This is a genomic window from Odoribacter sp. N54.MGS-14, assembly GCF_000980295.1.
Lineage (GTDB): Bacteria > Bacteroidota > Bacteroidia > Bacteroidales > Marinifilaceae > Odoribacter > Odoribacter splanchnicus.
In genome coordinates, this window is the sequence record NZ_LARL01000011.1 from 1 (window position 1) to 57,671 (window position 57,671).

At 43.9% G+C, this 57,671-nt stretch carries 41 protein-coding genes and 1 pseudogene; 21 read left to right on the plus strand and 21 right to left on the minus strand.

All coding sequences use genetic code 11. From position 1 onward, the window contains the following. Positions 1-1,262, plus strand: a 1,262-nt coding sequence (locus WS42_RS04010; protein ID WP_046450770.1) for a PKD-like family lipoprotein, incomplete at its 5' end; no start/stop codon positions are given. 39 nt (positions 1,263-1,301) lie between these two features. On the opposite strand, the gene WS42_RS04015 is transcribed toward WS42_RS04010, so the two are convergent. Beyond that, positions 1,302-2,570: a hemolysin family protein gene (locus tag WS42_RS04015; RefSeq protein ID WP_022160037.1), complete on the minus strand. Its 1,269-nt coding sequence runs from the start codon at positions 2,568-2,570 to the stop codon at positions 1,302-1,304. Between WS42_RS04015 and WS42_RS04020 the strand changes: the two genes are divergently transcribed. Beyond that, on the plus strand, positions 2,518-2,802 hold the full coding sequence (locus WS42_RS04020) for a hypothetical protein (RefSeq protein WP_162610006.1): 285 nt from the start codon (positions 2,518-2,520) through the stop codon (positions 2,800-2,802). The two genes, WS42_RS04015 and WS42_RS04020, sit on opposite strands and share 53 nt — an antisense overlap. A gap of 738 nt (positions 2,803-3,540) precedes the next feature. Here the strand turns inward: WS42_RS04020 and WS42_RS04025 are convergent. The 3 genes from WS42_RS04025 to WS42_RS04035 are packed head-to-tail and all read right to left on the minus strand — an operon-like array spanning position 3,541 to position 8,186. Then, complete coding sequence (locus WS42_RS04025) at positions 3,541-6,024, minus strand: endonuclease MutS2 (protein ID WP_013610606.1); 2,484 nt, start codon at positions 6,022-6,024, stop codon at positions 3,541-3,543. 17 nt (positions 6,025-6,041) lie between these two features. Continuing rightward, the gene (locus tag WS42_RS04030; RefSeq protein ID WP_022160676.1) at positions 6,042-7,109 is read right to left on the minus strand and encodes a DUF1573 domain-containing protein; all 1,068 of its coding nucleotides are present in this window, start codon (positions 7,107-7,109) and stop codon (positions 6,042-6,044) included. 21 nt (positions 7,110-7,130) lie between these two features. Further along, entirely contained in the window at positions 7,131-8,186 is a 1,056-nt protein-coding gene (locus WS42_RS04035) for a DUF1573 domain-containing protein (RefSeq protein WP_022160677.1), read from the minus strand. Between the two features lie 252 nt (positions 8,187-8,438). Between WS42_RS04035 and rpsO the strand changes: the two genes are divergently transcribed. Together rpsO and pnp are read left to right on the plus strand one after the other, a co-directional pair. Continuing rightward, complete coding sequence (gene rpsO, locus WS42_RS04040) at positions 8,439-8,708, plus strand: 30S ribosomal protein S15 (RefSeq protein ID WP_013610609.1); 270 nt, start codon at positions 8,439-8,441, stop codon at positions 8,706-8,708. 104 nt (positions 8,709-8,812) lie between these two features. Beyond that, positions 8,813-11,056, plus strand: a complete 2,244-nt coding sequence (gene pnp, locus WS42_RS04045; protein WP_046450771.1) for a polyribonucleotide nucleotidyltransferase — start codon at positions 8,813-8,815, stop codon at positions 11,054-11,056. A 50-nt stretch (positions 11,057-11,106) separates the two neighbouring features. Here pnp and WS42_RS04050 read toward each other — a convergent pair whose 3' ends face one another. Then, entirely contained in the window at positions 11,107-11,745 is a 639-nt protein-coding gene (locus WS42_RS04050; RefSeq protein WP_046450772.1) for a class II aldolase/adducin family protein, read from the minus strand. 189 nt (positions 11,746-11,934) lie between these two features. On the opposite strand from WS42_RS04050, the gene WS42_RS04055 reads away from it, so the two are divergent. Next, positions 11,935-13,029 (plus strand): PdxA family dehydrogenase, encoded by a 1,095-nt coding sequence (locus tag WS42_RS04055; protein WP_013610613.1) that lies wholly within the window; start codon positions 11,935-11,937, stop codon positions 13,027-13,029. Between the two features lie 362 nt (positions 13,030-13,391). Here the strand turns inward: WS42_RS04055 and WS42_RS04060 are convergent, their stop codons facing one another. The 4 genes from WS42_RS04060 to glsB all read right to left on the minus strand — a co-directional run bounded on the left by WS42_RS04060 (position 13,392) and on the right by glsB (position 16,955). Next, positions 13,392-13,940 (minus strand): hypothetical protein, encoded by a 549-nt coding sequence (locus WS42_RS04060; RefSeq protein WP_013610618.1) that lies wholly within the window; start codon positions 13,938-13,940, stop codon positions 13,392-13,394. 2 nt (positions 13,941-13,942) lie between these two features. Next, a complete protein-coding gene (locus WS42_RS04065) occupies positions 13,943-15,067 on the minus strand; it encodes a DUF4934 domain-containing protein (RefSeq protein WP_013610619.1) in 1,125 nt (374 codons plus the stop codon). 86 nt (positions 15,068-15,153) lie between these two features. After that, positions 15,154-15,429, minus strand: coding sequence for a hypothetical protein (locus tag WS42_RS04070; protein WP_022160680.1), 276 nt, complete (start codon positions 15,427-15,429; stop codon positions 15,154-15,156). Positions 15,430-15,995: 566 nt separating this feature from the next. Then, the gene (glsB, locus tag WS42_RS04075; protein ID WP_022160681.1) at positions 15,996-16,955 is read right to left on the minus strand and encodes a glycine N(alpha)-acyltransferase GlsB; all 960 of its coding nucleotides are present in this window, start codon (positions 16,953-16,955) and stop codon (positions 15,996-15,998) included. Positions 16,956-17,165: 210 nt separating this feature from the next. Here glsB and WS42_RS04080 point away from each other — a divergent pair, with 210 nt between their 5' ends. The 3 genes from WS42_RS04080 to WS42_RS04090 are packed head-to-tail and all read left to right on the plus strand — an operon-like array spanning position 17,166 to position 20,173. Next, complete coding sequence (locus tag WS42_RS04080; RefSeq protein WP_162610007.1) at positions 17,166-18,287, plus strand: clostripain-related cysteine peptidase; 1,122 nt, start codon at positions 17,166-17,168, stop codon at positions 18,285-18,287. A 4-nt stretch (positions 18,288-18,291) separates the two neighbouring features. Next, on the plus strand, positions 18,292-19,599 hold the full coding sequence (locus WS42_RS04085) for an MATE family efflux transporter (protein WP_022160683.1): 1,308 nt from the start codon (positions 18,292-18,294) through the stop codon (positions 19,597-19,599). A gap of 55 nt (positions 19,600-19,654) precedes the next feature. Then, positions 19,655-20,173, plus strand: a complete 519-nt coding sequence (locus tag WS42_RS04090) for an O-acetyl-ADP-ribose deacetylase (protein WP_046402902.1) — start codon at positions 19,655-19,657, stop codon at positions 20,171-20,173. Here WS42_RS04090 and WS42_RS04095 read toward each other — a convergent pair. Together WS42_RS04095 and WS42_RS04100 are read right to left on the minus strand one after the other, a co-directional pair. Then, positions 20,170-21,378: an MFS transporter gene (locus tag WS42_RS04095; RefSeq protein ID WP_022160685.1), complete on the minus strand. Its 1,209-nt coding sequence runs from the start codon at positions 21,376-21,378 to the stop codon at positions 20,170-20,172. The genes WS42_RS04090 and WS42_RS04095 overlap by 4 nt on opposite strands. 256 nt (positions 21,379-21,634) lie before the next feature. Continuing rightward, complete coding sequence (locus tag WS42_RS04100; protein ID WP_046402900.1) at positions 21,635-23,080, minus strand: alpha-amylase; 1,446 nt, start codon at positions 23,078-23,080, stop codon at positions 21,635-21,637. 234 nt (positions 23,081-23,314) lie between these two features. On the opposite strand from WS42_RS04100, the gene WS42_RS04105 reads away from it, so the two are divergent. Beyond that, positions 23,315-25,000: a glycoside hydrolase family 13 protein gene (locus tag WS42_RS04105; RefSeq protein WP_022160092.1), complete on the plus strand. Its 1,686-nt coding sequence runs from the start codon at positions 23,315-23,317 to the stop codon at positions 24,998-25,000. 54 nt (positions 25,001-25,054) lie between these two features. After that, positions 25,055-28,039, plus strand: a complete 2,985-nt coding sequence (locus WS42_RS15295; RefSeq protein ID WP_022160093.1) for a DEAD/DEAH box helicase — start codon at positions 25,055-25,057, stop codon at positions 28,037-28,039. Positions 28,040-28,287: 248 nt separating this feature from the next. On the opposite strand, the gene WS42_RS04115 is transcribed toward WS42_RS15295, so the two are convergent. The 5 genes from WS42_RS04115 to WS42_RS04135 all read right to left on the minus strand — a co-directional run bounded on the left by WS42_RS04115 (position 28,288) and on the right by WS42_RS04135 (position 32,823). Then, positions 28,288-29,052: a TIGR02757 family protein gene (locus WS42_RS04115; RefSeq protein WP_022160094.1), complete on the minus strand. Its 765-nt coding sequence runs from the start codon at positions 29,050-29,052 to the stop codon at positions 28,288-28,290. Next, complete coding sequence (mnmC2, locus tag WS42_RS04120) at positions 29,049-29,744, minus strand: tRNA (5-methylaminomethyl-2-thiouridine)(34)-methyltransferase MnmC2 (protein WP_022160095.1); 696 nt, start codon at positions 29,742-29,744, stop codon at positions 29,049-29,051. The genes WS42_RS04115 and mnmC2 overlap by 4 nt, the downstream gene beginning before the upstream one ends. Before the next feature lie 4 nt (positions 29,745-29,748). After that, the gene (locus WS42_RS04125; RefSeq protein WP_022160096.1) at positions 29,749-30,774 is read right to left on the minus strand and encodes a threonine aldolase family protein; all 1,026 of its coding nucleotides are present in this window, start codon (positions 30,772-30,774) and stop codon (positions 29,749-29,751) included. Between the two features lie 73 nt (positions 30,775-30,847). Then, positions 30,848-32,500: an ABC1 kinase family protein gene (locus WS42_RS04130; RefSeq protein WP_022160097.1), complete on the minus strand. Its 1,653-nt coding sequence runs from the start codon at positions 32,498-32,500 to the stop codon at positions 30,848-30,850. After that, positions 32,497-32,823 carry a hypothetical protein gene (locus WS42_RS04135; protein ID WP_022160098.1) on the minus strand — a complete coding sequence of 109 codons (327 nt, stop codon included), beginning with the start codon at positions 32,821-32,823 and terminating at the stop codon, positions 32,497-32,499. The genes WS42_RS04130 and WS42_RS04135 overlap by 4 nt, the downstream gene beginning before the upstream one ends. Positions 32,824-32,951: 128 nt before the next feature. Here WS42_RS04135 and WS42_RS04140 point away from each other — a divergent pair, with 128 nt between their 5' ends. Together WS42_RS04140 and WS42_RS04145 are read left to right on the plus strand one after the other, a co-directional pair. After that, entirely contained in the window at positions 32,952-34,619 is a 1,668-nt protein-coding gene (locus tag WS42_RS04140) for a putative transporter (protein ID WP_022160099.1), read from the plus strand. A 33-nt stretch (positions 34,620-34,652) separates the two neighbouring features. Continuing rightward, positions 34,653-35,444: a C40 family peptidase gene (locus tag WS42_RS04145; protein WP_022160100.1), complete on the plus strand. Its 792-nt coding sequence runs from the start codon at positions 34,653-34,655 to the stop codon at positions 35,442-35,444. Between the two features lie 96 nt (positions 35,445-35,540). Here WS42_RS04145 and WS42_RS04150 read toward each other — a convergent pair whose 3' ends face one another. Next, entirely contained in the window at positions 35,541-36,158 is a 618-nt protein-coding gene (locus WS42_RS04150) for a WbqC family protein (RefSeq protein ID WP_022160101.1), read from the minus strand. Positions 36,159-36,665: 507 nt separating this feature from the next. Here WS42_RS04150 and WS42_RS04160 point away from each other — a divergent pair. The 7 genes from WS42_RS04160 to WS42_RS04190 all read left to right on the plus strand — a co-directional run bounded on the left by WS42_RS04160 (position 36,666) and on the right by WS42_RS04190 (position 49,407). Next, complete coding sequence (locus WS42_RS04160) at positions 36,666-38,672, plus strand: alpha-amylase family glycosyl hydrolase (protein WP_022160102.1); 2,007 nt, start codon at positions 36,666-36,668, stop codon at positions 38,670-38,672. Between the two features lie 21 nt (positions 38,673-38,693). Continuing rightward, positions 38,694-40,649: an amylo-alpha-1,6-glucosidase gene (locus WS42_RS04165; RefSeq protein WP_022160103.1), complete on the plus strand. Its 1,956-nt coding sequence runs from the start codon at positions 38,694-38,696 to the stop codon at positions 40,647-40,649. 118 nt (positions 40,650-40,767) lie between these two features. Beyond that, positions 40,768-42,054, plus strand: a complete 1,287-nt coding sequence (locus WS42_RS04170; RefSeq protein ID WP_046402894.1) for a glycosyltransferase family 4 protein — start codon at positions 40,768-40,770, stop codon at positions 42,052-42,054. 27 nt (positions 42,055-42,081) lie between these two features. Next, on the plus strand, positions 42,082-43,413 hold the full coding sequence (locus WS42_RS04175) for a glycoside hydrolase family 57 protein (RefSeq protein WP_022160106.1): 1,332 nt from the start codon (positions 42,082-42,084) through the stop codon (positions 43,411-43,413). A gap of 324 nt (positions 43,414-43,737) precedes the next feature. Then, complete coding sequence (gene glgP / locus WS42_RS04180; protein WP_046450773.1) at positions 43,738-47,982, plus strand: alpha-glucan family phosphorylase; 4,245 nt, start codon at positions 43,738-43,740, stop codon at positions 47,980-47,982. A gap of 173 nt (positions 47,983-48,155) precedes the next feature. Next, complete coding sequence (locus WS42_RS04185; RefSeq protein WP_013610642.1) at positions 48,156-48,731, plus strand: thymidine kinase; 576 nt, start codon at positions 48,156-48,158, stop codon at positions 48,729-48,731. A gap of 121 nt (positions 48,732-48,852) precedes the next feature. After that, a complete protein-coding gene (locus tag WS42_RS04190; protein WP_046450774.1) occupies positions 48,853-49,407 on the plus strand; it encodes an RNA polymerase sigma-70 factor in 555 nt (184 codons plus the stop codon). A 263-nt stretch (positions 49,408-49,670) separates the two neighbouring features. Here WS42_RS04190 and WS42_RS04195 read toward each other — a convergent pair whose 3' ends face one another. Further along, positions 49,671-49,979, minus strand: a complete 309-nt coding sequence (locus tag WS42_RS04195) for a DUF7402 domain-containing protein (RefSeq protein WP_140398573.1) — start codon at positions 49,977-49,979, stop codon at positions 49,671-49,673. 278 nt (positions 49,980-50,257) lie between these two features. Between WS42_RS04195 and WS42_RS04200 the strand changes: the two genes are divergently transcribed. Together WS42_RS04200 and WS42_RS04205 are read left to right on the plus strand one after the other, a co-directional pair. Beyond that, the gene (locus WS42_RS04200) at positions 50,258-51,448 is read left to right on the plus strand and encodes an acyloxyacyl hydrolase (protein ID WP_229053094.1); all 1,191 of its coding nucleotides are present in this window, start codon (positions 50,258-50,260) and stop codon (positions 51,446-51,448) included. A 247-nt stretch (positions 51,449-51,695) separates the two neighbouring features. Then, positions 51,696-56,570, plus strand: a complete 4,875-nt coding sequence (locus WS42_RS04205; protein WP_046450776.1) for a RecQ family ATP-dependent DNA helicase — start codon at positions 51,696-51,698, stop codon at positions 56,568-56,570. Between the two features lie 3 nt (positions 56,571-56,573). Here WS42_RS04205 and WS42_RS15300 read toward each other — a convergent pair. The 3 genes and pseudogenes from WS42_RS15300 to WS42_RS15310 all read right to left on the minus strand — a co-directional run. Continuing rightward, a pseudogene (locus WS42_RS15300) lies at positions 56,574-56,727 on the minus strand (helix-turn-helix domain-containing protein); the annotation flags it as partial. Next, positions 56,700-57,038, minus strand: a complete 339-nt coding sequence (locus tag WS42_RS15305; protein ID WP_233434044.1) for a PDDEXK nuclease domain-containing protein — start codon at positions 57,036-57,038, stop codon at positions 56,700-56,702. The gene WS42_RS15305 and the pseudogene WS42_RS15300, both read right to left, overlap by 28 nt. Before the next feature lie 247 nt (positions 57,039-57,285). Beyond that, positions 57,286-57,378, minus strand: coding sequence for a hypothetical protein (locus tag WS42_RS15310; protein WP_229032401.1), 93 nt, complete (start codon positions 57,376-57,378; stop codon positions 57,286-57,288). Positions 57,379-57,671 lie beyond the last annotated feature (293 nt).

Sequence of the window (57,671 nt, forward strand, 5' to 3'; positions counted from 1 at the left end):
ATGTCGACCGGGGAAATGGAAAAATAGATACCCTGTCTCAAGAATTGAATATACAGACACCCGTAAATCTGTATCCCGATACATATGAAGCTTATTTTGTAGTGATTCAGAAATCGACAGGTATATTTACCAAAGTTCCTTTTAAATTGGTGGTAGAAAGTCAACTGGGACAGGGATTACTGGTTTTAAGTGATTTGAACGGATATGCGAATCTGGCTTATTGGGAACGATCGGGAGAAGTGGTACAGGATGTATACGAGAAAGTGAACCCGGGTTTACATCTGGGGAGGAACCCTTATCGGGTATGTTATATGTTTAAAGGATATTCGATTCCGGCTTTTGTGACGGTAATGTGTCATGACGAACAAGGCGGATGCGCTTTGAATCCGGTAGATTTTACGAAATTCAAGGATTATGCGGAACTGTTTTATCAGACTCCCGACCCATTACACCCCGACGGATACGGATATTCCAATTATTTTAATTATGACGAGACAGCTTTTGGAGACTTATACAATGATTTTATCATTAACAACGGACAGCTTCATGAGCGGTCGACTTATGTCGGTTGGTATCAGCCTGCCTATGCGGTAGATCAGGACTATCGGTTGAGCGAGTATACTTTTATGGGGATGATGCAGTATATCTTCTATGATAACGAGCATAGTCAGTTTTTGCAGAAAACAAGTTGGCCGCCCAATTCGTTCAGCGTAGTGGAAGTGCCGGAAGGGTATTTCCGCGATCTGTATCTGGTATATGCCGACCGTGGATTTGCCGGAACGGATTATCCACACTATTATTGTGTTTTTAAGGAAAAGACTACTTCTGACCATTACTTTGTCGAAGTGTTGATGTCCCCGTCCGGATTTAAACCCTTGAAGAAAGAGAAAATCGGTTTTGCGGTACAGGAAGATATGCCTTTTGCCGTTTCTTTTACCACTTCAGCGATATTTTATGGTGTGGGCAACGAGCTGTATTGTTATGATACCGGTAATGGAAGGTCTGTATCTTGTTATAATGAGTTTGGAAGTGGAGCTGAAATTACGGCCCTGTATTTGGTCCCTCAATATGGAGAAAGTTCCCAATATCCGGGAGAGACCGTATTATCGGCGGTAAAACTGTTTGTCGGAGTCAGTTTGCCTGGGCAGGAGCGTGAAGGAAGCGTCTTCGAATTTGAGGTAAATCTGGACAATACCCTGACTTTTATCCGGAAAAAAGAGCACATAGCGGGAAAAATCGTGTCTATGACCTGGAAGTATTAGGTCGGTAAGAGGTTGTCCCGAAGTTGCTTCGGGACAACCTTATTGCTTGCTGTATACTAATATTTTATCGATACGGGCACCGTCCATATCGACAATCTCGAATTCCAGTTCGTGCCAGGAAATTTTCTCGCCGGTATGGGGAATGTGTTCCAATAGATGCAGGATCAGGCCGCTGATGGTGTTATAATCGTATTCGGGATACAGGCATTCCATATCGATGTATTCCAAAAATTCGTAAAACGAGCATTGGCCGTCGACCAATAGCGAACCGTCGTCGCGGCGGATGATTTCGGGTTCGTCGTGGCTTTCGGTGATTTCTCCCAGCAATACGTCTACGATATCTTTTAGGGTGACGATACCCTGAATGCTACCGAATTCGTCGGTCACCAATCCGTATTTGATGTGATCGGATTTCAGGTGTTCCAGTGTATTGTACACGCTTTGATTCTCCGGGAAAAACTGAGCCGGGCGTAAAATATCGGCCAATTTGAAATCCGGTTCATCCAAATGGCTGAAAAGGTCTTTCAGGTACACCACTCCTTCGATATGGTCCAGTTCATCGTGGGCTACCGGGTACACGGTATACACGTTCTCCTTCACTTTATTCCGGATCGATTCGGCGGATTCGCCGATTTCCAGCCAAATGAGGTCACTGCGGTGGGTCATGATAGAACCGATTTTACGGTCGCCCAGGTTGAAAACTTTTTCTACAATGTCTTGTTCTACTTCCTGGATTTCACCGTCTTCAGTACCTTCCTGAATGATTGCTTTAATTTCTTCTTCGGTCACTTTATTTTCGGTAGAAGCATGAAGTCCGGTGAGCCGGATAACTGCTTGGGTACTGGCTGAAAGCAACCAGACGAAAGGAGAGGCGATTTTGGACAGTACTTCCATGGGCCGGGCGATCAACCGGGCGATTTTTTCCGGTGCATTCATACCCAGGTGTTTCGGTACCAGTTCTCCCAATATTAAGGTCAGATAGGTGACTAATATAACGATGATTCCTTTCGCTAAAGTGAGGCTATGGGCCTGGGGGATACCGATCGTTTCCAGCCAACGGGCCAGATCCCCGGCTAAAGCTTCTCCCGAATATAAACCGGTCAGAATACCGATCAGGGTGATCCCGATTTGTATCGTGGATAAAAAACGATCCGGCTCATTGGCCAGACGCAGGGCGGTTTTTGCAGTTTTACTTCCTTTTTTAGCTGCTGTCTCTAAACGACTTTTACGGGCAGATACCATGGCAATTTCCGACATGGATAAAATGCCGTTTAAAAAAATTAATCCTAAAATAATAACGATTTCCATAAATAATGTCTTATTCTGTTTCAAATATAACGGTATTTCATCAACTATCTGTTTTATTGACTTATTTTTAGATTTTTTTGAAGGTTATTATGAAGTTTTTTCCAAAGGAAAAAGATGGGATGAAACGGAAAAACTGAAACAGTATACCGGTATTGATTTGTCTGTAAAGAAAGATTGGATCGACAGAGTGAAAGAACAGATACTGCAAGCTTTGAGAGAGTGTGGGGCCTAAAAGTGGATTTGAAAGCGACAGAATAGAAACCGATGACAATTTAAAAATATTATGCCAGTGATATACATATTTACATTTATAAACGTAGAATTATTTTTTCTTTCTATTCCGATTCCGGATTTTATGTCCTCAGACCGGTTCGCCTGGACCGGTCCGCTAAGGCTTTCCTTCACTGACCGGCGGAACTCCTCACTTCGTTCGTCAAACACCACCGGTCGGGCGTTTGGAAAACCTAACCGGACCCTCGTTCACTGCTCCAATGGTCTTCAGACATAAAACCCTGCATCTATCGTTAGCACTACCGGGCAAAGAAAATATAAGGAAGTTTTTACAATTAAATTCCGGGGCAGCCTATCGGAGTGGGAATATCGGACTCCTTATATAGGAATAAACTTTTACAAAATATTGATTTATAGATAGTATTCTGGTTTAAGGTTTGAAAAGCTCTGTTATTTGAACTTTATGGTTTTCAGGTCCTGATTAGTTTACCATGAAGTGATAACGTCAGTCGAAGGTGTTCGTGTTCGGGGACCATTGGAGCTCTGGCGAGTGTCGTCTTGCTTTTTCTGAACGCCCGACCGGTGGTGTCTGACGAACGGAGTGAGGAGTTCCGCCGGTCAGTGAAAGAAAGGGCTAGACGACCGACAGAAGCGACCGGGTTCCCAAACACGAACACCGCAGACGAATAGGTAACAGAATAATCCTACATTTAGAGTAAACATGTATTAAATGCCAATATTATATATCTAATTTTACGACTGTAATTCCGGCGCCTCCCAGTTGTATTTGTTCATCTCCGAAGGAAGCGACGAGCGGGTTGGTGCTGAGATATTGACGGATCAGTTGCCGCAAAGCTCCTGTCCCGGTGCCGTGTAGTAGCCTTACTTCTTTGTAATTGAGCATAACGGCTTCGTCGAGGAAGGTGATCACTTTTTGCAAGGCTTCTTCTCCGCGCATTCCCCGGAGATCGATATCGGGTTTGAAATCGAAACGTTTTTGGCTGATATTTTCCCGGATATTGGCATACGAGGCTTGGGGCTGGGTACGGGCCACTTTCTTGGCCTGACTGGCCGATGCTCTTTTCAGTTGGGAAAGTTTAGCCGTCGTTCTCAGATTCCCTAAAGCGATAACCGCAGTTTTGTCGTTGATTTCAAGAATTTCTCCGATGGCTTTGTTGGGCAGACTGACAAAATCCCCTTTCTGTAAAGGGAGTTCGGTTGTGGTGCCCTCGGAAGCCGGAGTTGAAGCGGAGGCTTTATTTTTGGTCTTTTTATTTTTTTCCCGGTTTTGCAGTTTTTCCATTTTTTTCCGAATCCGTTCTTCTTCAGCGCTGGCTTGTTCGGAGAGTAAACGTTCTTTTTCGGCCTCCATTTTTTGCCGGATTTCTTTGGTCTTTTCTTTTTCTGCTTGATTTTCGCGGATATCCCGGATGGTCTGTTCGATGGTTTTATTGGCCGAATGGATGATTTCCTGAGCTTTTTGTTGGGCTTCTTTGATGATTTCTTTGCGTAAACGGGAAGCTTCGGTCAATTCCTGACGATATTTTTCGACTACTTCATCGAGTCGTTTCTCATTTTCGTGAATGCGTCTGCGTTTCTCCTCCCAATAGCGTTTGTCCCGGGCGATGTCTTTCAGATGTTTGTCATAATTGATATGATCTTCACCGATTTTCGAGGCGGCATCTTCCAGTATTTCTTTAGGAAGGCCAATCTTTTTGGCAATTTCGAAGGCAAAAGAAGAACCCGGTTTTCCGATGCATAATTCGAATAAAGGCAACATCCGGTGACTGTCGTAAAGCATGGCTCCATTTTCAATACCGGTAGTTTCCGCTGCAAAATGTTTCAGGTTGGTGTAGTGGGTCGTGATTACCCCTTTCACCTGTTTTTGATTGAGGGTTTTCAGGATTGCTTCGGCTATAGCCCCTCCCAGCATGGGTTCTGTACCGGTGCCGAATTCATCGATCAGGATCAGGGTATTTTCATCTCCGTAGCGGAGAAAGTTTTTCATGTTGATGAGGTGTGAGCTATAGGTACTCAGATCGTTTTCAATGGATTGCTCGTCACCCATGTCGATGAGTATTTTTTTGAAAATACCGAACCGGCTTGCTTCACTGACCGGTACCGGCAGGCCACATTGAAACATATATTGCAATAAACCGGCGGTTTGCAGGCATACGGATTTTCCACCTGCATTGGGACCCGATATCAGGATAATCCGTTGGGTTTCATCAATCTCTATTTTTAGCGGGACGATATTTTTATCGCTATTTTTCAGGCTGAGCCATAAAAGAGGATGCCGGGCGCTGTACCAGAACATTTCCGGACGTTCGCTGAAAGCCGGTACGGTTGCTTCGATATAGAGTGAAAAAGCTGCTTTAGCCCGGACAAAATCGATGTAAGCCAGAAAATCGTAGGCCGGAATCAAATCATCGACGTAGGGACGCAGGTCTTCGGCAAACCGACGGAGGATCCGGGTGATCTCCCGTTTCTCTTCCAATTCCAGTTCCCGGATTTCATTGTTGGTTTCGACGATCTCGGCCGGTTCGATATAAGAGGTTTTACCCGTAGCCGATTCGTCGTGGACGATACCGTTTATTTTTCGTTTATAGGCAGAAGGCACGGGGATGACCATACGACCGTCCCGGATAGCGATGGAAGTGTCTTTTTCTGCCCACCCTTCTGTCTGAGCCTGTTGTAATAAAGCCTGCATACGCCGGGAGATACCGTTTTGTTTTCGTTGAAGACGATGGCGGATATCTCCCAATTCAGGGGAAGCCGTGTCTTTTATGCTCCCATGGCGGGATACGATGGAATCGAGGCGTTGCAGAATATAAGGAAATAATTGGATATCTCCGGCCTGGGCCGTTAAACGCGGATACCGTTCGTCTTTGCCGTGGAAAAAACGGACTATAGCCGTCAGGGATTCCAGCGATTGCTTGAGAGCGACCATTTCAGCCACTTCCAGAAATAAGCCTTCCACCCGTACTTTGTTCAAAAAGGGACGGGCGTCGCTGAAATGATCACCGGGAAATTGGTCTTCTTCTTCCAGAATAGACATAAATTCCTGCGTCTCTTCCAGGCGTTCCCGGATTTCTGTCGGTTCAGTAGAAAATTTCATCGCTTCTACCAAATCTCTGCCCATATCGCTCAGACAGTTTTTTTGAACGAATTGCCTGATCTTATCAAACTTAATCTTGCTTTCGAAATTTTCCGGATAAACCATTTTGTGCATTTTATTCTTTATTTAACGTTTCCGCTTATTGTCAAGGTGTTTTCCGGTTGAGAGGGATCGTTGGTGATGACTGTGATCGATTTATACTGACGTCCGGATTTGCCGGTAGAGTCGAAAGTGGCCCGGATGGTTGTCGATTGGCCGGGCTGAATTTCTTTTTGTCCCAGGGTAACGGCAGTACACCCACAGCTGGCTTTCGTTTTCCGGATGAACAGGATACTTTTCCCTGCATTCGTTAAAGTAAAATCACAACTGGTTTTTTCTCCCTGTTTGATTTCTCCGAAATTACATTCTTTTTTATCGAATTGTGCTATCGGCGCATTGGCTTTGTCTTTTGGGCTCAGTTTACTGAAATCTTCACTAAGTTCCGCGGTAACGGATAAACGGTTGCTATATTCTTTAGAACCGTTGACGGACAAGATGAGGCTTTCGTAAACATAACCGTAGTCATTGGCTTTGGGAGCATCGAAAGTGACGATAATCTTTCCTTTTTTGCCCGGAGCTACTTGTGCGGGTTCGAAAGTGGCCTGCAAATGGTTGGATTTATAAATGACTCCTAAGCTGACAGCGTCTTTGAGGGTATTGTAATATTCCAGCGTATCTGTAGCGACTTGCCAGGTATATACTTTCTTGAAGTTGATATTGTTGTTTTTGAATTTCAAACCATTCATATTATATTTATACAATAATTCCGGTTTGGAAGGATTATCGACCAGATTTCCTGTCAGAATCAATTCTTTACGTGCTGGATTTGCATTGGAATAAACCAGAATCCGCATGTTGAAATTTTCCAGTAATTGCATCGGAATAAACGTGATTTTTATATCACAACTTTTACCGGGGAGAAGCGGACTTTTGGGCCAATCGGCTTTCAGTAAACTGGTCATGGGAGTGACGCGGGTAATGATGACCGGTTGAGTACCTGTGTTTTGAGCCGTATAAACCACTGTCATCGGCTGATCGTCTGCCAGAAGGTTTTTTAAAGTTTGCCGGGATTGCTTTATTTCAAGAACTCCCTGGGCAAATACGGTAAACGTGAATAATAAAGCGGATATAAGTGAAATAAAATATTTCATGACTTCGGATTTTTAGTATTCTTATTTCAGATTACCGATCAATTTATAAGTCATAATCGGATTGTGAGGATCGTTGGTCGTGAACTGGATGATTTTAATTAATTTTTGGGCATTTCCGGTTTTTACACTCAGATTAACTTTGATTTTTTTTCCTGGTTTGACCGTATCTCTGGAAGCTGTGACCGAAAGATTGGAATCTGAAGTTTTTATTTTACGAATGACCAGTTCCGATTTTCCGATGTTTTGAATGGTGAATTCATGGGTGTAGGTACTGTTTTTATCCAGATCGTTCAGGGTGTATTCCGTTTCCGATAAAGAAATTGCAGGAGCCTTTTCAAAATTACCGTTATAGTGGGAGAAATCTTCGCTGATCGTTGCTGCAACGGTAATGTCTCCGGTTGTTTTATCGTTTACCTGCAGCTGAATTTTATCGGTAACAAATCCCCAGTCGTTCTTCTTGGTGGCATCGTATTTGATCGAAATCGTGGCTTTTTGATCTTTAGTCAGGGTCGTAGGACTGACACTTACTGTCAGATGGGGATGTTCACTGATTACCTGAAGTCGGGCGGGTTTATTTTCACTATTGATCACCTCTATCTTCCGTTCCAGTACCTGGTTGTTATTGATCGCCCCCAGATTGATCGTGTTGCTCGTTAATTTTAATGCCCCTATATTGAATTTATACTGATCGTACGGGCCTAACGGTTTCCGGGTGACATTACCCCGTATCGTTAACGATACGACCGAATTGGAAGCATTGGAATTGACTGTAATGCTTTTAACGAAAGCACCCGGACGGTTGCGTGGATCGAAAGCCACTTTGATGCTGCCTGTTTGACCGGGAGCTACCGGTTCTCTGCTCCATACCGGTGTTGTACAACCACATCCGGCCCGTACGTTGGTCAGGATCAAAGGAACATTTCCTGTGTTTTTAAATGAAAAATCAAAAGTCGCTTTACCGGCATTTTCATTGATCGTACCGAAATTGTGAGAGGTTGTTGTAAAATCGATTTTAGCTTTCTGAGCAAAAACCAAAACAGGCATTAGGGCCACCAACAAAAAAATAAATCTTTTCATCCGTCGTAATTTTATATCATCTTCTAAATTTCATACACAATAAATAGGGAAGATTTTCCCTATAGGCTATAAAAACCTACAAATGTAAAAATAATTTTCAAGTTGTACCAACCCCGTTTTGAGAATTCCTTTCTATGATCTAAATACCTATATTTTTATTACGAATTACTGTCGCATTTCTTTGTAATTCCGGGAATAAAGCCTATCTTTGCGGCGTTTTAACGATATTAATCATTTAAAGAATTAAAAACCATGTATTTATCAGCAGAAAAAAAAGAAGAACTTTTTTCTCAATACGGGAAGTCTAATAAAGATACGGGTTCTGCGGAATCTCAGATAGCTTTATTTTCCTACCGTATCAATCATTTGACCGAGCATCTGAAAGCCAATCACAAAGATTTCGGTACTCAGAAAGCATTGATCAAATTAGTTGGAAAACGCCGGGCATTGCTTGACTATTTGAAAGACCGCGACATTGAAAGATATCGTGCTATCATTAAAGCTTTGAATATACGTAAATAAAAATACGTTTTCCCAAGCCCGGCGACAACCGGGCTTGTTTCTATCCTCCCTCCTCCCTCCGAAAAAGAATTCCGTTAAAACATTTTATTTTTAACCGTTAAGTTATTATGAACGTTATTGAAAAGAACATTACTCTGGCTGACGGAAGAGTAATTACGCTGGAAACCGGCAAATTGGCAAAACAGGCAGATGGTGCTGTGATGCTGAAAATGGGCAATACGATGTTGCTCGCGACTGTGGTTTCTGCTCAGGATGCAGGTCCTGATGTAGATTTTATGCCCTTGTCTGTAGATTATAAAGAAAAATTCGCCTCTGTCGGACGTTTCCCGGGAGGTTTTACACGGAGAGAAGGAAAATCTTCGGATTACGAAATATTGGTATCCCGTTTAGTCGACCGGGCATTGCGTCCTCTGTTCCCGGACGATTATCATGCAGAGACTTTTGTACAGGTGACCCTGTATTCGGCCGATGAAGAATCGATGCCGGATGCATTGGCCGGACTCGCTGCATCGGCAGCTTTGGCTGTCAGCGATATCCCTTTCCATGGTCCGATCTCCGAGGTACGGGTTGCCCGTATCCAGGGAGAATTTGTGATCAATCCGACGGCTTCCGCTCTGAAAGAGGCCGATCTGGATATCATGGTCGGAGCTACCTATGAAAATATTATGATGGTAGAGGGCGAGATGAACGAAGTTTCTGAAAAAGAAATGCTGGACGCCATCAAGTTTGCACATGCAGCTATTAAAGAACAGTGTGTAGCTCAGCAAGAACTGGCTGCTGCTGTCGGAAAAGAAAAACGGACGTATTGTCACGAAGTGAACGATGAGGAACTGCGTAAGGATATTTGGGACAAGTGTTACCAAAAAGCCTATGATGTGGCACGGCAGTGTAATGCAAACAAACACCTGCGTGGCGAATTGTTAGACAATGTACGGGCCGAATACCTGGCTTCTCTGCCTGAAGAAGAGCAGATCGAAAAAGCCATGTTGGTGGGACGTTATTACCACGATGTGGAAAAAGAAGCGATGCGCCGGATGATTTTGGACGAAGGGGTACGTCTGGATGGACGTACTACCGAACAGATCCGGCCGATCTGGTGTGAAGTAGGTTATCTGCCCGGACCTCACGGATCTTCGATCTTTACCCGCGGTGAGACACAGTCTTTGTCGTCTGTTACCCTGGGAACGAAACTGGATGAGAAAATTATCGATGAGGCTACTATTCAGGGAAAAGAAAGATTTTTATTGCACTATAATTTCCCGCCGTTCTCAACCGGAGAGGCTAAAGCTTCACGGGGAGTAGGACGTCGTGAGATCGGTCACGGAAACCTGGCTTTACGGGCATTGAAACGGATGATTCCGGAAGATTTCCCTTATACGGTCCGCGTGGTATCCGATATTCTGGAATCCAACGGTTCGTCTTCTATGGCTACCGTATGTGCCGGAACGCTGGCTTTGATGGATGCCGGTGTACCGATGAAAAAACCGGTGACAGGTATCGCTATGGGATTGATTACCGATAAAGGGTGTGCTAAATATGCTGTATTGTCCGATATCCTGGGCGACGAGGATCACCTGGGCGATATGGACTTCAAAGTAACAGGAACCCGTGACGGTATTACCGCTACCCAGATGGATATCAAGGTAGACGGACTTTCTTATGAAATTATGGAACAGGCTTTGGAACAAGCGAAACGAGGACGGATGCATATCATGGATATCATCACCGAAACCATGCCGGCTCCGCGTGAAGACCTGAAACCGCACGCTCCCCGTATTGTTACCGTTACTATCGACAAAGATCAGATCGGTGCGCTGATTGGTCCCGGAGGAAAGATTATCCAGGATATTCAGGAAAAATCAGGTGCTACCATCAATATTGAAGAAGTTGGTAATAAAGGTATTGTCGACGTTTCGGCTACCAATAAGGAATCGATCGATAAGGCGCTGGCACGGATTCGGGCTATCGTCGCTAAACCGGAAGTTGGTGAGGTGTACGACGGTATTGTAAAATCGATTATGCCTTTCGGTGCTTTTATTGAAATCCTGCCGGGAAAAGACGGTTTGTTGCATGTCTCTGAAATTGATTACAAACGGATCGAGAAAGTAGAGGATGTATTGAAAGAAGGCGATCATATTCAGGTGAAATTACTGGAAGTGGATCCTAAAACCGGAAAATTACGTTTGTCACACAAGGCATTGCTGCCGAAACCGGAAGGTTATCAGGAAAGATCAGAGCGTCCGCGTGGTGATAGAAATGACCGGGGTGAAAGACGTGAACGTCCCGAACGTCGTGAATCACGGCCTGAAAGAACAGAAGACAATCAGGAAACCGGTAGTGAGGAATAATGGATACGAAGTGATTTATCGCCCGGAACCAGTCTCGGTTCCGGGTTTTTTTATCGGTGTTTGCCGCGGAGGTATTGCTCCAGTTCTTCGATTTCCGGCAAAGTGAGCGGGTTGTAATTCATGCCGCTATGGATCATGATTTCACAGGCCATTTCCAGAAATTCAGCTTTTTCAATCGTACTTTTCAAATCTTTTCCGGCGTATACTTGTCCGTGTTTTTCCAGAAGTGCAGCATCGTGATTGAGCAGGGCTTCGCTGACAGCCTTCGCTAATTCGGCCGAACCGGGACGATAGTAGGGGACGATGGCTATTTCTCTCCCGCAATAACAGGGGATTTCTATACTGACATTGAAATTATCGGGTTTCTTTTTCATGCAGGCAATCGTCGTGGCATAAATACTTTGGCAATGCAATACGACATTTACATCAGGGCGGTTTTGCAGGATTTGTAAATGAAAGCCGCTTTCCATAGAAGGGCGGATACCGTTTGTGATTTCACCGGTCGCGACCCGGCAAATGGAGATTTGGCCGGCTTGCAGTTCGGGAAGCCAGGAGCCTGTTGCCGAGATCAGGGCGAATTCGCCGATACGCCAGGATAGATTACCACTGCTGCAACGGGTCAACCGCCGTTCGCCGGTTTGATGTGCAGCTGCCAGGAATTGTTCAATGTGTTTATCTGTAATTTCCATAAATCCGGTTACTGAAAAGGTTTATTTATCGATGGGCTAAGTTAAGCAATATGTCTGAATTCGGTGGTTGTTTTTCAGAGAATAACTCATTCCTGAATGAACGCTGTAACAAAACAAAAATAAATGGAATTACTACGATCGGGTTTGCCCAGTTATTATTATATTTGTAAGCTACAAACAGAGTATGATATGGAGAATAGACTTACAGTGGGATTTACTCATGGAGATGTCAATGGTATTGGCTATGAGTTGATCATTAAAATGATGGCAGAAAACCGGATCTGCGAAGTATGTACCCCGGTATTGTTCGGATCCTCGAAGGTGGCTGCTTATCATCGGAAAGCTTTAAATATAGAAAATTTCAGTTTGAATAGTATTCAGAATGCCCGTGATGCGAATCCGAAAAGGTGTAATATCGTCAATTGTGTCGACGATGCGATCAAAGTGGATTTGGGCCAGGAGACGCCGGAATCGGACGATGCGGCGGTGCTGGCATTGAAGGCTGCTCTGACTGCTTTGGACCGGAATGAGATCGATGTCCTGGTAGGAGCTCCTCAAGGGTGCAATTCCTTTAAGCCCGCAGCGAGTTGTCCGGTATTTTTTAGCGAAAGATATGAAACCCGTAATGTCATGCCGCTGTTGGTGGGTGAAAAGATGAAGATGGGATTCGTTACCAATCATCTGCCGTTCCGGGATATTGCCGGAAATATTACGGTCAACAATATTTACTATAAACTGAAGTTGCTGGATGCTTGTCTGAAGAAAGATTTTACCATCCGGAAGCCCCGGATTGCCGTGTTGGGACTCAATCCCCATTCCGGCGAGAACTGTATGTATGGGGAAGAAGAGAAGAATGTGATTATTCCGGCGATCGAACGAGCCCGGGATAATGGGATCATGGCTTTGGGACCTTATGCGCCGGACGGATTGTTCAGTGGTGTAGAATTTGAAAAATTCGATGTTATTCTGGCCATGTATCACGACCAGGGGATGATTCCTTTCAAAACGATAGAGGGTAATGAAGGAGCGGTGTTATTGGCAGGATTACCTATTGTATATACCTCTACGGTGCATGGTATGGCGTATGATATTACCGGACAGGGTATAGCGGATGAATCGGGTATGCGCAATGCGCTTTATCTGGCTATCGATGTGTATAATAACCGGCAGATGAATGCCGAGTTAGCCCAGAATCCCCTGAGACATTACGACATCGCTTCCAATAGTAACGAAAGCGATTTGAATGTCGAGCAGATTGCCGGAATTGAAAAAGAGATGGAATAATACACTCCCAAGTTTTGACGCTGATTAGCCAACTAATTCACAAAGAATTGAACATGAATTGGTTGGCTGATTTTGTGTTATTTCCCGAATGTCCCTATTTTGTAAAAAGTTTTCAATATTCTATGATATACCCGAAGAGTATTTTTGCAGCATGCTGTTGTATCGAGAGCGATATAGTTTCCTTGTCGGGGTATGTAGCAGTCCCATTTTCCGAATATTCCAATTCAGGCGGAAATCGAATAGAAATCCACAACAAACAGCTTTAGGATAATGTGATTGTCAGTGAGAGGACGATTACCATCAGGTATTGGAAAAGGGTTTTGAGGAGTTTCTTCATGGAAATTTGAATTTAATTTGAGTATTTACATTTTACTGAAATAATTGTTCTTTATTTTTTTTAAATAATTTCTCAATGACTCTGTGTCGTCTTTGTCTGGAATGAAAATATTTTGCACAGTATTGTTTGAATCTATTGTAAACAATAATGGAGTAGTATATTTGCTTAGTGGAATTTTTTCTTTTTTTAATGAAGTAGTTATTTGTTTCCCTAAAAAGTTTTTTCTTAATCTGTTTTCAATATCATTTGAAAAAAATATAATATATTTATTTTTTGTATAGTTGGGAAACTCTGATTTGATGGTTTCACTTATTTCCTCGAGACACGGTTGACAAGCTTCCATTGAGAAATGGAAAACTAAGATATTTTTTGCAGATATATTTATCTCTGGATCTGTACTAGTATAGAAGGGGGTATTTTCTATTTCTTTGATTATTTTTGCTTTGATTGTTTCAATATAGTGTATATAATTGGATTTCCGAGTATGATATTTCTTATATTGTCGAGATATAAATATGGATAAACATACTAAGTTGAAAACGATTGTGGGAATAATAATATATTTCATTTTCATAACTATTCCTTTTTTAAAATATATTCGATTAGAATAGGATTACTATCTTCTGTCAGCTGATTTAATATTTGATTGTTTTCGTCGTCGAGTACTTGTTCATTCAGATATTCTTCTTTTTTTCTCCAGGGTTCGATGGGACCGAGAGCAATGGAATCGTTTAGAACATAGGGAGTGAAGATGACTCCTTCTTTGGTTTTGTGAAATACAATATTCCGCTGTGTCTTTTTATTGTGTAGAACATTTACATATTTTTTGCCGGATCGGATAGAGAGACAAGTATAACGGTATAAATCGGTTTCCAGGTTATTGACATGCGTATAGGGGAGTAATTCCTGTATGGCAAAATAATCTTTTCTATTATTTCGGTCGTATTCGGGAATCACTTCGTTCGGGTCGTATTTGTGTCCCGGGAAAAACCATCGATAGGCAGGAGCTATGTTTGTCGGGGTAATGGCGAATACATCATCGTATAAATAACGGGAAAAATATACGGTGTCTCGGAAACGGTAAAAACTGCTCAAGGGCGAGTTTATGGATAATTTTTTTGAACTTTTAAAACCACTGTAAACGATTTTTGAAGTAGTCCGGGAATAAATATTTAATGTAGAAGGTTCTGATAGACTATAAAAGGCAATACTGTCTCGGCTCAAAGGAATGAATTCATCGTATGCATGCAGGTCTTTGGGTAACCTGAAAGAATGGAGATATTTACCGTTTAAATCAAAAGCAAGCAGTTTTCCCCAGGGATCGAGTATCTCCAGGCATCCGTTGAAAGGATTTATGGCTAAATCTGAAATAGACATATATTCTTCGGGGCCTCTCCCTTTTCGGTTTATTTTAGAAATAAACTGTCCTTCTCGGTTGAAAATGAAAATTTGATTCTGGATACGATCGTAAATAAAAATCTTGTCTTTAGAGGTAATAATTTTAGTAATATGGGCGACTAATGAAGAATCTGTCGTTTCCAAAGGAATCAGACGGACCTGGGAAACGAAATCGAACAGGGATATCTCGTCTTCCTGTTCGATAGAAGCGGTGATAGTATCTACTTCTTCGTTAACGGTGAGTGAGTCTTTACAGCTGCCGATAAATAGGCAGAGAACTAATATAAGAATGGTATTTTTCATTTCAATGGTAGTTATTAAATAAATAATTTGAGGAATTTGTTTTCAAATTTTGTTGAAACATGATGAAAACAAATTCCTTTTTCATTTTACATATAATCGAAAGGTTTATCGCAATAATTACTTAGAAAACCTGTCTCTTTACACCACCAATAGTGGGCAGAACCTATTGGTTCATAACAACGTCCCCATCCTTTGCCGCTACAATTAACGTCAACAGGAGGTAAAGTCTCTCCTGCTGCAAATGCTTCTACTTTATCGAAGAGAAGTTCTAATTTTGAGTTATCTACATTTAACATGTTTATGAAATTGAAAATTGTTAACATAATACATATGCAACTTCCAAAAATTAATTTTCTTTTCATATTCTTTTAAATATTAAATTTTAAGTAATTAGATTAATTTGATTTTTAATTCTTCCCTGCCTTGCAGCGAAATTATACGAAAAAAGTTAGTACATTGCAGCCTCTCTTTCTTTTTTAGGGGAGTGATGGGACGACGACAGATTGTCTTTGTCAAAAGTTGGTCTGTCGATCATCCTATTTTCTCTAGGTTAAACATTTATTAACAGAATAAAGTAAAATAAATTATTTTGAGGAAAAAATTTCTAATATTCTATAATATACCCGAAGAGTATTTTTTAGGTAACAGGCTCTCCATTTTTCGTATGTTCCGGTTCTTGAATTGCTCGGTATCGTAAATTTAGTTTTGTAGTAAGAGAGAAACTAGAACGGGATATTATTTCATACGCCATTTATTGTAGTATTCCGTATCTTAGCCATATCCTAGTCCGGATATTTCTTCCGTTTGGGCTACCGAATCTTATTTTTGGGGGAATATCTAAAGATACAAAAAAGTCAACTGATCCACAATGTTTTAAATATGAATCAGTTGGTTAGCTTTATGTTATTATTGAATGTCCCGCTTTCGGTCATTTTTTCCCTTTCAGTCTTCCGAGAATACGGGGGATGTAAGTAGAAATGTGCCGTTTCTTTTTGGCTTCGTATACATCTGCAATTTTTATCAATATCGCAGATTCCTCCACTCCGCCGAAACCGGGGTTGATGGCCGTTCCGAACATCTTCATCGAAGGGGACAGACTCATATAAGCATTTACCAGGGGAGGAATGTTTTCTCCCAATTCCCGGACATAATGGGACAATATCTTGTAATCTTCATTATAATTATTACCGATAAAGATTTTTTTCATCTGTTCCTCGTCGATTTGAATATTCAGTGGATGGATAGGAACCACTAAACCTGCTGTATCCTTGAAATATTTATCTATAAAATAGAGGATCATATTCCGGGCCTGAATATTAAAACTGGTATACATCGTCACTTTCCCGAAAAAATATTCTATCTGGGGATGTTCTACCGTGAGGGCTCCCAAGCCGTCCCAGAGATTATCCAGAGCGAAAACAGATTTCCGTCCCATGCGGGTCGACTGGTAGATCGGGTGTACGAAAGAACGTCCGAGTTCGATCATTTTCGGCAGGTAATCGGATTTGAATTGATCTGAAAAACGGAAAAGTTCGGTTGTCGCCAGGTTCGGTTCTCCTTCGGCATTGAGCGATAGATGGTCACAAAGAATATAACGGTAGCCTCCGATAATTTCCTGTTCCTGGGGATCCCAGACGATCAGTTGCTGATAAGGAGTTTGTGGATCGACATCGAATTCGTCGATGTCGGTTTCTTTCCCGGTACCACCTCCGGCACTACGGAACGTAAGCTCGCGGATACGCCCGACTTCCTGCATCAGGTTTGGAGCAGAATGAGCATCGAAGGTATATATTTCATTACCGCCTTTATTCGTCTTCCGCATAAAATGTTCTTCAGTCAGCTCGGCGATAAGCTTCTTTTTCTCGATAGGGTAAATGACAGGTTGCATTTTTTTACAATTTGAAAATATAGGGTTTTATCGATGGGAAGCAAGGAGCCGGTGACTTCTGTGCCGATCGATTCCACGGAACAAATATAATGCTTTATCGGTTTTTTTTGTATCTTCACACGCAAAATAATGATATCGATTAAAGCATAAAGCCCGATGAAGTTCAAGGTATTTAGTAAAATTCGTTTTTTCTTTCTGATATATAGCGTTATGATCTTTAGCGCTTGCCATGATTCCGATAAAATCGAGCCGGAATACGGTGAACGTACCGTATTGATTTATATGGCAGCCGATAATAATCTGAATAAAGACGGTGAAACCAATATAAAGTCTATCCTGAAAGGGATGGAACAAACGGCAGGACGGCTGGTGATTTATATCGATCCCCGGTATGATGTGCCTCGTCTGCTGACCGTTAAAGGGGGGAAAGGGTGCCGTCTGGATACCTTGGAGACTTATACCGAAGAAAATTCGGCTTCCCCCGAAGTGTTGGCAAGGGTGGTACAGGAGGTGCAAAAAAGATATCCGGCCTCTTCCTATGGGTTGGTGTTGTGGTCGCATGGTCTGGGGTGGGTACCGCCGGAATATTCCTTCCCGGGGGGATATGCGATGCGGTTGCCTGATCCGGATATGCCGAGGACGAAATATTATGCCGAGGACGAACATCCCGGAACAACGGGGAAGGCTTATATGGATATCCGGGAGATGGCTGCCCGCTTGCCCGGACATTTCAACTTTATCCTTTGGGATGTATGTTTTATGGGAGGTATCGAGGTGGCTTACGAATTGAGAAATAAAACCGATTATCTCATCGCCTCTCCGGCAGAGGTGATTTCCGACGGGTTTCCCTATGAAAAAATAGTACCTTTGCTTTGGGGAGGGGAAGAGGCTATGAAACAGATTTGCCGGGAATATTATAACCATTACAATAAATATCCGGTTAATTCCCTGTGGCGTTCGGCGGTGGTCGGGCTGGTAAAGACCGGAGAATTAGAACCTTTGGCAGCGAAGGTACGCACTCTTTTAGCCGGGAAGACCGACTATGCGAGAGCCTGGCATTATCCGCTGAATCAGGGGGGATTGCCTATGGTATTTTTCGATTTCGGCGACTATATCCGGAAGATGACTACCGAAGAGGAATATAATTCGTTTAAAAAACTATTGGACCGGGTTGTGATCTACAAGGCAGCTACCGAAAAGTTGTTCGGTGATGAGGTGCCTGCCGATAAGTTTAGCGGCCTGACTTCATATATTCCTTTTTCGGAATGGTCTGATATGAATACCTATTATTATACTTTGGATTGGGGAGCTACGGTATACGAAAATAATTGATGGGATGAACCGACGGATTTTACAACTGGCGATACCTTCTATTGTATCTAATATCACAGTCCCTTTACTCGGTTTGGTGGATGTCACGATTGTCGGGCATCTCGGATCGGCGGCCTATATCGGTGCAATTGCGGTGGGAGGATTGTTGTTCAACATCCTCTACTGGAATTTCGGTTTCCTGCGTATGGGTACCAGTGGGTTGACTTCTCAGGCCTATGGACGTAAGGATGCCGATGCAGAGGTAAAAGTATTGGTACAAGCGGTCAGTGTCGGTTTGATTTCTGCTGCCGCTATTCTGATCCTGCAATATCCTGTCGAACGGCTGGCCTTTTATTTATTGGATACCAGCCCGGAGGTAGAACAATATGCCGTCACCTATTTCCGGGTGTGTATTTGGGGGGCTCCGGCTGTATTGGCGATGTATGGTTTCAAGGGATGGTTTATCGGAATGCAGAATTCCCGTTTTCCCATGTATATCGCTATCGCGGTCAATATCATCAATATTGTCTGTAGCCTCTGTTTTGTGTTCGTCCTGGGCATGAAGGTGGAAGGGGTGGCTTTGGGAACCGTAGTGGCCGAATGGTCGGGATTGGCTATGGCTTTGTTATTGTGGAGAAAGCGTTACGGGTGGTTGCGTTCCCGGATCGTTTTGCGCAATAGTTTACAATCGGTGGCTATGCGCCGTTTTTTTGCCGTTAACCGGGATATTTTTTTAAGGACTGTTTGCTTAATCGCCGTCACTACTTTTTTCACTTCTACCGGTGCACGTCAGGGCGATACTATTCTCGCAGTGAATACTTTGCTGATGCAGCTTTTTACCCTTTTTTCCTATATTATGGATGGTTTTGCCTATGCTGCCGAAGCGCTGGCCGGGCGGTATATCGGGGCTTGTGATCTGAAACAGCTCCGGCATGCGGTGCGCAATTTATTCGGTTGGGGAGTCGGGATGTCACTTTTATTTACCTTGTTGTATGGCGTAGGAGGGAAAAATTTTTTAAGTTTATTGACCAATGATCAACAGGTGATCCGGGTGGCAGGAGATTATTATTATTGGGTATTGGCCATTCCTTTAGCAGGTTTCAGTGCTTTTTTATGGGACGGTATCCTGATCGGAGCTACGGCTACCCGCCAGATGCTGTGGGCTATGGCAGTCGCAGCAGGGGCTTTTTTCCTGATTTATTACTGTTTTTCGGGAGGAACCGATAATCATATCCTGTGGTTGGCATTTCTGGTATATCTTTCATTGCGTGGTATCCTGCAAACACTTTGGGGACAGCGGATATTTTCACCACGATACCTGAAACAGGGCTGAAAATTTATCGTACCGATAAATTTTAGTTTGTGAAGTTTATAAACTAAATCAGATTATGAAACGTTTGGAAATTCTTTTGGATGACATTACACATTTAAAGGTAGATGCGATTGTGAATGCTGCGAATTCTTCATTGTTGGGCGGAGGAGGTGTCGATGGGGCTATTCATCGGGCGGCCGGACCTGAATTGCTGGAGGAATGCCGGAAATTGAACGGTTGCCCGACAGGAGAAGCGAAGATTACGAAAGGGTATCGTTTGCCGGCGGCTCATGTGATACATACGGTAGGACCGGTTTACCGGGACGGCGGGCATCATGAACCGGAATTGTTAGCCTCCTGTTATCGTAACAGTTTGCGGCTGGCAGTAGAGAACGGGTTGAAAACCATCGCTTTCCCCTGTATCAGTACCGGAGTATATCGTTATCCCAAACTTGAGGCTGCCCGGATCGCGTTCCGGGAGATCACTCGTTTTTTGGCTGTTTATCCCGGTTTTGAACAGGTGATTATCGTCTGTTTCGGGCCGGAGGACTTCAATATATATAACCGGCTTTTGGCAGAAGGGCCGGAAGCCTAAGAAAGATCGGCTCGCATGCGCTTTATGCCTCCGGTAACAATACCGTAATTTATCAGGAGGATCAGGATCAGACTCCCCAGGAAATATTGCCATCCCCAGGTGTCCAGGATCACACCCGTACCCCAACCCAGCAAACTGGATCCCAGGTAGTAGGTGAGCAGATAAATAGAGATAGTGACCGAACGCTTGGAGAGATTGTAATCGCTGACAATACGGTTGCATAAAACATGTACGACGAAAAAATTGAAAGTAAATACAGCCAGTCCTAAAGTCACGACCCGGAAGTCGGTGATGTATAATAGTAAAATGCCGGCAGCTGAAACTAAAAACATGGCTTTTAATACCTTAAAATGAGTGAAGTACCGGGTGAGTCCGGCTGTCGCAATCGACCCGAAAATACCGAATATATACATTAAATAAATATAGTGGATATAATGTTCCGGGAAATTGAAAGGTGCTTTGGTCAGATAGAATCCCAGGTAATTGTATAAACTGACGAAAACCCCCAGGATCAATCCTCCGGTCAGGTAGAAAGGGATCAATGCTTTTGAGGTGATCAGTTGGAGATTTGCTATGATGAGGGTATGGAAGCTTTCCTTGCGGGGCATAAAGTTGGTGGAGCGGGGGCTGAACAGTAAGAACAGTATGGCGAATAAGGCGCAGATCAAACCGATGCTGACCGATGCGATCCGCCAGGTGTAAAGGGCTCCGATCCAGGATGAAATGACTCGTCCGGCCATACCTCCCAATGCGTTTCCGGCGATATACAGACCCATGATTTTCCCTTTGTTGCGGGACGATACCTCTTCCGCAATGTAAGCCATGGATACGGATGTGGCTCCGGATAATAGAAAACCTTTGGCAGCACTGAGCAAAATCAGCGGAAGAAAGGTCGGGGAGAAAGAAGCCGCAACGGAAAAGATCGACGAACTGAGTAAACCGGTACCGATCATTTTTTTCCGGGGAATGCGGTCGGCCACGAACATGGTGGTAAAAAGACCGAAGACCATTCCCAAAGTCGAAAAAGAAATAGCGAAACTGCTTTCGCTGGCCGAGAGAATAAAATCTTTGGCTAAATCCGGTAACAAAGGCTGGAAATAGTAGAGCTGGGCAAAACAGGAGAACCCCGATAAGAATACACATATTGAAATAATCAGGTCCTTCCGGTTCTCCTTTTTTTCTATGTCTGCAAAAGAAGTATTCATTGAAAACCGTGGAATGATATCTACCTTTAAAATCCGGTAAAATTACCATTGCAAAAATAGGAAAAATTATTAAAATTTTTCCCTGTATATCCGGGGATATCGGATGAAAAAATCGGTGGGATAGCAATACCGGGGGAGGCGGGGGTGGGCGGAAGGGGGATGATTAGAGAAAAGAGTACAAGGCATGCTATCGTTTACAGACAGTTTGTCTTGTACTCATACCGGAGGAAAGAGATTGCCGGCCTATCCTGTCGGATCAGATCTTTACGACCCAAACAGCCAGTTTACTACCGGATACTGTAAACTTACCGTTTCCCTCTTCATCTATGGTTACTTCTTCCTGGCGGTTACCGGTAATTTCGTGCCATATTTCTCCTTGGTGTTCTGTGCCTACCTGCATAATTTTATCTCCGTCTTCACCGTTCGAGATCAGAAGGGCCAGGCCGGAATGCGGATGGGCTTCATCCCCTTTACGGGTGAAGCCGATTGTATTGGGGTGATCGAAATAGTCTAGCTGTTCGCCGTGGGCATATTTTTTACGGGCGTCCAATAAAATATCCAGGATCGGACGGTGAGGAGATTGCTTTCTTTTAATGCTATAATAATCGCCGTAGAAAATACAGGGATACCCGTCTTTTCTCAATAAGATCAAGCCATAGGCCAGAGGTTTGAACCAGTCTTTGACTTGAGATTCCAGGGAACTGTTTTTCTGGGAATCGTGATTGTCTACAAAAGTGACCGCTAAGTCGGGATGGGCGTTGACCAGGGTGTCGTTGAAAAGTTCTTGTAAATCGTAGTCCCTGCCTTTTTGTGAAGCCTGGAAAAAATGATAATGTAAAGGGACATCGAATAGGTCTATCTTATATTTAACCTCGGAAAGGTATTTGTCCAACGAGTCTTTATCGTTTTTCCAATATTCCCCTACGGCATAAAATTGTTGTCCTTGTTTAGCTCTGACGGCTTCGAGGAAATGTGCGATAAATTGATCGTTGATGTGTTTGATGGCATCGAGACGCATCCCGTCGAGGTGTAATTCCTGGCTGACCCAGATTCCCCATTTCTTCATTTCTTCCACTACTTCCGGGTGATCGAAGTCGATATCGGCAAACATCAGGAAATCGTAGTTGCCGTTTTCGTCGTCTACCCCCTCACTCCAGGTTTTTCCTTCACCGACAATCTGAAAAATTCCTTTTTTACCGGTAACTACGTCGCAGTCGATGCCTGAAAAATGATACCAGTGCCATTTGAAATCCGAGTATTTATTTCCCCGGCCCGGAAAATTGAAACCGGTCCATCCTTCGATTTCATAGGGCTCACCGAGTTGTTCTGTTCTTTGGTCGGGGTTTACTTCCCGGGCCATGAATTTTTCGGTATAGTCCGCTCCGGCTTTGTGGTTCATCACGGCATCCAGATAGACACCGACCTGATTTTTGTGCAGCTCGTCGATCATTTCCTGTAGTTGCTGTTTGGTACCGTATTTTGTCCGGATGGTTTCTTTTTGATCGAATTCTCCCAGATCATAAAGATCATAAGTACCATATCCTTCATCGTCTTGTTTCAGGGCTTTGTAGGCTGGGGGAATCCAGACAGCCGTAATTCCGATCGCATGTAAATGAGAGGCATCCCGTTTCAACTGATTCCACAAATCCCCATCGTTGGGCATATTCCACTCGAAATATTGCATCATGACTCCGTTTTCCATATTTTTTTGTATTGGTTTCCTGTTTAAAACGAAATTTTACGCCATAAAGTTCTTATGATAAGATTATTTAGAAACTTCTGATCTTTTCTGACGTTAAAAGAGTATCGAACGGCGTGTCATTCGACAGTTTCATACCGGACTCCATGATCGGCCATTTTGTGGCCGTAAAAAAGTGTTCGTAGGGTATATAACTTTATAAATTAATTTAACCCGTTCGTTTTAACCGAAACAGATATGGAACAGAATAACAGAATTTGGTGGAAAGAAGCGGTGGTTTATCAGATATATCCCCGTAGTTTTAAAGACAGTAATGGTGATGGAATCGGAGATTTATGCGGAATCATTTCCTGTTTGGATTACATCAAAAGCCTGGGAGTCGATGTGATTTGGCTGAATCCGATTTATGCTTCGCCTAATGATGATAATGGATACGATATCAGTGATTACCGGGCTATTATGAAAGAGTTCGGAACGATGGAAGATTTCGATTTGTTACTTCGGGAAGTGCATGCCCGGAATTTAAAACTGATACTGGATTTGGTCGTAAATCATACCAGTGACGAGCATCCCTGGTTTCAGGAAGCCCGCAAGTCGCGGAAGAATCCGTATTATACCTATTATCACTGGTGGCCGGTGGAACAGGAAACTCCTCCCTTGCGTCCGAGTTATTTCGAGGAGTCGGCCTGGACTTACGACCCTCATACCCGGGCCTGGTATTTACACTATTTTTCGCGGAAACAGCCCGATCTCAATTGGGAAAACCGGGAGGTGAGAGAAGCGGTGTATGATATGATGCGTTTTTGGTTCGATAAAGGAATCGATGGTTTTCGGATGGATTCTATTCCTTTGATCGCTAAAGATCCGGCTTTCCCGCCTATCGACCGGAAGAAGTATCCGGATTTGTTTTCTTCTTATGCACATGGACCTCATTTGCACGAATATTTGCACGAAATGAACCGCGAAGTATTGAGTAAATACGATATAATGACCGTTGGAGAAGGTTCGGCCGTTACTTATAAAGAAGTGGAAAAATTTGTCGGGCCCGAGCGGCAGGAATTGGATATGTTATATGGATTCGGCCCTTCGGAAGTCCGGAATTATACAACGGCCGATTGTCCCGATTCAGGTATCGGCTATAGCCTGATCGCTTTGAAAAAAATGTTCTCCGGTTGGGATAAAGCGGTCGGGAAGGGATGGCCTGCCATTTATCTGGGAAATCACGATCAGCCCCGGATGTTGAGTCGTTTTGGAGATGACCGCCCGCAATTCAGAGTATATGCCGCTAAGATGCTGGCGACTTTTTTACTGACGATGCGGGGCACTCCTTATTGGTTGGCAGGTGATGAAATCGGGATGTGTAATCCGAAGTTCGACCGGATCGGGGATTATCGGGATATTGCGACTTTGAACCAATATAAACAGATAGAAAAACGCAAAGGAGATACGCAATGGTTTCTTCAGATGCAGCAACAGACTTCCCGGGATAATGCGCGGACACCCTTTCAATGGGATAACTCGGGACAAGCCGGGTTTACAACCGGAATGCCCTGGATCGGAGTGAACCCCGACTATCGGAAAATCAATGTAGCGGCCCAGGAAAAAGATCCCTGGTCGGTATTGAACTATTTCCGGCAATTGATCGCTTTACGGAAAAGTTCTCCGGATCTTGTTTATGCCGGCTATACCTTGTTGGATGCAAAAAATCCCCGGACCTATACTTATCTCCGTAAAGGAGAAAAATATCACTATCTTGTTGTACTGAATTTCTCTTCCAAACAGGCTGAGGCTTATCCGGGAATCGATATGCAGGGAGCGGAAATTTTGATGTGCAACTATGGCGATCTGCCTCAGTTAGATAAGGTATTGTCTTTACGGCCATACGAAGCGGTGGTGATGCGGTCGGAAGAATTCGGCGGTTGACGGGAGTATGGTTTGGCACATAATTTTGTATCTTTGCGCTCTCTTTTTTAAGCGATGGAGCGGATTATTTTTATCTTATCATATGAGAAGCGTTGGGATTGCTGGATGGTGTATGCCAACCGGGCAATAGATGCCGGTGATTTTTTTCAAAGTATAGGTCGGTATATCGGGGATGAAGACCTGGAAGTATGGCCTGTAGTCAGAAAGATTACGGAAACGATCCGTAAGTACGATACCCCTATGCTTTTCAAACAGTTTGGCCGGAAAAAATTTAAGGATGAACGTATGTTTCTGCAAAAAGTGGAGGAAGCGTATATCCGTGAAGATATCCGGCCTTATATCGATAAGTATGTCGCACAGGTACTGGATGAACTGACCGAAGCGGGTTGTCCTTTGTTTTTGAAAACCAGTCGTTTAGATAATTTTTATAAGAATCAGCGCCTGATGCTTAAATCCGTTCCTTTGCGGGCATTGTTGAAATTCGAAAGGACAGGGGAGTTTACCCGTTATATTTTGCGTTTGACAGATGGAGAAAAGACCTTTTATCCCAGTGATTACGCGTTGAAGGTGCTGACCCGGCGGCCTTGCCGGGTGGTTTCAGGCAGGCAGCTATTCCGTTTCCCGGAAGATTTCGACGGGCAGCGTTTGCAACCTTTTTTGCAGAAAAGGGAGATTATGATCCCCAAGGCAAACGAAGGCATCTATTTCCGGCGTTTTATACTGAAAAATGTACGGCATGAAGAGATCGAGGTACAAGGTTTCGACGTGATCGTCCGGGAAGTGGAAAAACAGGCCTTCCTGTCACTTGAACGCGATATACTCGGCATGCCGGTCCTGGTGATGGAATATAAATACGGTAATCAATATATTCCCGGCTGGTCGTCCCGGAAAGCTTTGGTGGAATTATATACGGAAGGGGACCGCTATGCTTTCTATAAGGTCAGCCGGGATCCGGAATGGGAACAGCTGCAAGCCCGGCAATTGGTTGCTTTGGGGATCAGGAACGATACGGAAGGGTATTTCCATTTGCCGGAAGTTACTGTGATGACCTGGAAGACTGAAAAAGAAACCGAAGATCGGGACAAAGTGAGCGGGGAGGTTATTGCCGATGCCTGGCAGAAGACCGTGACCTGGGTACAGACACATGGGGATGAGTTGAAAGCGATGGGGATCGGCTTCACTCAGAAAACATTGCGCCGGGCCTATTATATCGGAGCCTGGCAGATCGATAGTTCGGTATCGGAAACGATGGATTGGTTCGAATTGAAAGCAGAAGTTATTCTGGCTGATGGGCGCCGGATTCCTTTGCTTCGTTTCCGGGACCATATTCTGACGGGTAAACGTGAGTTTTTACTCGATGACGGCACCTTATTCCTGATTCCTGAAGAATGGTTCGCTACCTATACCGAGTTGCTTTTATTTGCCCAAGGAAAGGGGACTTCCTTATTTTTTCACCGCAGCCAGTATGTTTTATTAAAAAACTGGGCGGAGACGACCTGTCATTTTTCATTGCCGGAGAATTTGCAGGAAGAGGTGACTCTGCCCTTTGATTTTCAGGTGACTTTACGTCCGTACCAGCGTTTCGGTTATGAATGGATGTACCGTTTGTACCGATGTGGCTTGGGAGGTTGTCTGGCCGACGATATGGGATTGGGAAAAACACTTCAGGCCATTGCCCTGATCTTGAAATACAGGCAGGAAGGAGTAAAAAAGCCTGTTGTAAACCGATGGCCTGACAGCGGAAAACAACTGAGTTTGTTCGATGCCCCGGAAGAGGTAAGCAGGCCGGATGAGGGAGATCGTTCATTGGTATACCATACCTGTCTGGTGGTTGTACCGGCTTCTTTGATCCATAATTGGCGGAATGAACTTCGGAAATTCGCTCCTCAGCTGACTGTGACTATCTATGCCGGAACTAACCGTATCGATTTGCGTTCATACCTGCAACGTTCGGATGTCGTATTGATCACTTATCATACTTTGCGGAACGATATCGATATTTTGTCCCGCCTGACTTTCGGTATCGTCGTTGCCGACGAAGCACAAATGTTAAAGAATCCGGGGTCTCAGCTCCATCAGGCTATGATGCGTATTCAGGGAAGGTGTTTTTGGGCTTTGTCGGGTACACCGATAGAAAATTCACTGACCGATTTGTGGGCTGTGATGAATTGGGTGAACCGGGGATTACTCGGATCACAGCGTTTTTTCCGCGATCATTTTATCCGTCCTATATTGGCCGATGTAGAAGGGCGGATGAGCGAAGCTTTGCGTAAACTGATCGCTCCGTATATTTTACGCCGTACCAAAGAAGAAGTGTTGGCCGATTTGCCGGATCTCACAGCCGAGTTGGTCGTTTGTGAACCCGAAGAGGAACAGCGGAAGGTATATGAAGAGGAACAGTCCCGGGTGAGAAATTATATCTTGAGTGAGAGAGAGAATCAAGGGGAATTACGAAGTGATTTTATGGTTTTAAAAGCTCTGATCCGATTACGTCAGATCGCCAATCACCCCCGTTTGGTCGAAACTGGGTATGAAGGAAATTCCGGAAAGTTTAGTGAGGTATTCCGTATGTTGGGAGAAGTGATTGCTTCCGGACACAAGGTGTTGGTTTTTTCTTCTTTTGTAAAATATCTTAAAATGGTAGCTGAAGAAACAATGGTCCGGGGATGGAAATATGCGATGCTGACAGGCTTGACTGCCGACCGGGAACAGACTATCCGGCATTTTCAGGCCGACCCGGAATGCCGGATCTTCCTGATTTCTTTGAAAGCCGGTGGAGTAGGCTTGAATCTCACCGAGGCCGATTATGTATTTATTCTCGATCCTTGGTGGAATGTCGCTGCTGAAAATCAAGCCGTTAGCCGGGCTCACCGGATCGGGCAAAAACGGGCGGTATTCGTCTATCGTTTTATTACTGCCGGAACACTCGAGGAAAAAATTCTGGCTATCCAGGAACGTAAACAACGCCTTGCCGATTCTGTCATAACAGCAGCTACTTCCATCCCTTTGACAGATGAAGAATTATTGGAAGTGCTCTGAAGGGAACCTTGAATTTGGAGAAAAGAGTACGGGAGAATCAAAGTTGACTCTTCATTTCTATATTGTTTCTTCAAAAAAAGTTGAATTATAGGAGTTTATAAAGTTCATGAGGTTCATAAAGTCGATGGATCTCCTGCGAGCGCATTTTTGTACGGCACTGGGGCGGCCGGCCGGCACCGGAAGTTACGTTAATGAAAGTGCCCGCAGGGTTCAGGACTTTACGAACTTTAACGATTAATTATTCCTGCTTATTTGAAAGCCCCCAAGCCGAAAAGAGCGAAATCATACCGGATCGGATCGACCGGATCGAATTCACGAAGACGCCGGGTAAGCTCTTCGACAGCTTTGGCATCGTTTTGTTTACGGGTAAGCAGACCGAGTTCGCGGCTTACATGGCCCGTATGCAGATCTAAAGGGATCAATAGGGCGGAGGCCGGGATACCTTTCCATAGTCCGAAATCGATACCGCTGTGGTCGTGTCTCACCATCCAGCGAATAAACATATTCACTCTTTTGGCGGCTGAGCCTTTGTCTACACACGCGATGTGGCGGAGTACCCGGGGCTCGGCCGGAAGGGTAGTGAAAATCCGATACCAATGGCGTAATACCTCGAACATATCCCCGTGTATTTGCCAGGCGGTGGTGAAGACATTTTCCAACCCTCCTTCATGGCGGTAGATATGGGCTAAGGAACGTAAAAAATAACTACAGTCATAACCGTTGAAAGTGCGGTGTTTGAAATGTTCGAAACGGGCGAAATCGCTTTCCCGGGCATGCAGGACGAAGTCATAAGGAGCATAATCCAGGAGCTGCATGAGTTCCTTACACTTTTTTATGATGGTCGGACGTTGCCCCCAAGCCAGGGAGGCTGCCAGAAAACCGGCTATTTCGATGTCTTCTTTCTCTTCGAATAATTTAGGAATTTGAATGGGATCGGTATGGATAAAAAAATCGGAATGGCAATATTCCTGATATTTTTCATCGAGTAGTTGTTTTATTTCTAGTGATGTCATATTCGGTCGGGTTTGGTGGCTCTGAGCATTTCTCTTTTTCCGGGAGGTCCGGGCAGGCGTTTTAAGGTGAAACCGACTTCGCGTAAGGCTTGCTTGACTATCCCCTTGACACAATAAGTCACCAGGATTCCTCCCGGTTTCAATGCTTGGGCGAACCGGCTGAATACTTCCGGAGTCCAGAGATGGGGTTGCACTTCCGGGTTGAAGGCATCGAAATAGACGATATCGAATCGGGCCTGAAATTGTATAGACCGGAAATCTGCCCGGTATTTGTGTAAATGAAATAAAGGGGTAATCTGCTCTCCGCAATCCCAGGGGGCGTCGTGCAACATGGCGAATGATCCGGGATCGGCAGCGGGAAGTTGATCCGGATAATGAAGACGATTTATTTCTTCGGGCGGTAACGGATATTTTTCCACACTGTGATAATCGAGCGGGAGCTGGAGTTCTTCGCTCCGCAATAAGCTTAAATAAGCATTCAGCCCGGTTCCGAAACCGGCTTCCAGAATAGACAACGGGACTTCGGTGGGCGGCCGATGTTCCGGGGAGGTCAGATAAAAATCCAGTCCGGCCCGGATAAAAATATGAATAGATTCCTGAATCGCTCCGTGTACCGAATGATAATGTTCATTCAGTTCAGGAACATATAAGGTTATACTACCGTCTTCTGTTTGAATCAATTGATGTGGCATCCTTTCAACAGATTTCTGCTCTGAGTAAATTGACGAATTCGATAATATCACTTTCTGTCGTGTCGAAGGAGCAGACCCAACGTACTTCCGAGGCATTTTCATCCCAAATGTAAAAGAAGCATTCCGACTGTAATTTGGTTATTTTATCGCGGGGGATGATAGCGAATACTTCATTGCCTTGCACCTCTTGAGTGATGCGGATTCCCGGGATTTTAGCCGCTTCGTTGGCTAACATCCGGGCCATCCGGTTGGCATGTCCGGCGGTCTTTAGCCAAAGGTTGTGTTTCAGGACTGCCGAAAATTGGGCGGCGATGAAACGGGTCTTCGAGTGAAGTTGCATCAGTTGCTTACGGATATATTGTACCTCTTTGGCGACTTCCGGGTTGAAAAAGACGACAGCTTCTCCAAACATCATCCCGTTTTTAGTACCTCCGAAACTCAATACATCGATACCGACCCGGGAGGTGATGTCGCGGGGATCACATCCCAGATAGGCGACGGCATTCGAAAGACGTGCTCCGTCCATGTGTACATACATCCGATGGGCATGGGCATAATCGCAAATTTCTTTTAATTCGGCAGGAGTATAAACCGTCCCTAATTCGGTACATTGAGTCAGGGAAATCATTTTAGGTTGTGAGTGATGTTGTTCTCCGAAACCGTGCATGTGGTTTTGGATAAGACCGGTTGTCAGTTTCCCGTCGAAAGTTGGGACGGTCAGTAGTTTACAGCCCGATTGTTTCTCGATCGCTCCGCATTCGTCCACATTGATATGGGCGGTTTCGGCACATATAACGGCGTTATAGGAATGGGTGAAGGCAGATAGGCTGAGTATGTTTGCCCCTGTACCGTTATAGACGAAAAATACACGGATATTTTCTCCAAAAACATTTTTGAAATCCTGTATGGCTTTTTCAGAATAAACATCTTCTCCATAAGAATGCTGATGCCCATAGGCTGCCTCTTCCAGTGCTTTGAATACTTCCGGTAATACGCCTGAAAAATTATCGCTTCCAAAACCTCGAATCATGATAAAAATTAGAATTAAAGATAAAACGATTCAAAGATAATGAAATTAATCCCTAATCTCCAATCTTTCCCTTCTAATCCCTTTTTTTCCGGAGTATCCATTTTAGCATAACGATGAAAATTAAAAAAGAGGATACAAAGAGTAGAAAATGGCCGTATTTCAGGTCGGGGCGTTTATCGAGTATTCCGATCGCTCCGATAAACAGGCCGACCAGAAGTATCGCATAAGCGAGCCGTGAGGCTCCGTTCCGGAGCATTTTCCGGAATTCAGGAACATCCGTGATTTGTAACTCGTGTTTGATTTCGCCTTGTTTGAGTTTGTATAATATCTCGCTGATATCTCCCGGAGCGGTTTGCAGGAGGGTGGCATATCCTTTTAAGGTTTGGAAAAGCGAGGCGGCCATCTTTCGCGGAGAAAATTGAGTCATGACAACCTCTTTGGCGTAAGGGATGATGAGCTTGGCAAAGGGGATGTCCGGGTCCAGACGTTCGGCCACTTTCTGGATTGTGGCCAACGCTTTGGCCAGCATAAAAATACCGGTAGGCAGACAAAGTCCGTATTTGGTGATCAGGTCGATACAATCCTGGATCATCTTGGCGTAATTGAATTTCTCGATCGGGAGTTGGGAGAAGCGTTTAATCATTTGTTGCAGGCTGAAAATCAAATCGTCCCGTTGGTCGAAAAAACGTTGATCACAAAGCCGGATCATGGAGTCGGCCAGGCCGATAGGATCCCGGCGGGCGAAACCGATGGAAAGGTTGGCCAGAAAATCCATTTCCCGGGGACGGAGAGCTCCGACCATCCCGAAGTCGATAAAGGCAACCCGATTGCCCGGCAGGATGAATAAATTACCCGCATGAGGGTCGGCATGGAAAAAACCTTCCTTGAAGACCATGATCAGCAAGGCTTCCGCTCCGTTGAGGGCTATTTGTACCGGATCGAGTCCGGCAGCCTTCAGCTGAAGCGGATCGTCCGGCGACATACCGAAGATCCGTTCCATAATGAGCATCCGGTGGGTCGTATGTTTCATGTCGACATGGGGAATGTAGATCCGGGGATTGTCTTTGAATATATCCCGGAAACGCAGGATGTTCGTGGCTTCGTTATAATAATTCAATTCCTTGAATATGCTTTCGCCGAACTCGTCGACGACTCCTACGATATTGATGGCAGCCATTTCGGGGTATTCCAGGGCTAATTTCTTGGCCAGATAGCGCATGAGGTATAAGTCTAGTTTGATTTTCTGGTCGATATTCGGGCGTCGGATTTTGATCACGACGTCTTTCCCGTTTTTCAGACGTCCGGTGTACACCTGGCCGATAGAAGCCGAAGCGATACAATGTGGATTGAATTCTGAAAAAACATCCTTGATTTCGGCCCCTAATTCATCTTCAATCAGGCGGATCGCCAGATGGTCGTCGAAAGGGAGGGCATTGGTCTGTAATTTCTTCAATTCTTTTCTGAACCGTTCGGAGAGTATATCCGGCCGGTCGGCCAGGATCTGACCGAATTTGATATAAGTTGGTCCCAGATCCTCTATGGTCAGCCGCAGCCGTTCCTGGGTGGTATATACTGGTTTATGTTGGCGGATACGGCGCTTTCGGATACGACGCCCCAGAAAAGTATGGGAAATCATTTCCTTAAAACCGTGTTTGACCAGAATACTACCGATTTGAATGATTCTGGTGATCTTCAGATACCCTACGTATACATCTGTAATTCTCATTGCTCTTCGGGTTTAGAAGGTTGGGGAGGAAACGAAGAATCTTCCAGTAAAGCATTCAGCTTTTCTACAGCTGTTGTGAGTTGATCGAGGGTTTGAGTAAGCTTTTTATCCCGGCGGGGAGTGAATAACTGACGCAATAATAAAGTGCTGTTCAGCCCTTCCATAGCTCCTGCTATATGATCACTGAGCCGACGGGCTGCTTCCGGATCTTTATGAGTCTGTTGTTCGATAATTTTGGATACCTTTTCGATAAAAGCATCCCGGTCACTGAGCGAGGCATTGATGGAAGCCCGTAAAAGCAAGTATAATAAGTCATTTGTCATACCGATTACTTTAAGCATTGTCGATTGCAAAATATTAAACGAAAAAAGATGTGTTTAGTTGCAAAGAAGAAATTTTGCAGATTATTTTCTATTTTTGTAGGCTCTTAGAAATTTAAGATGATTTGTATATGGAGTGGATACATACTTTATTTTTCGGATCGGGAATCGGGCATTCGATTTTATTGGTAGCTATCGTTATCTTTATCGGGATATATCTGGGAAAAGTAAAAATAGCAGGTGTTTCTTTAGGAATTACCTGGATTCTGTTCGTCGGTATTATTTTCAGCCATTGGGGAATGCGGATGGATGCGCATGCTTTGCACTTCCTGAAAGAATTCGGACTGATTTTGTTTGTTTATTCAGTTGGTTTACAGGTAGGACCCGGTTTCTTCGCTTCTTTTAAAAAAGGCGGGCTTACCCTGAATTTACTAGCGGTATTGGTGATTGTATTGGGTGTTGCAATTACCTGTGTTTTATATGTCGTTACCGGTTTGCCCGTCACTACGATGGTGGGTATTCTCTCCGGGGCGGTGACGAATACGCCGGGCCTGGGGGCTGCGCAACAGGCTTATTTCGATATGACCGGTAAGGAAGGTACCGAAATCGCTATGGGCTATGCAGTGGCTTATCCTTTGGGTGTGGTGGGGATTATCGCAGCACTCATCCTGATTCGTTATATTTTCCGGATTTCTTTCGATAAAGAGACTGAATCTGCCCAAAGTCAGCTGGAAGAAAAGGAAGCACGGGCGACCCATGTTTCCGTCCGGGTGAAAAATCCGGCTCTGTTCGGTAAAGAAGTGGAGGCCGTCGCTACGTTGATCGATAAGAAATTTGTGATTTCCAGGGTGTTGCACGAGAACAATGATTTGGAGATCGCTTATTCACGCACACATCTACAGGCCGGAGATAAATTATTTATCATTGCTGCCAAGCAAGATATGGATGCGATAATCGCTTTTATCGGTGAAAAAATAGAGATGCATCGTTCTGAGTGGGAGAAGCTGGATTCCAAATTGGTTTCGAAACGTATCATGATTACCCGTTCGGAAATCAATGGAAAAATGCTGGCTCAACTTCATTTACGCGGAGGATTCGGTGTCAATATCACCCGGGTAAACCGGGCCGGAGTGGATTTGGTGGCTAGTCCGGGGTTGGAATTGCAGATCGGTGACCGGGTTACGGTTGTCGGAACGGAAGATAGTGTGAAAAGTGTAGAGAAAATATTGGGTAATTCACTCCGGAGGTTGCGGGAACCCAATCTGGTACCTATTTTTCTGGGGATCGCTTTGGGTATTTTGTTAGGGAGTATACCTTTTACTTTTCCGGGAATTCCGCAACCGGTGAAATTGGGATTGGCAGGAGGACCTTTGATTATCGCTATTTTGATCAGTAAGTTCGGACCCCATTATAAATTGGTTACTTATACGACGATGAGTGCCAACCTGATGTTGCGCGAAATCGGTATCTCTTTGTTTCTGGCCTGTGTCGGTTTGGATGCAGGGGTCGGATTTGTGGATACGGTGGTGAACCAAGGTGGTTTTGCATGGATCGGATATGGGTTTATCATTACCTTCGTGCCTCTGATGATAGTCGGCAGTATTGCCCGTTGGTGTTATAAGATAAACTACTTCACTTTGATGGGATTGATTGCCGGGAGTACCACCGATCCGCCTGCATTGGCTTATTCGAATGGTGTTGCCGGAAATGATATGCCGGCAGTGGGATATGCTACCGTTTATCCTTTAACGATGTTTTTACGCGTTTTAACAGCCCAGTTATTGATACTTATTTTGTAAATTTGCACAATCGTATATTAATTCAGTATTCCTATGTCTTACGGTATAGCAGATTTGAGTATAGTTCCCATGCGGAGTGAAAAATCGGAACGGAGTGAGATGGTTTCTCAGATTCTTTTCGGTGAGGTATTTGAAATACTGGAGGTGGATGAGAAATGGGTATATGTCAGGATGTTGCATGATCGTTACGAGGGGTGGATCGATCGGAAAATGTATCTTGAAGTCACCGAAGAATTTATCGGTAAATACAAAGCCGAGGTACCTGTATTGGCTACGGAAGTGTTTAATATAGTCGTGAAAGACGGTGATTACGGGAATAAATTGGTGGTTTCGGGTAGTGTATTTCCTTTTTTCGATGCCACGACCAAAAAGATGCAGATCGGAGGAGATACCTATACTTTGGTCAGTAAAATGAAAGATGTCGGCATCGATAGTTTGAGGGATCTGATTATCGGTTATGCCTTGATGTATTACAATACGCCTTATCTTTGGGGAGGACGATCACCCTATGGGATCGATTGTTCGGGGCTTTCCCAGATTGTTTACCGGATGGCGGGAATCGATTTGCCGCGGGATGCTTCGCAGCAGGTGACGCTCGGACAGAATTATTCCTTCCTCGAAGAAGCGATGCCCGGTGACCTGGCTTTCTTCGGAGACGAGACCGGAGCGATCACTCATGTCGGAATCATTTGGGAACAAAACCGGATCATCCATGCTTCCGGGAGGGTACGGGTGGACAAAATCGACCATCAGGGAATTTTCAACGAAGACTTGAAACGTTATACCCATAACCTGAAAGTCATCAAACGAATCCTGAACGATTAAAAGGCCATAAAGTCGAACCCTTTTAACTCATACAACTCTTCTAACTCTGTAACTCTGTAACTCTTTTAACTCTGTAACTCTTACAACTCTTTTTTTTCAAATCATTTCCCCCGCTTCCGGTCCGCAACAAAAAAGCAGATCCAGAATACTCAGATTCGGGGTAAATGGAAAACGGTCGCTGAAAGTCTGGCGGTAAGGTTTCGGGATATAATCACAACCGGGTTGTCTATGGGAAGCTTTGGGGTGGATAGCGTTACGCAGATCCCTGTAATTGATGTCCCCGATCGCGATATAATCCGTTGTAAGCCGGATATCCCGTTTCAGTTTCAGAAAATCCAGTATAGTCGTTAAGATGGCCAGGTTATGGTCGAAAAGATAAGTCTCCTGCTTTTCAAAAAAAGGCATTAAATCGTCGATATAATATTCGTAATAAGGAGAATTTTTGTAAGCCGATTCGATACCCCGGAAGTGTAATTTTTGCCAGGGAGTCGGATACACGATTTTCAGGTCCTTTATCAGGGTTTTGCTGTTGGCTTTGGCCACCGGGACGGTCAATGCGATCACGCCGTTTGCGGTCATGATTTCACAACGGTTACGGTAACTCTGTTTGCCGAAGTTTTCATATTGCTCGATATAGGTTACTTCTGCTTTTTTTAGACAAGAGAAGTAAGCTATCGGTGGAAAATAGGCTGTCGTTAATAAAAAAGGGTTCATAATAGATGTGCTTAATGAGCACAGGCAAAAATAGTAAAATATTTTTTGACTTCTCTGTTTGGTATATTTTTCCTCAATTTGTCGTAATAATTTAGCAGAAGTGTGTAAAAATTGTCATCTAAAAGTAACAAGTGTGTAATTTGCAAATTTTTGTCGTTAAAATATTGATAAAAATTTGTGAATATGCAGATTCCTTGCTATCTTTCGAATGCTGAATTGAACTGAACATAGCTACGTCTAATCGAGGATTTCTTTTCGGAATCGGAAAAAATAATTGCTTTTTTCCTCCGTTAACCGGAACATTTCCGCTGATAGAGCGTATAATGTTTGTTTGTATCCGGTAAAATAGCTGAAATAATAATATTTTATCGTAAACTTTGGTCAAGATTTTCAGAGATGTGAAAGGAAATTAATGAATAAAATGTGTGGGGTGTAGGTGCGATAGTATTAAGTGATGGATGAATAGGTGTGAATATTTTACCGGGGGAATATTTTAAACGGTATGAAATGAAATTTGATATCACAGTCAACGATCCTTTGCTGGAACCTTTTCTTCCTGTTATCCGGCGTCGCCATGAACGCAGTGTGCTGAAAGAGTTGGAATTTACCAACCGGAAAAAAAGACTTGCCGACATTTTTAATAATCATCTTTATTTTGGTTTGCACCGGCTTCCTGGAAAAGGTTGGGTATTCCGGGAATGGGCTCCTCATGCTACGGCGATTTATCTGATCGGAGAATCGAATGACTGGCAACGAAGGGAGAATTTTAGCTTCCACCGGCTGGAGGGAGGGGTTTGGGAATTGGAATTACCCGAAGAAGCCCTCTGGCATGGGATGGATTACAAGTTCTGGGTAGAGTGGCCCGAAGGAGGAGGTGAACGGATTCCCGGGTATGTAAACCGGGTTGTACAGGACGATCTGACTAAAATTTTTTCAGCGCAGGTCTGGCAACCCGAACAAGTCTACCGGTGGCGTTATTCCGGCGTAGGAAGAAGGGAGCATCCTTTGATCTACGAAGCTCATATCGGTATGAGCATGGAGAATCGCCGGGTGTCTACGTTTAATGAATTCCGGGCTTATGTATTGCCCCGGATTGTAGATCTGGGATACAATATGATTCAGCTGATGGGGATTCAGGAACATCCCTATTATGGTTCTTTCGGCTATCAGGTATCGAATTTTTATGCGGTCAGTTCCCGATTCGGAACACCCGACGACCTGAAACGTCTGATCGATGAGGCACATGGATACGGTATCGGTGTGATCATGGATCTTGTGCATTCTCATGCAGTCAAGAATGAAGCCGAAGGATTGAGTTGTTTTGCCGGAGATTATAACCAGTATTTTTATCCTGGTGAACGGGGTGAACATCGATTGTGGAATTCCCGTTGCTTCGATTATGGAAAAAATGAAGTGATCGGTTTTTTGTTGTCGAATTGTAAATATTGGCTGGAAGAATTTCATTTCGATGGCTTCCGTTTCGATGGGATCACCAGTATGCTGTATTGGGATCATGGTTTAGGGCGTGATTTTACGGAATACAAATTTTATTATGACGGTAATCAGGATGAAGATGCGATTACCTATCTGACTTTAGCCAATAAGTTGATCCATGAGGTGAATCCGGAAGTGATCACGATTGCCGAAGATATGAGCGGTATGCCGGGTTTAGCGATGCCTGTCGGCGAGGGAGGATTAGGTTTCGATTTTCGTATGAGCATGGGAGTACCGGATTATTGGATCAAATTGATCGAAGATAAAAAAGATGAGGAGTGGCATGTCGGGGATATGTTTTACGAACTGACCAACAAACGTCCGGAAGAGCATACCATCAGTTATGCCGAAAGCCACGATCAGGCTATGGTAGGGGATAAAACCATCTTTTTCCGTTTGGTCGACAAGGATATCTATACTTCGATGAGTGTTTTCGACCATAGCCTTCGGGTCGACCGGGGCATGGCGCTCCATAAAATGATCCGGCTGATGACGATAGCCACTGCCGGCGACGGATACCTGAATTTTATGGGGAATGAATTCGGCCATCCCGAATGGATCGATTTTCCCCGGGAAGGAAATAATTGGAGCTACGAACATGCCCGCCGGCTGTGGAGTCTGGTAGACGACAAGGATTTGCGTTTCCGTTTTCTGAACGAATTCGATAAAGCGATGATTTCTTTAGCAAAGAAAGACGGCTTTTTTAAACCTATCCCACTGCCTGTCGTAAGAGATAATGAGAGACAGATATTGGTTTTCCGGAGAGGCGCTTATCTGTTTGTTTTTAATTTTAATCCCCAAAGTTCATTCTCCGACTATCGGTTCGAGGTGGAAGCGGGAAAATATTTGCCGGTATTGGATACCGACAATCAGTTGTTCTCCGGTTTTAACCGGATCGACGACGGGCTGGAACATTTTACCCTTTACCGGGAAGGACGAAACTGGTTGAGTCTCTATATTCCTTCCCGTACGGCTGTTGTCCTGCAATTGCAGGAGGAAAACTTTAAAATGAAAAAATAAAATAGATATAAAGACGTTATTATGGCTTATTTGAAATTTAATAAGGATGAATTGGTGAATCTGGAATATTCACTGAAGCGGGAAGTGTTGGCGACAAACCGGGCAGGAGGATATATGTCTTCTACTATTATCGGATGTAATACCCGGAAGTACCACGGATTACTGATATTGCCTATAGAAGAATTCGATGGGGAGAATCATGTGTTGCTGTCGAACCTGGACGAGACGGTCATCCAGCATGGACGTGAGTTTAATTTGGGTATCCATAAGTATCCGGGTAATTATGAACCCCGGGGACATAAATATATTGTCGATTTCGAGTACGAACCGGTATTTACCCTGACTTACCGGGTGGGAGGCGTACAGCTCAAAAAAGAGATTATTCTGGTACACAACGAACCTCAGGTCCTGATCCGTTATACTTTGCTGGATGCCCATTCCGATACGACGTTGAGATTGAAACCGTTCCTGGCTTACCGGAATATCCATTGCTTGTCGAAAGCGAATATGATGGTCAATACCAAATATCAGGAAGTTGAAAACGGGATCCGTTCCAAATTGTATAATGGTTTTCCATACCTGAATATGCAAATCAGCAAGAAGAACGAGTTTATCGCTACTCCCGACTGGTATTATAACATCGAATACATAGAAGAACAAAACCGGGGATATGATTTCAGGGAAGATTTGTTCGTACCGGGGTATTTCGAATTTCCGATAAAGAAAGGGGAAAGTGTGATTTTTTCTGCTTCTGTCGATGCGGTGTCTACCGGACGGTTGAAAACCAAATTCCAGAAATTGGTGGATAACAGGGCTCCCCGTAATAGCTTTGTGAGTTGTCTGAAATATTCGGCTTCCCAGTTTATCGTGAGAAGAGGAAAAGAAACCGAGATCATGGCAGGATACCCCTGGTTCGGAAGATGGGGAAGGGATACCTTTATTGCTTTGCCGGGAGTGACCCTGGCTGCGGCGAATGATGGCAGGACTTGTAAAGAAGTTCTCGACACGATGATCCGTCAGCTGAATAACGGTTTGTTCCCGAATATCGGTAAAGATAAAAATGCTTCCTACAATTCGGTCGATGCTCCGATGTGGTTTTTTAAAGCCGTTCAGGAGTATGGAGAAGCCGTTCAGGACGATGCTGCTGTCTGGAAGAGCTACGGGGCGAAGATGAAGGCCGTTTTGAAAGCTTACCGGGATGGAATCAACGAATATGTGAAGATGGTGGATAACGGTCTGATCTGGGCCGACGAACCGGGAAAAGCACTGACCTGGATGGATGCCATTGTCAATGGCGTACCGGTTACTCCACGCGGAGGCTATCAGGTGGAAATCAATGCTCTTTGGTATAATGCTATTTGCTACACCCTGAAACTGGCCGGGCAGGCCGGAGATAATAAGTTCGTGAAAGAGTGGAAAGATATGCCTGACAAAGTAAAAGAAAGCTTCCTGAAAGTATTCTGGAATGAAGAAAAAGGCTATTTGGCCGATTTTGTCAATGGAGGCGGACAGAATGTTTTTGTACGTCCGAACCAAGTCATCGCCTGTTCGCTCGAATATAGTCCGTTGTCGGACGAGATGAAACATGGCGTGCTCGATGTCGTGAAGAACGAATTACTGACACCGAAAGGCTTACGGACACTGGCACCTAAGAATCCGGCCTATGAAGGCACCTACGAAGGAGATCAGGCAACCCGGGACAGAGCTTACCATCAGGGAACGGTTTGGCCTTGGCTGCTCGGACCTTATATCGAAGCTAATTTCCGGCTTTATGGGAAAAAATTTGCGAAAACAGCCCGCGAATTATTGGCCAATTTCGAAGAAGATATGACTGTGTATGGGGTTTGTTCTATCGGGGAAATTTATGACGGAAATCCTCCTTATACTCCGAATGGGTGTATATCGCAAGCCTGGAGTGTGGGGGAGATTCTGAGAAGTATGGCTTTGCTGGAGAAGTTTTGTAAAGATGATAGATGACAGATGATAGATGGGGAAGAGGCAGACGAGAGGAATGAAGTGGAAAACTTCGGATAGGGAAACACGATAAGGGGAAGGAAGGTTTCGCACGATTGCAAAAAAAATTAATTATAATTATATGAAAACTAGAGTATTGATGTTTGGCTGGGAGTTTCCACCTCATATTGCCGGAGGATTGGGAACTGCATGTCTGGGATTGACCCGGGGATTGGCTAAACAAGGAGTTGAAGTGCTCTTCGTCATGCCGAAAGCGAGCGGTGATGAAGATCAGAGTGCTGCCAAAATTATTAACGCCAGTGATGTGGAGTCTTTGTACCAATACCATGATGTGGAGGAATATTGGAAAAATATCAATTTCCTGGAGGTAGGCTCTAATCTGATGCCGTATATGGATCCCGAGACATTTACCCGGGAAGTGAATAAGAGTGTTCTGGAAGGAAGCGAAGAAAATCGGATTGAATTTAAGAACAAATATCAATTTTCCGGTAAATACGGGGCTAATCTGATGGAAGAAGTGGCTCGTTATGCTCTGGTTGCTGCTACGATTGCAGGACAACAACAGTTCGATGTGATCCATGCTCACGACTGGTTGACCTATGCTGCGGGTATCGCTGCTAAAAGAGTGTCCGGTAAACCTCTGGTGGTACACGTACATGCCACTGAATTCGATCGTAGTGGTGAGAATGTGAACCAAACGGTCTATAACCTGGAACGGCAGGGGATGCTGGAAGCCGATCGGGTGGTGACCGTCAGTAATCTAACCCGGAATATCGTCATTACCCGCTATGGGATTAATCCGGATAAAGTGGTGACGGTACATAATGCCGTTGATTTTCAGTCGTATTCCGAAATGGAAGTCGAGAGAGGGGTAAAAGAAAAGGTCGTGACCTTCCTGGGACGGATTACTTATCAGAAAGGACCCGAATATTTTATCGAGGCAGCGAATAAAGTGCTGAAACGTTATCCGAATGTACGTTTTGTCATGGCAGGCAGCGGGGATATGATGAACCGCTCGATCCGAAGGGTGGCTAAACTGAAGATTGCAACGAAATTTCATTTTACAGGTTTTTTACGTGGCCAGGATGTGCAAAAGATGTTTGCCCACAGTGATGTCTACGTGATGCCTTCGGTATCCGAACCTTTCGGGATTTCTCCGCTGGAAGCGATGCGCTCGGGGGTACCTACGATTATCTCTAAACAATCGGGAGTGGCCGAAGTGTTGAAACATGCGATCAAGGTTGATTTTTGGGATGTCGATGCCTTGGCGGATGCTATCTATGCTTTGCTGGCGTATCCGGCATTAGCTGAATTTGCAGCTAAATACGGCTTGAATGAGGTGAATACTTTAAAATGGGAAAATGCAGCGTATCTCTTAAAAACGATTTACGAAGAATTAAAAAGATAAAACAATAACAATTAAAATATGACTACTATGGATAAGAAAACGTTGTGTTTGTATTTCCAGGTGCATCAACCGATACGTTTAAGAAAATATCATTTTTTCGATATAGGCAAGAATAGCGATTATTACGACGATTTTGCCAATCGTACGATTACCCGTAAAGTGGCCGACCGTTGCTATTTACCGGCCAACCGGATGATGCTGGAGCTGATTCGGAAATACGGAAAGAATTTTAAAGTGAGCTTTTCTATCTCCGGAATGGTTATCGAACAATTCCGTGAATATGCCCCTGAGGTTATCGATAGTTTTAAAGAATTGGTGGCTACCGGATGTGTCGAAATATTGGCCGAAACTTATTCCCATTCCTTGGCTTCGCTGGTGGATGAAGGCGAATTTAAAAAACAGGTGAAACAACATGCTGATCTGATGAAAGAATTATTCGGGGTGAAACCGGTGACTTTCCGGAATACCGAACTGATCTATTCCGACGAGATTGGTGAGATGGTTGCCCGGATGGGATATAAAACGATGCTGACCGAAGGAGCACGGCATATCCTGGGGTGGAAGAGCCCGGATTATGTCTATACCAATTCGATTAATCCGAAATTGAAGCTGTTGCTGAAAAATTTCAGACTAAGCGACGATATCGCTTTCCGTTTTTCCGATAAAGGTTGGGATCAATGGCCGCTGACTGCCGATAAATATGCTTCCTGGCTGAATGCTGCCGACGGAGAGATTGTCAATCTTTTTATGGACTACGAAACTTTGGGAGAACACCAGGGAGGCGATACCGGGATTTTCGATTTTATAGCAGCTCTGCCGGCACAGATTTTTGCTTCTACCAATTTTGAATTTCTGACTCCTAAAGAGGCTGCCGCAAAACATCAACCGGTAGCTCCTTTGCATGTCCCTTACCCGATCTCATGGGCCGATGAAGAACGGGATGTCACTGCCTGGTTGGGAAATGAATTGCAGAATGAAGCTTTCGAGGAGCTTTATAAAATGAAAAATAAAGTCAATGCGCTCAAAGATCCGGTACTTACCCATGATTTCGATTGCTTACAGGCTAGTGACCATTTCTATTATATGTGCACCAAGCTATTTTCTGATGGAGCGATACACCAATATTTTACTCCCTACGACACTCCTTACGAGGCATTTATAAATTATATGAATGTGCTGAGCGATTTTATACGGAGGGTAGAAGAAGAAACGGACCGGAAGAAGACAAGACATCCGAAAGAAGAAAAAGAACCGAAAGAAACCCGGAAAGTAATCGAAGTCCCGGAAACTTCGAAGGAAGAAACTCCAAAGACCGGGAGTGAGAAGAAAAAAGCAAGAACGACGACCAAAAAGAAATAAGCTTTTCGGGCTAAGCCGGAAAAAGATCGGTATAATTAGTCCGTAAAGTTCTTCAGGTTACTCCTTCGTTGCTTCAAGTTCATAAAGTGTGTAGAACCTGCGGACGTCTTCTTTATGGGACTTTCGGGTCCGGTCGGCCGTAGAGAAAAGTGCCCGCAAGGTCCGGGGACTTAATAAACTTGATCGCTCATGAACTAAACCGATTCAGGAAAGGCATTGCAGGAACAATGAATTTCCTGAATTTTGATTTTTTAGGTTTTGATTATCAACTTTTTGGATAAAAATATGTACCTTCGGGGCTCATTTAACACACGCAAAAGTAATATGGATAACAATAAATTGAAGAATCCCGCTTACCTTTTTGAAGTAAGTTGGGAAGTTTGTAATAAAGTGGGGGGAATTCATACGGTGATTTCGACCAAAGCCCTCAATATGGAAAAAGAATACAGCAGTAGTCATATTTTAATCGGCCCCGATGTCTGGCGTTATACCGAACAGAATCCTGAATTTATCGACGATCCCCGTTTGTTCAGGTCCTGGCGGCAGAGAGCAGCCCAGGAAGGCTTGCGTATTAAAGTAGGACGGTGGAATGTGGCTGGAAAACCGATTGTCATCCTGGTTGATTTCAGTACGTTCATTACGCAGAAAGATGAAATTTTTGCTTCTTTTTGGGAAAAATATAAACTCGATTCGATTAGTGGTCAATGGGATTACATCGAACCGGCCCTGTTCGGATATGCAGCAGGGAAAGTGATCGAGAGCTTCGTTCGCTTTAATTCTTCTATCCGGCAGCGGATTATCGCCCAATTTCACGAATGGATGACGGGAGCCGGATTATTGTATTTGAAAAGTGCGATGCCTCAGGTGGGATGTGTATTTACCACTCATGCCACTGTGTTGGGCCGTTGTGTAGCCGGGAATAATCTACCCCTGTACAGTGAGATGAAAAATTATGTACCCGAAGAACTGGCACGTCGTTTCAATGTCATTTCCAAACAGTCTCTCGAGAAGACCGCAGCACATCAAGCCGATTGTTTCACTACGGTCAGTGAGATCACGGCTACCGAATGTGCTCATTTTCTGGATAAAGAAGTAGACCTGGTTACTCCCAATGGATTTGAGAATGTCTTTACGCCTTCCGAAGCCGAATGGGAAGGCAAACGAAAGGCCGGAAGAGAAAAATTTCTTCAGGTGGCACAGGCGATTTTGGGGCGTCCCGTAGCCGAAGACGCCTTGATCCTGGGTATCAGTGGACGGTACGAGTTTAAAAACAAAGGAATCGATGTCTTTATCGATGCCATGGGACAATTGAATCGTAACAACGGACTCGGTAAAGAGGTGTTGGCCTTTATTTTGGTACCTGCCGGACATGCCGGTGCAAACAAGGAATTGCTGCATAACCTGGAATTACCTTATCAGGCCGTTACCTCTACAGATCTTTATCTGACACATTATCTCAACGATAGTGCCAACGATCCGGTGATGAACCGTATCCGGGCACAAAAATTGCGTAATTCCGAGGAAGATAAAGTGAAGATCTTCTTCGTTCCCAGTTATCTGAATGGAGATGACGGGGTACTCAATATGCCTTACTATGATTTGCTGGTGGGGATGGATCTGACCGCTTTCCCGTCTTATTACGAGCCTTGGGGATATACTCCGCTCGAAAGTCTGGCGTTTAAAGTGCCTACCATTACGACCACTTTGGCCGGATTCGGACTGTGGGTGAAAGAACATTATAATATGAATCATCCCGGTATAGAAGTTATTCACCGCGAAGACGGTGATGCGTCCAATGTGGCTACGGCTATCGCCGAATGGGTAAAAAATTATACACAGGTCGGAGAAACTGAAATGCAGAAAGACCGGGACAATGCCAAAGATGTTTCCCGGATTGCACTTTGGGATAATCTGATCAATTATTATAAACAGGCTTATACGATCGCTTTGAACCAGGTCAGCGTACGCTTGAAAGACCTGCCTGCCAATATGAACGAATCGGTATCTTATATCGAAAAACAGCTCACGGTAAATAATCCCAGCTGGGTCAGTGTGATGATCCATCGCTCTATTCCCGAAAAACTGATCGCTCTGGAAGAATTATCCAAAAACCTTTGGTGGGCCTGGAATGAAGGTGCTCGTGAATTATTCCGGATGATCGATGTCGATAAATGGAGGGCTTGCGGTCACAATCCGATCATGTTGTTGGATTCGATTTCCCTGGCTCGTTATAAAGAACTGGAAAATGATGCCGGTTTCGTGCATAAACTTGAAGAAGTATATGCTCAGTTTAAAGCCTATATGGCAGCGAAAGAACATATGTCCGGGAATGGGGTTGCTTACTTCAGTATGGAGTATGGTTTGCATACTTCGTTGAAGATCTATTCCGGAGGATTGGGAATCCTGGCCGGTGACTACCTGAAAGAGGCCAGCGATAAAGGGACGAAGATTACGGCTGTCGGTTTATTGTATCGTTATGGTTATTTCACACAGAAATTATCTGCTATGGGTGATCAGGAAGCCGAATACGAAGCTCAGGATTTTATGAAGATCGCCGTAACCCCGGTACGTGACAAGGAAGGTAATTGGGAAACCATCAGTCTGGTATTCCCGGGACGGAATGTATATGCCCGGATTTGGAGGGTCGATGTCGGCCGGATAGAGCTCTATCTGCTGGATACCGATTTCGAAGATAACTTGCCCGAAGACCGGAGTATCACCCACCATCTGTATGGCGGAGATTGGGAAAACCGCTTGAAACAGGAACTTTTGCTCGGGTGTGGAGGTATTCAGGCCTTGCGAAAACTGGGTATCGAAGCTTCTACTTACCATTGCAATGAGGGACATGCTGCTTTCACCGGGCTGGAAAGATTGAAAGAATATATTACCGAGGAACGCCTGACTTTTGCCGAAGCGATCGAAGTGGTGCGGGCATCTTCTTTGTTTACGACTCATACACCTGTACCTGCAGGACATGATGCCTTTTCGGAAAATATGCTGCGTACTTACATCTCTCATTATGCCGATCGGCTGAAAATCTCCTGGGAACAGCTGTTGGGATTAGGAAAAATCAATGTCGCCGATCCGAATGAGAAATTCTCTATGAGCTTCCTTGCGGCTAATCTGGCTCAGGAAGTGAATGGGGTTAGCTGGTTGCACGGCGAAGTGAGTAAAGAGATTTTCAAAGGCATGTGGCCGGGATATATGGCCGAGGAGTTGCACATCAGTTATGTGACCAACGGGGTGCATTATCCGACTTGGGCGGCTCCCGAATGGAAGAAAATAGAAGAATCTTTGTTCGGTGAAGATTTTAAGAATCATCATTACGATAAGAAATGTTTCGAACAAATCTATACCGTTCCCGATGCTGTCGTATATGAGGTGCGTACCAAATTGCGTAAGCGCCTGATCGATCATGTAAAAGAATTGCTGAAAGACGAGGTGGCTGCCTCTTATTTCACTCCCCGGCAGGTGATTCAGATCCGTGAAACTTTGCGGGACGATATTCTGACCATAGGTTTTGCCCGGCGTTTCGCTACCTACAAGAGGGCTCACCTGTTGTTCCGTAACCTCGAACGCCTGGATGAAATCGTCAATAACCCCAAACATCCGGTGCAGTTTATCTTTGCCGGGAAAGCCCATCCTGCCGATAAAGCCGGACAGGACCTGATCAAACGGATTGTCGAGGTATCCAAATATCCGCAATTCCTGGGTAAGATCATCTTTCTGCCTAACTATGATATGGATCTGGCCAAGAAATTGGTACAAGGGGTTGATGTCTGGATGAATACGCCGACCCGGCCTCAGGAAGCTTCGGGTACCAGTGGCGAAAAGGCTGCTATGAACGGTGTTATGCATTTCTCCGTGCTCGACGGCTGGTGGGTCGAAGGATATCGTAAAGATGCCGGATGGATGTTGCCGATGGAAAGAACTTTCGAAAATCAGGCTATGCAGGATGAATTGGATTCTGAAATGATATATAACATTATCGACGATGAGATCGCTCCTCTGTTCTACGAACGGGATGCTAACGGATTATCGCCTAAATGGATCAGCTATATCAAAAATACTATTGCCAGGGTGGCTTCGAATTTTACGACCAACCGGATGCTGGAAGATTATGAAAAACAATATTATGTTTCGATGTCTGCCCGCTATCAGAAGATGATCGAAAATGATTTCGCCATGGCGGCAGAAATTGCCGAATGGAAAAAGAAAATTTCCCGCGAATGGGATAATATCGAGTTAGTCGGATTGGACCTGCCCAATCGTTCCAAACAGATCATCGCTTTGGGGAAATCTTATTACGGAGAGGTGAAACTCGAGATCGGCGAACTCAGTATGCATGAAGTAGGAGTTGAATTGGTGGCTGCCGAACAGAAAGACGGACGCCAGGTTATCCGCGAAAAACACGATTTTATCCCTGTTGAACAAGTGGGTAGTGTGGCCAGATACCGCATCGATGTGACTGCCGACTCTCCGGGATTGCTGATGCTGGCCATCCGTATCTACCCGAAAAGCGAATTACTGCCCCATCGCCAGGACTTTGCTTTGGTAAAATGGCTGTAAGCTGATCGTTCTTTTTTCAGTTATTAAAGTTAAAAAGGTTACAAGAGTTACAAGGGGGCAGAGGTTGAGCCATCTTTGTAACCTTTGTAACCTATTCCGGTAAATTTTGACAGAAAGAACCGTCCCGGAATCCCTTAATTTTATACTTTTGCACGACTAAAAATGAATCAGGGATGTTTTTGGAGAGTACTAATCGGGCCGGTTGGATAGAGGTGGTTTGCGGTTCTATGTTTTCCGGTAAGACGGAAGAGTTGATCCGGCGGTTGAAGCGGGCACAGTTTGCCCGGCAAAAGGTGGAAATATTTAAACCGAAAATCGATGTGCGTTATTCGGATGAAGATGTGGTATCGCATGACGCGAATACGATTCGTTGTACGCCGGTGGAAAATTCGGGTAATATTTTGTTATTGACCGGAGATGTCGATGTCGTCGGAATCGATGAAGCCCAATTTTTTGATTCTAATATAGTGTCGGTATGTAAAACATTGGCAGATAACGGTATCCGCGTAATAGTCGCTGGGCTGGATATGGATTATACCGGTAAACCTTTCGGGCCGATGCCTGATTTGATGGCTGTGGCCGAATATGTGACGAAAGTACATGCGATCTGTGTCCGTTGCGGGAATTTGGCCCATCATTCCCATCGTCTGTCGGATAATGATAAATTGGTGATGCTGGGAGAAAAGCACGATTATGAACCGATATGCCGGCATTGTTTTAACGAATTAATGAAAAAAGAGCACCAATAACCGGTTGGGCTGCCGAAAATGGGGGACAGAAAAAATGTTTTCTATAAAATAATCCCTTGTTTTAATTATATTTATAAATATCCTTTATTTTTGTTTTCGGAAACAAACAGAAAGAAAGTGGATGGCGCTAAATGAACAGGAAATATTAAGAGGGGTAAATCAAAAGGATTTAAAAGCGTGGGAAACGCTGTATGCCTCTTATTATGCAGCCCTTTGTTCATATGCCGATGGTATTGTAAAAGATTCCGATACGGCTCAGGATATCGTTCAGGATACTTTGATCAGGATCTGGAATTCCGACCGGACCTTTCCGGATATCAAAGAATTGACCTGGTATTTATATCGCTCGACCTACAACAATGCCCTGTTCTATCTTCGTACCCAGGCTTCCCGTCAGAATATTTTACGTAAGATGGTAGCGGAGGAGGTTGAATTACCCGACGAACAATTCGCTTTAACCGGACGGGAAGAATTGATCCGCCAACTCTATGTCTATATAGAAGATCTGCCCGAAGAAAGAAAAAAAATACTTTTGATGAGTATTCAGGGACATTCGGGAAATGAGATTGCCGATCTGCTCGGAATCAGTATTAATACGGTAAAAACCCAAAAGAACCGGGGATTCAAGTATTTGCGTGAAAAGTTAAAAGATTCGGTTTTGTTATTTCTGTTGTAATTGTCTGTTCAGATAGCTGTTTTATATTGAGTTTATAAAATCTGTCGGTGCTATATTTAAGAATAATAAACATATCGTCGGTTCCGAGCATCCCTCCCGGCATATGATTATGTTTCATCACAGTGAAGGCATGCCGGGCTTCGGTTTTCTTCAAAAGTCCTTTCATGTAAGCCGTTACGATCAGGTTGGTTGCCGGACATCCCGACTGACAGAGCCTTCCAGTTCTGCCGGACTTCGGCATTCCTGGGGAGAGGAGAAGACTTCTATTTCTGAAAGTCCCAGGGTAGGTCGTCACCCTCGGTGACTTCGAATCTCAGGCGTTTGGTAGTTTTGGGGGCGAATTCGACGACTTTAACTGTCCCGTCGTTGGAGATCGTGTTGACAGACAGTCGGTTACCGTCATCGAAATGAATGGTAATACCTGCTGTATGAATTTGTTGTGAAGGTTTGTAATACAAATGGATGCGATTGATATTCCGTGGAGTATCCCATTCGAGTTTTATCCGGGGATAGTCGATCGAGCCGTAAAATGAAACCAATAGTCCGGTATATTGCTGTTGTAGTCTTGACACTATTGAACTGAAGTTTATAAAATGTGTAAAGTCAAAAGACCTTGCGGACATTTGTTTACGTTTGCAGGTGCGATCGACTGGAATAAAGTTTAGTTAATTATTGGAAGGACATTACCGGACTTTATAAGCTAAATAAAAATTTAATGGTGCAGGGGGATTATATTGGACTGCTATCACTATATTTGCATGCATTAAAAATTGTGAAGACTTACCTATGAAATCGGGATTGATATATGAATAAGGTTGGGTGGATTCAGAAAGTTATCGTTTTGTCGGGTATGGTGATGGTTGGGGTGGTTGCGTCTGTTTTCGGGCAGACGGAGGATAGTTTGGCTAATAGGCTGCCCCGTCGGTTCGTTCATGGCCTGGGAGTAGAAGCAAGACCCGAATATGTTTTTCCTACTCATCCTTTTTTGAGGGGAGAAAATCCGGAGCGGAAACTGATTCGCGGAGCTTTTTCTACTCATTTTAAATATGCGCTTCATTATCAGCCCGGAAGTATTTACGATCGGATTTATGGGAATGTTTATCAGGGAATCGGATTGGGCTGTTATTCGTTTGGAGAATCCCGGCAAATCGGTAATCCTGTTGCCTTTTATCTGTTTCAGGGAGCACGTATCGCCCGGATTTGTCCATGGCTGTCGTTTAACTACGAATGGAATTTCGGATTGTCTGGCGGCTGGAAACCCTATGATGAACAGTATAATTCTTACAATAAGATGGTGGGATCGAAGATCAATGCTTATCTCAATGCTAATTTTTATCTGTGTTGGGCACTTTCTCCCCGTTTAAGTCTGACTTCGGGAGTCACTTTGACCCATTTTTCAAATGGAAATACAAGTTTCCCCAATGCAGGGGTGAATACCCTTGGGGGAAAACTCGGTGTAGAATATAATTTTTACCGGAAAGAAGATCTGACCTCTTTACATGCAGCCGCTTCTTATCATATTCCTCCTTTTCAGCGGCATGTCAGTTATGATTTTGTATTTTTCGGTTCATGGCGGCGGAAAGGAATCTGGATGCAGGAGGGGCAATATCCGTTACCCGAGTCTTATCCGGTTTTTGGATTTAATTTTGCCCCTATGTATAACGTCGACTATAAACTTCGGCTAGGTGTTTCTTTGGATGGAGTATATGATGGAAGTGCAAATTTGTATCTTTCCGATGAGGTATATGGAGACATCGATAAGTCACAAATCAGGCGGCCTGCTCTTTATAATCAATTTGCCCTGGGCATGTCGGGGCGGGTAGAGTATGTCATGCCTTTTTTTACCGTAGGGATCGGTATGGGTACTAATTTTATCGGAAAAGGCGATCTGAGGGCTTTTTATCAAATGTTGACTTTGAAAATAGCCATGTCACGGGATACTTTTTTACATGTGGGTTATAACCTCCAGAAATTTCACGACCCCAATTTCCTGATGTTGGGAATCGGTTTCCGTTTCAACAGTAAATATGCCGCATTTTAAATTTTTACCCGGGACCATTGTTATCGCATAACTGAAAACTATCGTAAAAATTGCTCCTGATTATAGATTAGATTTTTTCTCGATAGTTAATGATGAACTAAAAAGAAATTGGCAACTTTAACAATTTTCTTTGTTTTATCACTTAACTTTGTAAGTGAAACTGGATTATTGTATCCGGACAACAATAAAAAAACATGTTGGTTTTATAATAAATCCATATCATAAAACAACTTATTATATAGAATACATGTCAATATGGAACAGGTTTATAGGACTCAGAAATGCTGAGGATTCCATCAGTAATAAGAAAATATCTGTACAATATAATGCCCTACGTTATGCCATAGTAGATGTTGAAATTGGTTTGGAAGATTACAAAATTCATGATATTGGGGCACTTCGCTATGATGGTGCAGTATATCATAAAGTTTCGAAAGAGGAACTTTTTGAATTTTTTAGTGACGTAGATTATATTTGTGGTCACAATATTATTCATCACGATGCTAAATATCTGTTCACGGATAAAACATGTCGTTGGCTTTTAGTTGATACACTTTACATCTCACCGCTATTATTCCCGGAACGCCCATACCATAGGCTGTTGAAAGACGACAAACTCATGAGCGAACAGATAAATAATCCGGTGAATGATTGCGAAAAAGCCAAAGATTTACTGTTGGACGAAATAGCACGCTGGAAGTCGTTTCCGGAGGGAAAATGCAGACTATTTGCCTCGCTGCTAAAGGACAAGAAAGAATTTGAAGGATTTCTCAGTATGGTAGGGGCAGAGTATCTCAATGAGGGATTGACCGAAGTAATAAGGGACCTTTACAAGGGGAAAATTTGTGGGCATGCAGACCTTGTTATGCTGGTCAAAGAATATCCTTGCGAATTGGCATACGCATTGGCTCTGATCGACACGACCGACCAACGTTCCGTTACTCCCGGATGGGTACTTCACCATTATCCTAAAGTGGAATTTGTGCTAAAACTCCTGCGTCATACCAGCTGTAAGGAAGGTTGTGATTATTGTAATACCCAACTGAACGTGCTTTATAATTTAAAAGCATTCTTTAGGTATGAACAATTCCGGACATATGAAGGAGAACCACTCCAGGAACAAGCTGCTCAGGCAGCGGTGAAAGGCATGTCGTTATTAGCGATATTTCCTACCGGTGGGGGAAAATCGCTTACTTTCCAACTGCCCGCACTTATGGCCGGCAATTCTGTGCATGGGCTTACGGTTGTGATCTCTCCTTTGCAGTCGCTGATGAAGGACCAGGTAGATAACCTTGCCGATAGAGGTATTACCGATGCGGTAACCATTAACGGTTTGTTGGACCCCATTACCAGAGCACTGGCCATACAGAGAGTACGGGATGGAGAAGCCTCACTTCTATACATATCTCCGGAAATGCTTCGCTCTAAAACTATCGGGAGAATATTATTGGCACGCCATATTGTGAGATTTGTGATAGACGAAGCACATTGTTTTTCTTCATGGGGACAGGATTTCCGGGTGGATTATCTCTATATAGGAAAATTTATCCGGGAATACCAGCAAAAGAAAGGAAGTAGAAATCCGATACCGGTATCCTGTTTCACTGCTACGGCTAAACAGAAAGTAGTGCAGGACATTTGTGACTATTTCAAGCAAACGTTGAATTTGGATTTGCGGTTGTTTGCATCGACGGCCTCAAGGATCAATCTGCATTACTCTGTCATCCATGCCGAAACGGATGAAGATAAATATTTAAAACTGAGGGGACTGGTGGCAGAATCTGATTGTCCGGCCATCGTTTATGTATCCCGTACCGGACGTACGAAAGAGCTGGCTACCAAATTAACTCGTGACGGTTATAAGGCATTGCCTTTCAATGGCAAGATGGAAACTGACGAAAAGATTGACAACCAGGATGCATTTATGAATGACCAGGTTCGCATCATTGTGGCCACATCAGCTTTTGGCATGGGAGTCGATAAGAAAGATGTCGGTTTGGTGGTGCACTACGATATTTCGGATTCTCTGGAGAATTATGTGCAGGAAGCAGGGAGAGCCGGGCGCGACCCTAACCTCAGTGCCCGTTGCTATGTGCTTTATGGTGACAATGATTTGGATAAGCATTTTATATTACTGAATCAGACAAAGCTAAGTATCAGCGAAATACAACAGGTATGGAAAGCTGTAAAAGACCTTACCCGGCGACGCATGAGAGTGAGTTGTTCTGCATTGGAAATAGCCCGGCAGGCAGGATGGGACGATTCGGTATCCGACATCGAAACCCGTGTACGGACAGCTTTAGCAGCTTTGGAACAAAGTGGATACCTGATAAGAGGAAACAATGTGCCTCAGGTATATGCTACAGGTATCACGGTGAGAAACATGGATGAAGCGAGGATGCGTATATCAAAGTCACAGCTATTTGGCAGGGATGAAATAGAAAAGACTGTCCGAATCATCAAGTCACTGATTTCACAGAAGTACATTGCCAAGGCTCAGGATGCAGAGGCAGAATCGCGGGTGGATTATCTGGCAGATATTTTGGGGCTAAGTAAGAAGGAAGTCGTATCGGTTGTGGAGCGAATGCGCCAGGAAGGTATATTGGCAGATAGTAAGGATATATCTGCCTATTTGCTGGATGCCGGTGACTCGAAACGAAAATCAACGATCCTCCTCGAACGTTTTGCAAAACTTGAAAAATACATCCTTAACCGTATTCCTGACGAAGCTTTACGGATATCCTGCAAGCAGCTGAATGAGGATGCAATGAACGACGGAATCGATACCTCCAGGGAAAAGGATATCCGGACACTGCTCTACTTCCTTGCTATCAAGGGATATATCCGTAAAAAAGAAGATGCCCTCCGCAATATGGAAATCAGCCGTCAGACAGGTAGGGAAACAACCCTTAATCGTTTTGAAAAACGATTGGAAATTAGTCGTTTAACTTTGGAGTGGCTATATCAGTTAGTTGCTGCTACGAAAAAAGGAAATTCAGAAAAACAGGTAGTTCAATTCTCTGTGGTAGAACTTCTTAATCAGATAATATTAGGTCCTCACGCCTTGTTCACTAAACTCGACAATGTACAGTTGGAAGAGGTGGAGGAGGCGCTTTTGTATCTCTCAAAAATCGGTGCGCTCAAACTTGAAGGCGGTTTTTTGGTTCTTTACAATGCCATGGATATCCAAAGAATAAAGGACAATAAATCGAGATATAAGTTGGATGACTACCGAATGCTGAATGAATTCTACAAGCAGAAGATTCAGCAAGTTCATATCGTGGGTGAGTATGCCAATTTGATGGTGAAGGATTATAATGCAGCTTTGCAATATGTGCGGGACTATTTCCAAATGGACTATAAGAAATTTATCACGAAATATTTCAAAGGGGACAGGGTAAATGAAATACAGCGTAATCTGACGCCGAAGAAATATCGACAATTATTCGGTCAGTTGTCCAAATGCCAGATGGAGATTATTTCCGATAAGGATTCTCGTTGCATTGTTGTCGCAGCAGGGCCCGGCAGTGGAAAAACACGTGTGTTGGTTCACAAACTCGCATCCCTTTTATTACTCGAAGATGTAAAGCATGAGCAACTTTTGATGTTGACATTTTCAAGAGCAGCCGCTACGGAGTTCAAACAGAGACTTATGGAATTGATAGGTAACGCTGCCCACTTTGTCGAGATAAAGACATTTCATTCTTATTGCTTTGATCTCATGGGGCGGATAGGTAACCTTGAAGCGGTTAGGGACGTTGTTGCCGAAGCTGCCGGGATGATAAATCAGGGGGAGGTGGAACCCAACAAAATCGGTAAAACAGTGTTGGTCATAGATGAGGCTCAGGATATGGGTGTTGCAGAATATACACTGGTGAAGGCTCTTATGGCTAGTAATGAGGAAATGCGTGTAATAGCGGTGGGGGATGATGACCAGAATATTTATGAATTCCGTGGGTCGGATTCCGGCTACATGTATCGGTTAGTACAAGAGCCCGGCAGTAAGTTTATCGAGATGACCGAGAATTATCGCAGTGCGCGCCATCCGGTAGATTTCGCCAACAAATTTGTGAAAGTCTTGGGTAAAAGAATGAAAAGCACGCCGATTATCTCGATGAGAAAAGAGAACGGTTGGGTGAGGGTGACGCGCCATGAATCAAAATATATGTATCAGCCACTTGTAAAGGAATTGGTTCGCTATCGCGGGAATGGAACTATGTGTGTACTCACCCAGACAAATGAAGAGGCTGTAATTTTGATGGCTCTTTTGCGGAAATGGGGGATTGACAGCAAGTTGATACAATCGATGGACGGTTTCCTCTTTTGGAACATGGTCGAAATGAGATATTTTCTGAGGTATATAGACAAACGGGTGAAAACACCCCTGATCCCTGAAGAATTATGGGAAAATGCAAAATATGCTACCTTTTCCGCTTACGATAGAAGCCAGAGTCTGGCGTATGTGAAGCGTTGTGTAGAGCTGTTTGAACAAACCAATAAAACAAAATACGTTAGCGACTTCAAAGAATTTGTATTTGAGTCGTCGGTGGAAGATTTCTGCGATACTTCGGGTGCAGACGTTGTGGTATCGACTATTCATAAAGCCAAGGGGAGAGAGTTTGATGACGTATATATGCTCATTGCTGACCATTATGTGAAAGATGATCAGCTGATGCGTCGGTACTATGTGGGGATGACCCGTGCAAAAAATCGGCTGTTTGTACATACGAATGGGGACAGCTTTAATCAGGTAAGTGCAGATGAGTATCTTATCGACCCGGAAGAATATACTATGCCTGAAGAAATAGTGTTGCAACTTTCTCATAAAGATGTCAATCTGAGATTCTTTAAGGAACTTAAGCGGGAGGTACTGACCTTAAGGGGAGGAGATGTTTTGAAGTATAAAGATTCCATTTTGTACGACACTTTGACCCATAAACCGGTGGCGAAGTTGTCACAAAACATGCAGAAAACCTTGTCGGAATGGAAAGAAAGAGGCTATGAAGTAAAATCTGCATCCGTTCGGTTCATCGTGGCATGGAAGCCTAAGGACGCACCGAAAGACGAACCGGAAACTGCTGTTCTGTTGCCTGATTTATTACTGAATACTATTATATCCTAATAATTCTGCAAGTGTTATTACTTGTTCACGTTTGGTACGCCTATCAACACGCCTCTATTTTACTGAACATTGGGGTATTTATTTCTAAAACTACAGCTTGTTGATGTTGCAACAACCCTTGTTCGTCTCTCAACTCTCTAATTTTTGGGGATAACATATTTGTTTCTTTTCTTTTGTATTATCAAGTAATAAGTTTAATTGAGCTTGGAGTTCCTCTCGATTAGGAAGACGTTGCTGATAGCGTATCGCAAAAAGTTGGTTGTCTATACCTTGAAGGGCATATTCCATCAACAGCTTATCCTTCTTCGTTCCCAAAACAATACCAACCGGTGAATTATCGTCTGGCTGACAGATTGCGTTTTCAAAGTAATTTAGGTAGAGATTCATCTGGCCTATATCACCATGCTTAATTTCTACACGTTTCAAATCAATCAAGACATAGTACTTTAGAATTGCGTGATAGAACACTAAATCAACTTTGAAACGTCTGGCACCAATCGGTACGCCAATAAAGGCATCTGTCTGATTCCAATAGGAATTGCTCAATGTTGGTCTTCGAAGCTTTTTCTAGTTCCGTCTCTTTGTAACGCTTATGCTGAGGTATTTCTACAAATTCAAGAACGTACGGGTCGTGAATAATGTTGGCTGGAGTTAGTACCTCATATCCCTCATTGGCAGGAGCAAGTACACCTTCTTTGTTTGTGCTGAGCGCAAGTCACTGGAATAGTGACGAGTTGATCTGGCGTTTCAGTTCTCTGACCTTCCAACTTTCCTTGATACACTCCTTCATATAGAACTGCAACTCCATAGGATCCTCACACTTGAGTAATTCAAAGTAATGGCTCCACGGCAACTAGTGAAATAGCGTCTCACTTTTTGGAAAAGTCAAATACAGTTTGCGCATGTATTTTGCTCAAGATAAAATTTAAGTGCGCCTTGCAACTCCGCTGGTTCCTGAAACACAATTGTCTGAATTTCATATCGCAAATTAGTAGACGTTCTCAAGGGTATATGATAAAAATCAGTAAATAACGAAAAATTGAGCAATATTTAGTAAAACAAAAAGGAGTGCAACTTATTGGGTAACACTCCTTTTCTTAT

Coding starts and splice junctions, on each gene's coding strand:
- WS42_RS04020 (WP_162610006.1), top strand. CDS start 2,518: ATGGATAAAATGCCGTTTAAAAAAATTAATCCTAAAATAATAACGATT.
- WS42_RS04015 (WP_022160037.1), bottom strand. CDS start 2,570: ATGGAAATCGTTATTATTTTAGGATTAATTTTTTTAAACGGCATTTTA.
- WS42_RS04025 (WP_013610606.1), bottom strand. CDS start 6,024: ATGGTTTATCCGGAAAATTTCGAAAGCAAGATTAAGTTTGATAAGATC.
- WS42_RS04030 (WP_022160676.1), bottom strand. CDS start 7,109: ATGAAATATTTTATTTCACTTATATCCGCTTTATTATTCACGTTTACC.
- WS42_RS04035 (WP_022160677.1), bottom strand. CDS start 8,186: ATGAAAAGATTTATTTTTTTGTTGGTGGCCCTAATGCCTGTTTTGGTT.
- rpsO (WP_013610609.1), top strand. CDS start 8,439: ATGTATTTATCAGCAGAAAAAAAAGAAGAACTTTTTTCTCAATACGGG.
- WS42_RS04050 (WP_046450772.1), bottom strand. CDS start 11,745: ATGGAAATTACAGATAAACACATTGAACAATTCCTGGCAGCTGCACAT.
- WS42_RS04055 (WP_013610613.1), top strand. CDS start 11,935: ATGGAGAATAGACTTACAGTGGGATTTACTCATGGAGATGTCAATGGT.
- WS42_RS04060 (WP_013610618.1), bottom strand. CDS start 13,940: ATGAAAATGAAATATATTATTATTCCCACAATCGTTTTCAACTTAGTA.
- WS42_RS04065 (WP_013610619.1), bottom strand. CDS start 15,067: ATGAAAAATACCATTCTTATATTAGTTCTCTGCCTATTTATCGGCAGC.
- WS42_RS04070 (WP_022160680.1), bottom strand. CDS start 15,429: ATGAAAAGAAAATTAATTTTTGGAAGTTGCATATGTATTATGTTAACA.
- glsB (WP_022160681.1), bottom strand. CDS start 16,955: ATGCAACCTGTCATTTACCCTATCGAGAAAAAGAAGCTTATCGCCGAG.
- WS42_RS04080 (WP_162610007.1), top strand. CDS start 17,166: ATGATCTTTAGCGCTTGCCATGATTCCGATAAAATCGAGCCGGAATAC.
- WS42_RS04085 (WP_022160683.1), top strand. CDS start 18,292: ATGAACCGACGGATTTTACAACTGGCGATACCTTCTATTGTATCTAAT.
- WS42_RS04090 (WP_046402902.1), top strand. CDS start 19,655: ATGAAACGTTTGGAAATTCTTTTGGATGACATTACACATTTAAAGGTA.
- WS42_RS04095 (WP_022160685.1), bottom strand. CDS start 21,378: ATGAATACTTCTTTTGCAGACATAGAAAAAAAGGAGAACCGGAAGGAC.
- WS42_RS04100 (WP_046402900.1), bottom strand. CDS start 23,080: ATGGAAAACGGAGTCATGATGCAATATTTCGAGTGGAATATGCCCAAC.
- WS42_RS04105 (WP_022160092.1), top strand. CDS start 23,315: ATGGAACAGAATAACAGAATTTGGTGGAAAGAAGCGGTGGTTTATCAG.
- WS42_RS15295 (WP_022160093.1), top strand. CDS start 25,055: ATGGAGCGGATTATTTTTATCTTATCATATGAGAAGCGTTGGGATTGC.
- WS42_RS04115 (WP_022160094.1), bottom strand. CDS start 29,052: ATGACATCACTAGAAATAAAACAACTACTCGATGAAAAATATCAGGAA.
- mnmC2 (WP_022160095.1), bottom strand. CDS start 29,744: ATGCCACATCAATTGATTCAAACAGAAGACGGTAGTATAACCTTATAT.
- WS42_RS04125 (WP_022160096.1), bottom strand. CDS start 30,774: ATGATTCGAGGTTTTGGAAGCGATAATTTTTCAGGCGTATTACCGGAA.
- WS42_RS04130 (WP_022160097.1), bottom strand. CDS start 32,500: ATGAGAATTACAGATGTATACGTAGGGTATCTGAAGATCACCAGAATC.
- WS42_RS04135 (WP_022160098.1), bottom strand. CDS start 32,823: ATGACAAATGACTTATTATACTTGCTTTTACGGGCTTCCATCAATGCC.
- WS42_RS04140 (WP_022160099.1), top strand. CDS start 32,952: ATGGAGTGGATACATACTTTATTTTTCGGATCGGGAATCGGGCATTCG.
- WS42_RS04145 (WP_022160100.1), top strand. CDS start 34,653: ATGTCTTACGGTATAGCAGATTTGAGTATAGTTCCCATGCGGAGTGAA.
- WS42_RS04150 (WP_022160101.1), bottom strand. CDS start 36,158: ATGAACCCTTTTTTATTAACGACAGCCTATTTTCCACCGATAGCTTAC.
- WS42_RS04160 (WP_022160102.1), top strand. CDS start 36,666: ATGAAATTTGATATCACAGTCAACGATCCTTTGCTGGAACCTTTTCTT.
- WS42_RS04165 (WP_022160103.1), top strand. CDS start 38,694: ATGGCTTATTTGAAATTTAATAAGGATGAATTGGTGAATCTGGAATAT.
- WS42_RS04170 (WP_046402894.1), top strand. CDS start 40,768: ATGAAAACTAGAGTATTGATGTTTGGCTGGGAGTTTCCACCTCATATT.
- WS42_RS04175 (WP_022160106.1), top strand. CDS start 42,082: ATGGATAAGAAAACGTTGTGTTTGTATTTCCAGGTGCATCAACCGATA.
- glgP (WP_046450773.1), top strand. CDS start 43,738: ATGGATAACAATAAATTGAAGAATCCCGCTTACCTTTTTGAAGTAAGT.
- WS42_RS04185 (WP_013610642.1), top strand. CDS start 48,156: ATGTTTTTGGAGAGTACTAATCGGGCCGGTTGGATAGAGGTGGTTTGC.
- WS42_RS04190 (WP_046450774.1), top strand. CDS start 48,853: ATGGCGCTAAATGAACAGGAAATATTAAGAGGGGTAAATCAAAAGGAT.
- WS42_RS04200 (WP_229053094.1), top strand. CDS start 50,258: ATGGTGATGGTTGGGGTGGTTGCGTCTGTTTTCGGGCAGACGGAGGAT.
- WS42_RS04205 (WP_046450776.1), top strand. CDS start 51,696: ATGTCAATATGGAACAGGTTTATAGGACTCAGAAATGCTGAGGATTCC.
- WS42_RS15310 (WP_229032401.1), bottom strand. CDS start 57,378: ATGGAGTTGCAGTTCTATATGAAGGAGTGTATCAAGGAAAGTTGGAAG.